Source organism: Rhodopila globiformis, assembly GCF_002937115.1.
Classification (GTDB): domain Bacteria; phylum Pseudomonadota; class Alphaproteobacteria; order Acetobacterales; family Acetobacteraceae; genus Rhodopila; species Rhodopila globiformis.
Genome location: NZ_NHRY01000042.1, coordinates 1 through 46,745, shown reverse-complemented (window position 1 = coordinate 46,745; position 46,745 = coordinate 1). Strand labels below are relative to the sequence as shown.

General features: G+C 67.3%; 40 protein-coding genes and 1 pseudogene. 17 read left to right on the top strand and 24 right to left on the bottom strand.

Features of this window, described 5'->3' with window-relative positions; all coding sequences use genetic code 11:
* Positions 1–96 (bottom strand): annotated as a pseudogene (locus tag CCS01_RS34950) (IS5/IS1182 family transposase); the annotation flags it as partial.
* 71 nt (positions 97–167) lie between these two features.
* On the opposite strand from CCS01_RS34950, the gene CCS01_RS02870 reads away from it, so the two are divergent.
* A complete protein-coding gene (locus CCS01_RS02870; RefSeq protein WP_239991982.1) occupies positions 168–830 on the top strand; it encodes an MFS transporter in 663 nt (220 codons plus the stop codon).
* Positions 831–1,048: 218 nt separating this feature from the next.
* On the opposite strand, the gene CCS01_RS02865 is transcribed toward CCS01_RS02870, so the two are convergent.
* Positions 1,049–1,909 (bottom strand): SAM-dependent methyltransferase, encoded by an 861-nt coding sequence (locus CCS01_RS02865; protein WP_104517316.1) that lies wholly within the window; start codon positions 1,907–1,909, stop codon positions 1,049–1,051.
* An 80-nt stretch (positions 1,910–1,989) separates the two neighbouring features.
* Between CCS01_RS02865 and CCS01_RS02860 the strand changes: the two genes are divergently transcribed.
* Positions 1,990–2,820 carry an AraC family transcriptional regulator gene (locus CCS01_RS02860; protein WP_104517315.1) on the top strand — a complete coding sequence of 277 codons (831 nt, stop codon included), beginning with the start codon at positions 1,990–1,992 and terminating at the stop codon, positions 2,818–2,820.
* Positions 2,821–3,118: 298 nt separating this feature from the next.
* Positions 3,119–4,315: a glycosyltransferase family 4 protein gene (locus CCS01_RS02855; RefSeq protein ID WP_104517324.1), complete on the top strand. Its 1,197-nt coding sequence runs from the start codon at positions 3,119–3,121 to the stop codon at positions 4,313–4,315.
* A 439-nt stretch (positions 4,316–4,754) separates the two neighbouring features.
* Here CCS01_RS02855 and CCS01_RS02850 read toward each other — a convergent pair whose 3' ends face one another.
* The 9 genes from CCS01_RS02850 to CCS01_RS02810 form a co-directional block, all read right to left on the bottom strand.
* Positions 4,755–5,597 carry a protein-L-isoaspartate O-methyltransferase family protein gene (locus CCS01_RS02850; protein WP_104517323.1) on the bottom strand — a complete coding sequence of 281 codons (843 nt, stop codon included), beginning with the start codon at positions 5,595–5,597 and terminating at the stop codon, positions 4,755–4,757.
* 116 nt (positions 5,598–5,713) lie between these two features.
* On the bottom strand, positions 5,714–8,158 hold the full coding sequence (locus CCS01_RS02845; protein ID WP_104517314.1) for a hypothetical protein: 2,445 nt from the start codon (positions 8,156–8,158) through the stop codon (positions 5,714–5,716).
* On the bottom strand, positions 8,155–9,048 hold the full coding sequence (locus CCS01_RS02840; RefSeq protein ID WP_104517313.1) for an alpha/beta fold hydrolase: 894 nt from the start codon (positions 9,046–9,048) through the stop codon (positions 8,155–8,157). The genes CCS01_RS02845 and CCS01_RS02840 overlap by 4 nt, the downstream gene beginning before the upstream one ends.
* 153 nt (positions 9,049–9,201) lie before the next feature.
* Complete coding sequence (locus CCS01_RS02835) at positions 9,202–9,405, bottom strand: hypothetical protein (RefSeq protein ID WP_104517312.1); 204 nt, start codon at positions 9,403–9,405, stop codon at positions 9,202–9,204.
* A 133-nt stretch (positions 9,406–9,538) separates the two neighbouring features.
* Positions 9,539–10,033 (bottom strand): dUTP diphosphatase, encoded by a 495-nt coding sequence (gene dut / locus CCS01_RS02830; RefSeq protein WP_104517311.1) that lies wholly within the window; start codon positions 10,031–10,033, stop codon positions 9,539–9,541.
* A gap of 50 nt (positions 10,034–10,083) precedes the next feature.
* A complete protein-coding gene (locus tag CCS01_RS02825) occupies positions 10,084–12,159 on the bottom strand; it encodes a nitric oxide reductase activation protein NorD (RefSeq protein ID WP_104517310.1) in 2,076 nt (691 codons plus the stop codon).
* The gene (locus CCS01_RS02820; protein WP_104517309.1) at positions 12,156–12,959 is read right to left on the bottom strand and encodes a CbbQ/NirQ/NorQ/GpvN family protein; all 804 of its coding nucleotides are present in this window, start codon (positions 12,957–12,959) and stop codon (positions 12,156–12,158) included. The genes CCS01_RS02825 and CCS01_RS02820 overlap by 4 nt, the downstream gene beginning before the upstream one ends.
* A 75-nt stretch (positions 12,960–13,034) precedes the next feature.
* Complete coding sequence (locus tag CCS01_RS02815) at positions 13,035–14,381, bottom strand: cbb3-type cytochrome c oxidase subunit I (RefSeq protein ID WP_104517308.1); 1,347 nt, start codon at positions 14,379–14,381, stop codon at positions 13,035–13,037.
* A gap of 24 nt (positions 14,382–14,405) precedes the next feature.
* Complete coding sequence (locus CCS01_RS02810; protein WP_104517307.1) at positions 14,406–14,855, bottom strand: c-type cytochrome; 450 nt, start codon at positions 14,853–14,855, stop codon at positions 14,406–14,408.
* An 819-nt stretch (positions 14,856–15,674) separates the two neighbouring features.
* Between CCS01_RS02810 and nirK the strand changes: the two genes are divergently transcribed.
* Positions 15,675–17,099 (top strand): copper-containing nitrite reductase, encoded by a 1,425-nt coding sequence (gene nirK / locus CCS01_RS02805; protein ID WP_104517306.1) that lies wholly within the window; start codon positions 15,675–15,677, stop codon positions 17,097–17,099.
* Between the two features lie 492 nt (positions 17,100–17,591).
* On the opposite strand, the gene CCS01_RS02800 is transcribed toward nirK, so the two are convergent.
* The 3 genes from CCS01_RS02800 to CCS01_RS02790 form a co-directional block, all read right to left on the bottom strand.
* On the bottom strand, positions 17,592–19,295 hold the full coding sequence (locus CCS01_RS02800; protein ID WP_204848119.1) for a thiamine pyrophosphate-binding protein: 1,704 nt from the start codon (positions 19,293–19,295) through the stop codon (positions 17,592–17,594).
* A 24-nt stretch (positions 19,296–19,319) separates the two neighbouring features.
* Positions 19,320–20,954, bottom strand: coding sequence for an AMP-binding protein (locus CCS01_RS02795; protein ID WP_104517304.1), 1,635 nt, complete (start codon positions 20,952–20,954; stop codon positions 19,320–19,322).
* A 443-nt stretch (positions 20,955–21,397) separates the two neighbouring features.
* Positions 21,398–21,805, bottom strand: coding sequence for an RrF2 family transcriptional regulator (locus tag CCS01_RS02790; protein WP_104517303.1), 408 nt, complete (start codon positions 21,803–21,805; stop codon positions 21,398–21,400).
* 148 nt (positions 21,806–21,953) lie between these two features.
* On the opposite strand from CCS01_RS02790, the gene ytfE reads away from it, so the two are divergent.
* The 10 genes from ytfE to CCS01_RS02745 all read left to right on the top strand — a co-directional run bounded on the left by ytfE (position 21,954) and on the right by CCS01_RS02745 (position 31,100).
* On the top strand, positions 21,954–22,628 hold the full coding sequence (gene ytfE, locus CCS01_RS02785; RefSeq protein WP_104517302.1) for an iron-sulfur cluster repair protein YtfE: 675 nt from the start codon (positions 21,954–21,956) through the stop codon (positions 22,626–22,628).
* Positions 22,629–23,331: 703 nt separating this feature from the next.
* Entirely contained in the window at positions 23,332–23,454 is a 123-nt protein-coding gene (locus tag CCS01_RS35640) for a hypothetical protein (protein WP_275112874.1), read from the top strand.
* A gap of 131 nt (positions 23,455–23,585) precedes the next feature.
* Positions 23,586–24,620, top strand: a complete 1,035-nt coding sequence (gene pstS, locus CCS01_RS02780) for a phosphate ABC transporter substrate-binding protein PstS (RefSeq protein WP_104517301.1) — start codon at positions 23,586–23,588, stop codon at positions 24,618–24,620.
* Positions 24,621–24,691: 71 nt separating this feature from the next.
* The gene (gene pstC, locus CCS01_RS02775; RefSeq protein ID WP_104517300.1) at positions 24,692–25,651 is read left to right on the top strand and encodes a phosphate ABC transporter permease subunit PstC; all 960 of its coding nucleotides are present in this window, start codon (positions 24,692–24,694) and stop codon (positions 25,649–25,651) included.
* 10 nt (positions 25,652–25,661) lie between these two features.
* A complete protein-coding gene (pstA, locus tag CCS01_RS02770; protein WP_104517299.1) occupies positions 25,662–26,552 on the top strand; it encodes a phosphate ABC transporter permease PstA in 891 nt (296 codons plus the stop codon).
* Between the two features lie 55 nt (positions 26,553–26,607).
* Complete coding sequence (gene pstB, locus CCS01_RS02765) at positions 26,608–27,396, top strand: phosphate ABC transporter ATP-binding protein PstB (RefSeq protein ID WP_104517322.1); 789 nt, start codon at positions 26,608–26,610, stop codon at positions 27,394–27,396.
* Between the two features lie 22 nt (positions 27,397–27,418).
* The gene (gene phoU / locus CCS01_RS02760) at positions 27,419–28,138 is read left to right on the top strand and encodes a phosphate signaling complex protein PhoU (RefSeq protein WP_104517298.1); all 720 of its coding nucleotides are present in this window, start codon (positions 27,419–27,421) and stop codon (positions 28,136–28,138) included.
* 15 nt (positions 28,139–28,153) lie between these two features.
* Positions 28,154–28,870, top strand: coding sequence for a phosphate regulon transcriptional regulator PhoB (gene phoB, locus CCS01_RS02755; RefSeq protein WP_193540098.1), 717 nt, complete (start codon positions 28,154–28,156; stop codon positions 28,868–28,870).
* Between the two features lie 484 nt (positions 28,871–29,354).
* Positions 29,355–29,858, top strand: coding sequence for a flavin reductase family protein (locus CCS01_RS02750; RefSeq protein WP_104517296.1), 504 nt, complete (start codon positions 29,355–29,357; stop codon positions 29,856–29,858).
* 84 nt (positions 29,859–29,942) lie between these two features.
* Positions 29,943–31,100 (top strand): LLM class flavin-dependent oxidoreductase, encoded by a 1,158-nt coding sequence (locus tag CCS01_RS02745; RefSeq protein WP_104517295.1) that lies wholly within the window; start codon positions 29,943–29,945, stop codon positions 31,098–31,100.
* A 7-nt stretch (positions 31,101–31,107) separates the two neighbouring features.
* Here CCS01_RS02745 and CCS01_RS02740 read toward each other — a convergent pair whose 3' ends face one another.
* The 8 genes from CCS01_RS02740 to CCS01_RS02705 all read right to left on the bottom strand — a co-directional run bounded on the left by CCS01_RS02740 (position 31,108) and on the right by CCS01_RS02705 (position 39,942).
* Positions 31,108–31,716, bottom strand: a complete 609-nt coding sequence (locus CCS01_RS02740) for a plasmid pRiA4b ORF-3 family protein (protein WP_104517294.1) — start codon at positions 31,714–31,716, stop codon at positions 31,108–31,110.
* Positions 31,717–31,863: 147 nt separating this feature from the next.
* Positions 31,864–32,646, bottom strand: coding sequence for a plasmid pRiA4b ORF-3 family protein (locus tag CCS01_RS02735; RefSeq protein WP_239991983.1), 783 nt, complete (start codon positions 32,644–32,646; stop codon positions 31,864–31,866).
* A gap of 40 nt (positions 32,647–32,686) precedes the next feature.
* Entirely contained in the window at positions 32,687–33,496 is an 810-nt protein-coding gene (hpnK, locus tag CCS01_RS02730) for a hopanoid biosynthesis-associated protein HpnK (protein WP_104517293.1), read from the bottom strand.
* 283 nt (positions 33,497–33,779) lie between these two features.
* On the bottom strand, positions 33,780–35,207 hold the full coding sequence (gene hpnJ / locus CCS01_RS02725; protein WP_104517292.1) for a hopanoid biosynthesis associated radical SAM protein HpnJ: 1,428 nt from the start codon (positions 35,205–35,207) through the stop codon (positions 33,780–33,782).
* Positions 35,204–36,403 carry a bacteriohopanetetrol glucosamine biosynthesis glycosyltransferase HpnI gene (hpnI, locus tag CCS01_RS02720; RefSeq protein ID WP_239991981.1) on the bottom strand — a complete coding sequence of 400 codons (1,200 nt, stop codon included), beginning with the start codon at positions 36,401–36,403 and terminating at the stop codon, positions 35,204–35,206. The genes hpnJ and hpnI overlap by 4 nt, the downstream gene beginning before the upstream one ends.
* A complete protein-coding gene (locus tag CCS01_RS02715; protein ID WP_104517319.1) occupies positions 36,403–37,035 on the bottom strand; it encodes an ABC transporter substrate-binding protein in 633 nt (210 codons plus the stop codon). The genes hpnI and CCS01_RS02715 overlap by 1 nt, the downstream gene beginning before the upstream one ends.
* Positions 37,032–39,020 (bottom strand): 1-deoxy-D-xylulose-5-phosphate synthase, encoded by a 1,989-nt coding sequence (gene dxs, locus CCS01_RS02710; protein ID WP_104517291.1) that lies wholly within the window; start codon positions 39,018–39,020, stop codon positions 37,032–37,034. Before dxs ends, CCS01_RS02715 begins: the two co-directional genes overlap by 4 nt.
* Before the next feature lie 19 nt (positions 39,021–39,039).
* On the bottom strand, positions 39,040–39,942 hold the full coding sequence (locus CCS01_RS02705) for a polyprenyl synthetase family protein (protein WP_170114617.1): 903 nt from the start codon (positions 39,940–39,942) through the stop codon (positions 39,040–39,042).
* A gap of 329 nt (positions 39,943–40,271) precedes the next feature.
* On the opposite strand from CCS01_RS02705, the gene ispH reads away from it, so the two are divergent.
* The 3 genes from ispH (at position 40,272) to CCS01_RS02690 (ending at position 42,861) form a co-directional block, all read left to right on the top strand.
* A complete protein-coding gene (gene ispH / locus CCS01_RS02700; RefSeq protein ID WP_104517289.1) occupies positions 40,272–41,201 on the top strand; it encodes a 4-hydroxy-3-methylbut-2-enyl diphosphate reductase in 930 nt (309 codons plus the stop codon).
* An 18-nt stretch (positions 41,202–41,219) separates the two neighbouring features.
* Positions 41,220–42,380 carry an adenosyl-hopene transferase HpnH gene (hpnH, locus tag CCS01_RS02695; protein WP_104517288.1) on the top strand — a complete coding sequence of 387 codons (1,161 nt, stop codon included), beginning with the start codon at positions 41,220–41,222 and terminating at the stop codon, positions 42,378–42,380.
* A gap of 214 nt (positions 42,381–42,594) precedes the next feature.
* Positions 42,595–42,861: a hypothetical protein gene (locus CCS01_RS02690; RefSeq protein WP_104517287.1), complete on the top strand. Its 267-nt coding sequence runs from the start codon at positions 42,595–42,597 to the stop codon at positions 42,859–42,861.
* A gap of 1,439 nt (positions 42,862–44,300) precedes the next feature.
* On the opposite strand, the gene CCS01_RS02685 is transcribed toward CCS01_RS02690, so the two are convergent.
* Positions 44,301–44,669: a BrnA antitoxin family protein gene (locus CCS01_RS02685; protein ID WP_104517318.1), complete on the bottom strand. Its 369-nt coding sequence runs from the start codon at positions 44,667–44,669 to the stop codon at positions 44,301–44,303.
* A gap of 189 nt (positions 44,670–44,858) precedes the next feature.
* Positions 44,859–46,400 (bottom strand): acetolactate synthase large subunit, encoded by a 1,542-nt coding sequence (locus CCS01_RS02680; protein ID WP_104517286.1) that lies wholly within the window; start codon positions 46,398–46,400, stop codon positions 44,859–44,861.
* Positions 46,401–46,745: the final 345 nt, after the last annotated feature.

The window sequence follows — 46,745 nt, the reverse complement described above, 5'->3', positions numbered from 1 at the left end:
GTTGTTCGCAGCGGTCACGCCAACGGACCCCGGACGGCCCGGCAAATGGTCCTTGATCCGCTCCCACTGGTCGTCGCGCAAGGCATGTCGATGCATCGGTCAGCCTCTCCAAAGCTGACTGCCTATGCATCGAAGAACCGGGGCTGCTGGAATCGGGAAGCCGCTTGTTGATCAACGATTCCGCCGCACTGTTGCAGCCCAGACTCACTCGGCTGGCTCCAATTGACGACACGCCCTACTTCGCGCCGTCGATCTTCAAGGCGGCCGGCCTCCCCAGCACCTCGGCGACGATCCTGGCGACAGCGGGCATCGGCCTTGTCAACGTGCTGATGACGCTGGTGGCGATCCGCCTGATCGACAGCGCCGGACGCCGAGCCCTGCTGCTGACCGGGCTTGCCGGCATGGCGGTATCGCTGGGCGTGCTCGGGCTCGGCTTCCTGCTGGGCATGAGTGGCGGTGGTGCGCTGGGCTGGGTGACCGCGCTCAGCCTGGCCGCGTATGTCGGTTTCTTCGCCATTGGCCTGGGGCCGGTGTTCTGGCTGCTGATCGCGGAGATCTTCCCGCTGGCCATCCGCGGCCGCGGCACCTCGGCGGCGACCTTCGCCAACTGGGCGTCGAACCTGGTCGTGGCGCTGACCTTCCTGTTGCTGATCGACAGCATGGGGCCGCCGGCGACGTTCTTTCTCTATGCCGTGCTGTCCGTCGCCGCCTTCGTCTTCACCTACCAGCTTGTGCCGGAGACCAAGGGCAAGACACTGGAACAGATCGAGGCGGACTGGGCCGTCGGCCAGCCGGCGGCACGGACGCAGACGGCAGGGCTGGGCGATTGACGTCAGCCGCCCTTGACGCAGGCCGTTGCAACGTTGTCATGCCGGGCGACGGTGCCGCATCCATAGATGTTGTCTGGTTCCGCATCGCAAGGCGTGGATGGCGGCCCGGAGCCTGTGCCCGGGCTTGTCCCGGGTAGCCGCCATGACGCAGAGGAATGCGCCTCATACTCTGCGGTCTTGCACTTAGCGGGCGCAATCCCGGCGCGGCAACGCGCCGGTCAGTCCCGCTGCAACACCAGCAGGCAGTAGCGCATCGAGCGGGTGCGATAGGCGACCAGCAGGCGCACCAGGGTCACCGCGAAGATCCGGTCCGGTGCCGTGCGGTCCAGTACGAAGCGCAGATAGCGGCGCTGGGTGAACAGCTTCCCCAGCACCCGCCGCACGCAGATACCCCAGGTCCGCCGCACCTTGTCGCTGAGGTCCTCGACCTCGACGACGCGGAATCCCGCCTGCTCGGCGAAGCGGCGGTAGTCAGCCTCGTCCCCCATGCCGGGCAGCCGACCCTCCCGGCATATCGGCTCCAGCAGATGCCGCACCTCCCACGGCCGCGGTCCGTCGGCGGCGAGCCAGGCGCAGATCCCCAGCAGGCTGCCGGGCTTCAGGGTGCGATACGCCTCATTGAAGAAGCGCTGCTTGTCCGGCATGTGCTCGGAGCTTTCCACCGCGTAGGCGCGGTCGAAGCTGGCCGCCGGGAAGCTGTTGGTCAGCCAGTCCTGCAGCTGGATCTGCAAACGGCCGCGGTCCGCCACCCGCTCCCGGGCGCGGCGCGCCTGCGCGGGCGAGATGGTGACGCCGGTGACGTCCAGGTCGTGATGCTCCGCCAGGTAATGCGCGGTCGCGCCATAGCCGCAGCCGATGTCGCAGACGCGCTGCCCGGGGGCCAGGCGCAGCCGCTGCGCCAGCAGGTCCACCAGCGCGACGGCGGCCTCGGTGACGCTTTCCCGCCCGGTCGCCCAGTAGCCGTGGTGGACGTGCTCGCCCCAGATCTCGCGGTAGAAGCTGTCGAGCGCGTCGTAATGCGACGCCACGGCCCGCAGGGTCTGCGGCTGCTTGGGAAGGATCACGCGCCTGCCTTTCATCCTGGACTCCGCAACCGCGATCAAACGCCCGGCGCGGAAACCCTGTATAGCGTGGCGGATGCTTCGGGTGGGAGCCAGGCATGAAGCCGGTGTCCAAGGCGGTATGGTTCATCGAGAGCCATCTGGCGGAGGACATCGCGCTGGCGGATGTCGCCGCGGCTGCCGGCGTCTCGCGCTTCCACCTGGCGCGGGCGTTCGGCCTGGCCGTCGGCGCGTCCGTCATGCGCTATGTCCGCGCCCGGCGGCTGAGCCAGGCCGCCCTGGTGCTGGCGAACGGTGCCCCCGACATCCTGGCGGTGGCGCTGGAGGCCGGCTACGCCTCGCATGAAGCCTTTACCCGGGCGTTCCGCGACCAGTTCGGCCTGCCGCCGGAAACCGCGCGCGCCCGCGGGTCCGTCGCAACCCTGACATTGATGGAGCCAATCAGAATGGATGAAGCACCCCGCTCGCCGCTGGCCGCCCCTCGGATGGAGGACGGCCGGTCCCTGCTGGTCGCGGGCCTGCAGGAGCATGTCACGTTCGACAACCTCGCCGCCCTGCCCGGCGTATGGCAGCGCTTCGGTCCCCACATCGGCGCGGTCCCGGGCCAGATCGGCGTGGTGACCTATGGCGTCTGTCACAACACGGACGAGAACGGCTTCGACTACGTCGCCGGGGTCGAGGTCGCCGACGGCGCCGTCCTGCCGCCGGACTTTGCCCGGCTGCGGCTGACCCCGCAGCGCTACGCGGTGTTCACGCACACCGACCACATCGCGGCCGTGCGAGGCACGTTCATGGCGATCTTCAACGAATGGTTGCCGCGGCTGGGATTGCAGTCGGCCGAGGCGGCGGTGTTCGAGCGGTATGACGAGCGGTTCGATCCGCGGACTGGGCTGGGCGGGTTCGAGATCTGGATTCCGGTCAGGGCGTGAGTGTCTGTCCGAGAAGGAAGCCAATGAAATCAAGGGGCTAACCCACTGTTGGTGGCGGAACAGTCTCGAAAGTAGTGGTGGTTTCCACCGATGAACGACACCGCGCCGTCCGTAACCAATTGGAAGATAAGGGAAAGTTCTCGGACAGACACTGAGAGGTGGTCGGTCTGGCGGTCCGGCCACGAACCGCCAGACCGACATCTTTGCTTTGTTATCAAACTACCCCCGGATATATTGCCGCCGCCATTGATAGGCCAGGCGCTGATGCCTGCGGCGGCACCGGAGGTTGATCGGCGCGATGCGCATCCTGTTCCATCATCGCATCGCCTCGCGCGACGGCCAGGCCGTGCATATCGAGGAACTCATCGCGGCACTTGAGCGCCAGGGACACGAAACCATCCTGGTCGGCCCGCCCGGGTTCACGGCGACGGCGTTCGGCGGATCCAACCCGCTGGTCGATCGCATCAAGCAGGCCATTCCCGGCGCACTGTATGAACTGCTGGAGGTCGCCTACAACCTCAAGGCTTTGCTGCGCCTGCGCGCGGCCGTACGACGGCACCGGCCGGACGTGATCTATGAGCGTTTCAGCCTGTTCCTGTTCGCCGGCATCTGGGTGCGCCGCCTATCCGGCCTGCCCTTGCTGCTGGAGGTGAACTCGCCGCTGTACGAGGAACGCGCGAAAAATGACGGCCTGCGCCTGCACTGGCTGGGCCGCTGGGCGCAACGCCTGTTGTGGAACCGGGCGGATGCAGTGCTGCCGGTCACCGGCGTCCTGGCCGGCACGATTGCCGAGTACGGCGTGCCGCCGGCGCGCATCACGGTGATCCCGAACGGCATCGATCCCACGCGCTTTGGCTCTGTCCCGGATACCGAGGCGGCCAAGGCCGCGCTGGGCCTGCCGCCCCGCATGGTGCTCGGCTTCACCGGCTTCATCCGCGGCTGGAACGCCGTACACCGTCTTATCGACTTTGTGGCCGCGCATCGGGATCGGCTGGACCTGCACATCCTGGTCGTCGGCGACGGACCGGCCCGTGATTCGCTTCAGGACCACGCTCGCGCCCGCGGCGTCGCCGATCGGCTGACGATCTCGGGGATTGTGGGACGGGATGACGTGGCGCGCATGACGGCGGCGTTCGACATTGCCGTCCTTCCGGGGCTGACGCCGTATTCATCGCCGCTGAAGCTGTTTGAATACCTCCAGCTTGGCCGCGCCATCGTGGCGCCGGATACCGCGAACATCCGCGAGGTACTGACCGACGGGAAGGACGCGTTGCTGTTCGATGCCGCCCAGGATGGCGCCCTGGAGGATGCGCTGCTGCGTCTGTGCGGCGATGCCGCTTTGCGGCAGCGGCTGGGAGAGCAGGCCAAGCGGACAATCACCGAGAAGTCGCTGACCTGGGACCGCAATGCCGAGCGTGTCGTGGCGATCGCCGAGGCGGCGATCGGGCATGCTCAGGGACAACTGGTCGGGGAGGCGGCCGCGACGCGGGTGTAGACCGACACAACCCGCAGGTGGATTGACTTTCGGGATGCGTGGAACGGAGTAATAAACCTCGGTTCCTCGCAGTATCGACTTCATCGGTCCGGGATAGACCGACTGCCAGCGGCACAAGCTGACCAATCAGGTCGAGGCACATGACCGCTTTCCAGAATTACCGGGTCGAGTGCCCATGCCCTCTGTAACGACGCCGCCCCGGGTTCGACACGCCACACGCATTGAACGGCCGGTGATCCGCCCGCCGATTGATTGGTCCGACGGCCAAATGGGCTTTGTCATGCCACGTCGGGGCCAATTCATCGGCTGGACCAACGACGAGGAAAAGCACTCGATAGGCCACGGCAAGCGGCTTGGGACCGGCACCAGCCCATTCATCCAACGCGCAAGCCGGCATTGCCCTGGCATACAGGCACGACCGGCTGCCGGGACGGACCGTCTACTCCGTCGCCGGCCTCGCCTCCTCTCCACTTGCAGCCGGGGCCTTTGCCGCACCACCCGCAGGCTTCTCCACCGCCGGCCGGTGCTCGGACACCCTCTCCGGACGCACCGGCTGGGCCTTCTGGATCGCCCCGGTCATCGGAATGAAGAACACGCCGATATCCCGCCGCGAGTGGATCTTCCCCTCGGCGTCCTTGGTATAGACATACAGCACCTGGCCGCGCTTGAACGGCTGCCCGATGGGGATGATCATCCGCCCGCCCGGCTTCAGCTGCTTGAACAGGTCGGGCGGCGCGAAGGTCGCCGCGCAGGTCACGATGATGATGTCGAAGCCGCCCTGCACCTCAGGCCAGCCATAGTAGCCATCACCGACGCGGGTGTGCACATTGGTATAGCGCAGCGGCGCGAAGATGCGGCCAACCGCCTTGCCCAGCGGCTCGATGATCTCGATCGAGTAGGCCTTGGCGACGATCCGCGACAGCAAAGCGCTCTGGAAGCCGCTGCCGGTGCCGATTTCCAGCGTGACGTCGCCGGGCTTCGGCTTGCAGATCTGGGTCATGTAGGCTTGGCCCAGGTAGTCGGACAACGCGGACCCGTAGCCCAGCGCCCAGGGCTTGGGCGTCTCCTCGTACGCGTCGCCAGGCGTCGCCCGATGCTCGGAATAGATGTAGTGGAAGTATTCCCGCGGCACCGCCTCGAAGGCCGCCATGACAGCCGGGTCCGCGGCGCCCAGGCGCTCCTTCAGGTAGGACTCGATCAGCCGCATCGCCGCCGGCTTGCGCTTCTGGATGGCGTCGAACTGCGCCTCCGTCAGGCTGACCGGCCGGCCTGATTGCCGCATCGCCTGTTCATAGGCGGACCGCGTCCAGGCAGCGCCCGCCGGGGCAGCGCCAGCCGGGGCCGCGCCAGCCGCGGCAGCGCCAGCCGGCAAAAGGGCGGCCGCGGCGGCGGTGAAGATCACTCCCCGACGGCTGATGGTGCTGGGATATCGTGCCAAGCTGAAAACTTCCTCATCGCGGGAAATGTGACCAGGGCGATGCCATAAAGGATCGCAGCGCAGAATAGAACCCACGTGAATCCGGCTTCACGTGCAATCAAATTCGCGAGTGGCGTCGCCACCACGGAGAACGCGCCGTTCAGCCCCCAGGCCCAGGGCAGGAAACCGGTCGAGCCCGTCTGGCTCAGGCCCAGCGGGAACGGCAACCCCAGCGCGACCGAAACCGGCGCGACCAGCGCCAGCAACAGCCCGGTCCGCGCCAGGAACGGCCAGTCCAGCGTCGCCAGCATCACCGGCTGCAGGAACACCGCCGCTGCGGCGCACCACCCCAGCACGACCAGCACCGCCAGCGCCACAAAATGCCGCGGCCGATCGGCGAGGCGCTCGCTCAGCAGGCTGCCGAGGCCGGAGAACACCAGCATGCCGGTCAGCACCAGGGCGAAGCCATTGGTGCGGTCCGCCAGCCAGAAGCTGGCCTTCTCGATCAGGTAGATCTCGATGAACAGGAAGCCCAGCGCCAGGGCCGGGAAATACACCACCGCCCGCACCAGCCCCGCCCGGGGCGAGCGGATCCGGCCAGGCACGGCCAGCGGCACCAGCAGCACCAGCACCGCGATCACCACCGCCTGGGCCAGCACCGCCAGGTTGACCAGCGCCCCCACTTCGGCCTGCGGCAGGATTTCCAGCCGCTTCAGGATGGTACCCAGATGGTCCAGCCGCAGCACCGCATAGAAGAACGGCCGATCGAGCGTTATCGGCGACAGGTTGAACTGGGCGACGGACGGCGAGGCACGGCCCGACAGCACCGCCTCGGCCTCATCCGCGATGGCGTCATCGGGGCCGCCGGATTCAACCTCGCCCTTGTCGAAGGAGACCGCCGGCAGGTCGTTGTAGATGTTCGCCCGGGCCTGCACGACGTTCATGCCCGGATACCACGCCAGGTCGAAGGAGCGGTCGTCGCAGAACTTCTTCGCCGCATCGATGCGCGCGGCCGTCCAGCCGTCGCGGGCGATCAGGATGCGGACGTTCCAGGCCGAGCGGTATACCACGACATGCGCCGCCGGATCGTCGATGCCCGCCGCCAGCAGCGCCGCGCGCACCGTCGCCAGCATGCGCAGCGCATAGACGGGAAAGTCCCGGATCGACACTGGGATCGACACCAGCCCGCCCGGCGCCAGCGCCTTCAGGTAGGCGACGATCGCCTCGCGGCTGAACGCCGTCGCGTTGGTCTCGGCCGCGTCGAGGAAGTCGGCCGACAGGTCAATGATGTCGTACTTACCGCGACCAAGCCCGGCCAGTGGCGGCGAACCGGACACCTGCACGCCGGCCTGTCCGGCCAGCGGCATCACCGGGCCGACGCCGTGCCGCAGGATGCCGGACAGCACCGGCTCGGGCTCCAGCGCGCGGATCCGCGCCGCACCCAGGTGCGCCACTTCGGCGACGCGGAACCCGCCGGACGCACCGGCCAGCAGCACGCGGGCGTGCGGAATCAGCATGTACGGCAGCGCGTCCAGCGCCGCCGCGGCGTAGGCCGAGTCCGGCGCCCCCGGCTGCGACGGCAGGGCCGCGATGCGGTTGCCGTCGCGATACAGCCCATACGACCGCGGCGGCCCCTCGATCCCCATCATGCCGGCGTTGTTGGAGATGTCGGTGTCCACGCGCTCGGTGAAGTCGTCCAGCACCGTGTAGTCGCCGCGCGGCGAGGTGATCGTGGCGACGACCTTCGCGTCCGGCGTATGCAGCGGCGCGTAGATCGCCTTGAAATCGTTGTACGTCGCCTCGTTGTCCAGCAGCAGCACCGCCTCGGACACGCCCAAAGCCAGCACCGCGGCAAGCACCGCGCGCAGGCGATACGGCCCACGCATGAACAGCGCGGCCAGGCCGAGCGGCAGCAGCAGCAGCGGCACCAGATAGAACGCATGCACCAGGAACATCGCCGCCAGCACCCCGGCGGCGCCCGCCCCCGCGCCGGTCAGGTCGAACGCATACACCCGCCCGATGTGATCGGCATTGCGGACGAAGCTCAGGCTGATGAACAGGCCGGCGAGGAAGAAGAACGGCAGCAGCGCGGCATAATAACCGGCGATGTTCCAGATCTGCGGCTGCCAGGTTGCCGGGTTCTGCAATTGCAGTGGGTTGAACGGGTTTGTCGTGGTGAAGTGATAGCCGGCGGCGGCGGCCACCACCAGGCACGCCGGCAAAGCCGCCATCAGCGCCGGCGCCCGCCGCGCGAAGCCGTCGCGCCACAGCGCCAGCACCACGCCGCTCAGCGCGAAACCCACCATGACGATGGAGATCACCCAGTAGCCGTATTCCGACCACTTCGCGACGGCGAAATAGCGCGTCAGCGCCGTCTCGTAGCCGACGGCGGCCAACGAGATCAGGAACAGGGGAATCAGGTTCATGGCCAGACGCGGCGCCGCAGGAACTGCTCGGTCACGGCGTTGAAGCGCGCTGGCTCGTCAACGAACAAGGCATGGCCGGCGTCATGGAATACTTCCATCTCGGTATCCGGCCGGTTTCGCACGAGGTTTCGCCCCTGCGCAACCCAGCGCGGCCGGACGACGTACAGCACCGGCACCTTCGTCTCATACACCGCATCCCGCCAGTAGGAGCGCGGCATCGGATAGGACAGCAGCCGTTTGCTGGCGGCTTCCGGCGTGCGCAGCGTCGCCGCGGTCAGGCGCTCCAGGTAGGCGCTCGGCTGCGCGCGGCGGAACATCGCCCGCACAAATGCGTGCATCGCCTGGATATGGTTCGGCGGCGGCCGGTGCAGATGTAGGTGCAAGTGGGGGAGCCGGGCCGGCGGCGGTTCCTCGCCGACGGAATTGTCCACCAGGACGAGGCCGGCGATCCGCCGATCGCCCGCGACGTGAATGGAAGCGAGGGTGTCGAGCACGCCCAGCGACCACGCGACGACCACGACCGGCTGCAACGCCACCCGGGCGATCAGCTCCGCGATGTCCTTGCCGCGGCGCACCGGCTCGTAGCCCGTCGCGGGCACCGATGAATCCCCCTGCCCGCGCGGATCGAACGCCACGACATGATAAGACCGTGAGAACGCGAGGATCTGCGGCATCCAGATCCAGGCCGGCATCGTCCATCCCGGAATGAAGACCAAGGTATGCCCAGCCGCCGGGCCGGCTTCCAGGTAGTGTAGGCTGACGCCGTCGGTGGTGATGAAAAAGTGGTCAACGACGGTAGGCGGCAACGCCGAAGGGACCGGCTGGCTGACGGCGGGAAAGGCCAGCAGACCGAACAGCAGACTCGCAGCCAGGACAACGACGTACCGCATCGGTATCAGAAGACCAACGCCTCGGCACGGGTCAATCAGGATTTTATTACAGCCTCCCACAGCCGGTTGGCCGTCGGACCGGGGATACCGGGAACCGGCGGCGCCGGACCGAGCGGCACATCAATGCACCAGGAGAAACCGCCGGCGCAGCAGCTATACCAGCCGGTAGACCAGGAAGGCGATCAGCATCCAGATGGGCGTCGACAACAGGACGGCGGCAACGATGCCCCTGGCCGGTTTCAGCCGACCGTCCTCATCAGCCTCGGCGACGGCATCGTCGATCGACGATGGCAGCGAGGCGACGGCACGAGTCTCTCCGGCATCGACGGACCCGATTGTGGCACGATAGGTGGACATGCCTGCTCCTGCGGTTGCGGGTATCGTTCTTACGAAATTGACACACTTACATCGCAGAAACAGGTTCGGATATACACCGAAATTTGGTCAATTCCCGGTGATCGCCACCCCGCCACCGAGCCCCATCCGGTTCCTATCCGCCGTCGCCCGCGGCTTGACGCGTGCCGGTTGAGCCGAAGCCGCCGGTGCCGCGTTCCGAGGGCAGCGAAAAGTCCTCGACCACCGCGAACTGCGGCCGCACGATCGGCACGAACACCATTTGCGCGAAGCGCTCGCCGGGCATCAGCACGATGGGATCGGTGCCGGCCGCGTTGCGGTTCCAGACGCTGACCAGGACCGGGCCGGTGTAGTCGGGGTCGATCAGCCCGACCAGGTTGCCCAGCACCAGCCCCTTGCGGTGCCCGAGCCCGGAGCGCGGCAGCACCAGCGCCGCCAACCCCGGATCGGCCATGTGGACAGCGATGCCGGACGGCACCAGCGCGGCCGGCGCGCCGGGCAACAGCTCCAAAGGCGCATCGAGACAGGCATGCAAATCGACCGCCGCCGCCATCTCGCTCTGGTACTGCGGCGGTCCCCATTCCGCCAGCCGGGGGTCGAGCACCTTCAGTTCCACACGCGGATTCGCCATCACCACCCACTCCTGTCCGGCCAGACTCCTGGCGGCAACCCGGCAGGAGGTCAGTTCGCGATGAGATGCCGGTACAGCGCCGGCAGGGCAACCGGCAGCCGCGCGGCGTGCGGCAGGATGGCATAGCCGCCGCGGCCGAACAGCGCGGGGAAATACGCCTGCGCCTTGCTGTCGATGGTGACGCCGAACACCGCCATTCCCGCCCGCCGCGCCTCCTTCACCGCCATGGCCGTGTCCTCGACTCCATAGCGGCCTTCGTAGTGGTCGATGTCGTTGGGCTTGCCGTCGGTGACGACCAGCAGCAGCCGGTGGCGGTGCGGACGCAGCGTCAGCGCCGCGGTGGCGTGGCGGATCGCCGTGCCCATGCGGGTGTAGTAGCCGGGGCGCAACGCCGCGATCCGGCGCTGCACTGCCGGGCCGAACCGCTCGTCGAAATCCTTCACGCAGTCCACCTGCACGCGGTCCCGCCGGCGCGAGGTGAAGGTCAGGATGGCATGCTCGTCGCCGCAGGCGGCCAGGCCGTGCGCCAGGACCAGCAGCGATTCCTTGGCGATGTCCAGCACGCGGCGGTTGTCGATCCAGGCGTCGGTGGAGAGCGACGTATCGATCAGCAGCGCCACCGAGAGATCCCGCGCCTGCCGCCGCGTCGCCAGGTGCACCCGGTCGGAGCTTGCGCCGCTGGCGATGATGTCGGTGCGCGCCCGCACCAGCGCCTCCAGGTCCAGTTCGCTGCCGTCGAGCTGGGCGCGCAGCGTCTCGGGCCGCGGGCGCAGCGCCTCGAACTGCCGGCGTACGCGGTGGATGCGCCGCCAGGTGGCCGGGTCGGGCTCCCACGCCTCGCCCTCTTCCGCGGCGCGCGCGGCGAGCACCCGGCAATGATCGCGGTGGTACTGGCGCGCCCGGTAGTCCCACTCGGGGTAGGTTTGGGTGCCGGCCAGGGCGGCGCCCTCGACCGCCGGGGAAGCCAGGTCGAGGTCGAATTTCAGCCGGGTGGAGGGCCGCTTGCGGTGCGCCGAGAGCACGACGTCCTCGGCATCGTCCAGCGCCTTGCGGGCGCCCTCGTCGTCGTCGTCCTCCACCGCGCGGTTGATGTTCATGTGCTCGATCAGGCTGAGCAGCTTTTCCATGCGGTTGAGGATCAGGCCGTCGTTGCGCTCGGTCTGGTCCGCGGCCCGGCGGGAGGCCTTGCGCACCCGCCCGTCGCCGGCGTCGCTGCCGCCGCCCCCGGTCTCGGCATCGGGCGGCGGGGCGGACTGCGGGATGGCGGCGACGATCTCGCCCCACAGCGGCACCGGCAGGAAGGGGCGGTAGTGGCGGGATGGGACGATCCGGGCGAGTGTGCCGAGGTCTGGTGTCCGTGACACGCTCTCGTCGTGCAGGGTCCCCGCCCCCTCGTCGTGGCCGGGCGTGTCCCGGCCATCTGCGCTTCGACGGTTGGGGGTGGATGGCCGGGACACGCCCGGCCATGACGAAGGGGCGCGGGCCTTGCGCCGCACGATTATTGGCGCCCGTGGGACTGCATCCTCCCGGTCCGCACCCAACAGGTGCAGGACCGCGGTTTCGACCGCCTGCTCGTCGGCCGGCAGGCGGCGGCGGGGACGCAGCGGACGCAGGGCGTCGCACAGCCGGGCGTGCAGCGGACGCAGGCCCGGGAAAGCGGCAAGCGCCGCGCGCGTCGCGGCGTCGGCGGCGGCCAGGAAGGCGACATCCCGCTGCAACGCGTTCCCACCCGGCGCCGGCGGTCCGGCGAACGCGAAGAACGCCGCCAGCCAGAGGTACAGATCGCGGTTCAGCGCTGCGTCGGGAAACGCATCGACCGCCGGCGGCAGGTACAGCACTGAATCGTCCCGCCGCGGCCGCGCCACCCGTTCCTCGCCCAGGCCAAGCCGCAGGCGCAGCGACAGCCGGTGGTGCGACGTCTCCGCCACCGCCGGCGCCAGCTTCAGCCCGGCGGCGCCGCCCAGGCCGCGGAAGAACACGCCCAGGCCGGGCTGCATCGACTCGAACGTCACCGCGGCGTCCGGAAACCGCGGCCAGGACGCGCCGGCGCCGACAAGGCGATGCCAGTGGGCGCCGATGAACTCCTCAGGCTCCAGCAGGTGCGACAGGCCGCTGATGGCGTTCATCCCAGGGTGGCCCGCATCACGTCGAGCAGGCCCTTCTTCACGTCGTCATCGTCAGTCAGCGGCTCGATCATCGCCGCCATCACCGCGTCCCGCAGCGACATCCTGGCGGCGATCAGGGTGGCGCAATAGACCACAAGACGGGTGGAGCAGCCTTCCTCCAGGTCCATGCCTTTCAGTGCCCGCAGGCGCGCGGCCAGGGTGACCAGCGGCAGGCAGCGCTCGGGCGCCAGGCCGCTTTCGGCGGTGACGATGCGCAGTTCGGCCTCGGGCGCGGGAAAGTCGAAGCTGATGGCGACGAAGCGCTGGCGTGTGCTGGGCTTCATCGCCTTCATGACGTTCTGGTAGCCGGGGTTGTAGGATGCCACCAGCATGAACCCGTCCGGCGCGTGCAGCGTCTCGCCGGTGCGGTCGAGCGGCAGGATGCGGCGGTCGTCGGTCAGCGGATGGATCACCACCGCCACGTCGCGCCGCGCCTCGACGACTTCATCAAGATAGCAGATGCCGCCTTCGCGCACCGCGGTGGTCAGCGGGCCGTCGACCCAGGCGGTGTCGCCGCCGCGCAGCAGGAAGCGGCCGGTCAGGTCCGCCGCGGTCAGATCGTCGTGGCAGGAGACGGTGTGCAGCCGCCGCCCCAGCCGCGCCGCCATATGCGCCACGAAGCGCGTCTTGCCGCAGCCGGTCGGCCCCTTCAGCAGCACCGGCAGCCGGTGGTGCCAGGCGTGCTCGAACAGGGCGCACTCGTTGCCGGTGGGCAGGTAGAACGGGATCGGGTCGCTGACGAGGTGCAGGGCGACGGACATCACACGCCTCCAGGGGGAAACAATCGGATCAGGAACAAAGCGGCGCGGCACCGTTATGATGCCGCGCCGTTGTCGTTACTCCGCCGGCGAGAGCGCGGCGGCAGGCACCGCCGCGCGCCGCGGCAGCCACAGCAGTGACGTCAGGTAGAGCGCCAACCCGACGGCGGTCATGACCCCGCCCAGCAGGCGGCCGTCATAGAACAGGCCGAGCTGTTGCTGAACCGACATGTAGTCGTTGCCCTGCACCCGCTCGAGGTGCGTCTGCAGCACGCCGGCGAAGGTCAGGCACACCGTCATCAGCACGACGCCCAGGTTCATCGTCCAGAAGCTGATCATGTTCAGCAACTGGTTGTACGGTTCCCGGCCGGCGAGCAGCGGGGTGGCGTAGGTGATCATCGCCAGGTTCACCATCGCATAGGCGCCGTAGAACGCCAGGTGGCCGTGCGCCGCGGTCATCTGTGTGCCGTGCGTATAGTAATTCACGAACGACAGCGTGTGCAGGAAGCCCCAGACGCCGGCGCCGAAGAACGCCATCACCGCGCAGCCCAGCGACCACAGCAGGGCGGCCTTGTTCGGGTGGTCACGCCCGCCCTTGTAGACCATGCCGAAGCAGAACAGCACCATGGCGAAGAACGGCAGCGGCTCCAGCGACGAGAAGATATTGCCGACCCACTGCCAGTAGGCGGGCGTGCCGATCCAGTAATAGTGGTGGCCGGTGCCGAGGATGCCGGAGAACAGGGCGGTGCCGACGATGACGTACAGCCACTTCTCGACCACCTCGCGATCGACGCCGGTCAGCTTGATCATCAGGTAGGCGAGGATCGAGGCCATCACCAGTTCCCACACGCCCTCGACCCACAGGTGCACGACCCACCACCAGAACATCTTGTCGATGACGATGTTGGCGGGGACGTAGAAGGCGAACAGGAAGAAGACAGCGATGCCCCACAGGCCCATCAGCAGGATGCCCGAGATCGCGGTGCGGCGGCCCTTCAGCACGGTCATCGAAACGTTGAACAGGAACATCAACGCAACGACAACGATGCCCACCTTGATGTAGATCGGCTGTTCCAGGTAGGAGCGGCCGTCGTAGTTGCCGAACAGGTAGCCGACGACCGTCACAACGGCGGCGCCGAAGAACACCCAGAACTGCAGTTTCGCCAGGAACGGGCTGTACAGTTCGCGCTCGGCCTCGTCCGGGATCAGGAAGTAGGTGGCGCCGAAGAAGCCCATCAGCAGCCAGACGATCAGCGCATTGGTGTGGATCATGCGCGCGACGCTGAACGGCAGCAGGGTGGTGGGGATCGCCGTCGGCCAGATATACATCGTCGCCGCGGTCAGGCCGAAGACGAGCTGCAGGCAGAAGATGGTCAGGGCGCCGAGGAAGTACAGGCGCGCGACCTGCTGTGACTGGTATTTCATGAAACTATCCTTTCGCGCTGCCGGCTATTTCGGCGCGTGCGGCGGCCAGCCCTGGGTGTTCACCCTGCTGGCCCACGCCAGCATCGCGATGACGTCGTCCATGTCCTTGTCGGACAGGTGGAAATTCGGCATCTGGTGACGGTCCTCGACGCCAGTCGGCTGGGCGGCGAACCAGCCCTTCAGGGCTTGGCGCGCGGTGTCGGGATCGGTGGCGCCGCCGTATTTCAGCCAGACCTTTCCCAGTTCGGGGGCGAAGCGGGCGCCCTCGCCGAACAGCGTGTGGCAATCGAAGCAGGCGTGGCGTTCCCAGACCCGCTTGCCGGCTGCGACCTGGGCGGTGATCGGGTTGGTCACCTCGATCAGGCGGGCCTCGCGGAAGCTGTCGGCGACCAGCAGGATGAAGATGGCGAAGAAGAAGATCGTGCCGCCGTAGAAGATGTTGCGGGCGGCTGCCTTGGTCAGGACGTCGTTCACGGCCGCACCTCCGGCGGCCGGTTGCGGTGCATCGGTTTCGGCATGGTGGTGCCTCCTTGAGCGGGGGGTGCGGAACGGGCCGCCGGCTTCGGGGGCATCTGGTGGCGTCCTTGCGATGTCCCCGGGCGGGTGCCGGGAAGGAAGACAGCAATCCGGTCACGCCGCGGCGGGTGGAAACGCCGCGAAAGTGGTATTGCTGATGCGACTTAATGCCGGATTATTCTGGTATTGTCAATACCAGTTTATTGCATCCGGGCATCCGGGATTTCCCGTACCCGGTGTGCGGCACATGCTGGGCGGGCGCCGCGCCGTCATCGTCATGGCCGGCGCAGGCCGGCCATTCACGCCTTGCGGTGCTGGTATCGGCAAAAGGCGTGGATGCCGGGCCTGCACCTGGCATGACGATCAGGGCAGGCCGCCCCTGCCTATCAACCTGCCGGCTGCTTGCCATGGCTGCCATTGACCGGGCCTGACGTTCCTCGATGCACGGCAGGGCCATAGAGTAGGGCGTGGACGCAAAGCCAGCATTTTCGCAGGCGGCCGCCGATTTTGCCGCCCGGCGGCGCGGCGACGCTCCGCCGCGGCGGGTTATTTCACCTGGAAGCATATAGCGGCGGAGAAACCTGTTGCGCCGCCGTGTTGCGGATTGCTAACGGGCGTGCCGCACCGGTGCCGGGTGCGCATCCGAACCCGGGATGCAACCGGTCTTGGTGATGCCGATCCCGCACGTTGCAACCAGTTTGGCGATGTATTGATCCAGATCAAATTGGTATTCTTGATACCTGTTAAACGTCCCTCCGGCAACATTGCCGACAAGGAATGAGCATACCGATAGCAACGGCCCGCGCGGCACTGCTGGCGGCCACCCTGCTGACGCCGCTGTCCATGGCGGCGGCGGCGCCGCCTTCCCCCGCGAGGCCGGCCGCGTCCGCGGCGATGATGGCCCATGGCGTGCCCAACGCCGTCTTCACCCTGCGGACCGGCATCTCCCAGGGCAAGATGGTCTATATCGGCAAGGGCGGCGCCATCGACGGCCAGGTCCACCCGACGCTGACGGCGCACAAGGGCGACATCGTGCAGATCACTCTCATCAACGGCGAAGGCGCCGAGCACGACCTGACCGTGCCGGACATGCATGTCGTGTCACAGCGGGTCAACGGCCCCGGCGCCAGTTCCACGCTGACCTTCACCGCCGGCAACATCGGCAGCTTCCCCTATTTCTGCACCATCCCCGGCCATCGCCAGGCCGGCATGCAGAGCCTGATCCAGGTCGTGCCGGCCACGCCGAAGGAAGCCGACAAGGGCGTCAGCATCGTGCGTGACCCGGCCGATATGCCGCCGCCAGTGGGCGAGCGCGGCCCGATGACGGTGCGCTACGACCTGGAGGCGATCGAGCGGGTCGGCCGCCTGGCCGACGACACGACCTACGATTTCTGGACGTTCAACGGCAAGATTCCCGGCCCCATGCTGCGGGTGCACGTCGGCGACAGCGTCGAGCTTCATCTGAAGAACGCCGAGAACAGCGTGATGATGCACAGCATCGACCTGCACGCGGTAAGCGGACCCGGCGGCGGCGCAGTGCTGACGCAGGTCGGCCCGGGTGAAACCAAAAGCTTCATCTTCAAGGCGCTGCACCCGGGCCTGTTCGTCTATCACTGCGCCACGCCGATGGTTTCTGCGCACATTTCCAACGGCATGTACGGCATGATCCTGGTCGAGCCGGTGGGCGGCCTGCCGCCGGTGGACAACGAATTCTATGTGATGCAGGGCGAGCTTTTTACCGCCGAGCCCAACGGCCACACCGGCTTGCAGGAATTCAGCTTCGACAAGCCGATGGATGAACGTCCGGAATATTTCACTTTCAACGGCGCGGTCGGCCCCCTGACCACCGAGCACCCGCTGCACGCCAGGGCCGGCGACCACGTGCGGATCTATTTCGGCGTCGGCGGCCCCAACTTCACCTCGTCGTTCCACGTCATCGGCACGCTCTTCGACCGCGTCTATGCCAACGGCAGCCTGGAGAGCCCGTCGCTGGCCGGCGTGCAGACCATCAGCGTGCCGCCGGGCGGCTCCGCCATCGTGGATCTGACGGTGCCGGTGCCGGGGAAATATATCATCGTGGGCCACGCCCTGACCCGGATGGAAAAAGGGCTGGTCGGCGCCCTGATCGTCGATGGCAAGCCGCGGCCGGATATTTTCCGCGCCAATGACAATCCGAACGCGAAGGTGCACGCCAGCCCCTGACGCCCGCCGGCTTGCAGAAAGGGAGTCGGCGCAGCAGGGTTTCCTCCCTCACCAGCATGGCCGAACAGGCGCTGACTTCAGGGGGAACAGGGCGTGGTCGCCGCCCTTTCGTCATGGCCGGGCGTGTCCCGACCATCTGCGCTGCGACGGCGGGGGTGGATGGCCGGGACACGCCCTACGGGATGCACACATCCTGGAAAAGAGTCGGAAATGACCGTAAAATCAAGTGCTTGCCTGGGCGCTAAGAGCGTTCCCCCATCGTCATGGCCCGGCTTGTCCGGGCCACCTGTCGCGGCACAGGTGCTGGAATAGGTAGCCCGGACAAGCCGGGCCATGACGATGGGGGAACGCAGCGGCGGACCGTTTTCGAGATGTGTGCATTGCGTAGGGACACGCCCGGCCATGACGGTGAGGCAATGGGCCCGGCCATGACGACGGGGCGGTGCGCCCTGCCCGATGCGCCCTAAATCCGCGGTCACGCGGCCCCGCAGATCACCCCTGCCGCCACTTCCGCTCCGCCTCGTCCCAGGCGGCCAGGGGCTGCAGGTCGGGAACCCAGGCCAGCCCGGTCCTGGCATCGGAGGAGACCGCTTCAGGCGTCACCACCACATCCAGCAGCGCCGGGCGATTGGCGAAGGCGCGCTCGACGGCCGCCGGCAGGTCCTCGGGCTTTTCCACCCGCTCGCCATGCATGCCGAACGCGCGGGCCATGGCCGCGTGGTCGGAGAACTGCAGCTGCGTGCCCACCACCCGGCCATGCGTAGTCTTCTGGTCATACACCTCCACCTGCCACGCGCCGTTGTTCGCCACGGCGATCACCACCGGGGCCTTGTGGCGCACGGCGGTGTCCAGTTCGATCGCGTTGAAGCCGAACGCGCCGTCGCCGGTGGCGACCAGCACCCGCTTGTCGGGAAACGCCAGGCTGGCGGCGATGCCGAACGGCACGCCGACGCCGATGCAGCCGAACGCGCCCGGATCGAGCATGGTGCCCGGCGACAGGCCGACGCGGGCGAAGCTCAGGAAGTCGCCGCCGTCGACGATGGCGATCGAGTCCGCGTCCAGCTTCGCCTGCAAGGCGGCCAGCATGCGGTTGGGATGCACCTTGCCGTCCGTCGCCTCGGCCGAGGCCATGCTCTGCTGCAGCTTCGCCGCCCGCTGCCGATGCCCGGTCCGCAAGCCCTCGATCCAGCCCTGGTCGATCGCGGGAGAGCGGTTGCCGGCGGCCTCGGTGATGGCGGCCAGGGCCTGCGCCGGGCTCGCCAGGATCTCGCTCTGGCCGCGGCGGTTGTCGCGCAGTTCCGACGGCGCGTCGGCGATGCGCACGAACTTTGCCGGGCCGAACACCGCCGGCGAGCCGTAGGCCAGTTGGAAATCCAGCCGCCGCCCGACGGTGACCACCACGTCCGCCTGCGTCATCACCGCGCCGCGCATGGCGGCGACGACCGACGGATGGTCGTCCGGCACCAGTCCGCGGCTTTCGCCGGTATCCAGGTAGGCGGCGCCCAGGCGATCCAGGAACCGCACCAGCTCCGGCCCGGCCCGGCGGGCGCCGCGGCCGGTGATCACCAGCGGCTTTTTCGCGGACCAGATGATGTCGGCCGCCCGCGCCACCTCGGCCGGGTTCGGCAGCAGCACGGGATACGTCTTGCGCTGGAAATGCTCCTCCAGCAGCAGCGGCCTCGGGAATTCCGCCCGCAGCGTGTCGGTCGGGAAATCGAGATAGGCCGGGCCGGGTTCGCCACCCTCGCCATAGGCCCGCGCCACGGCCTCGTTCAGTTCCTGCAGCACCAGCGCCGGCTCGCGGATGGTCCGGGCATAGCGGGTGATCGAGCGGACAAGCTGCGTGTGGTCCATGTCCTGCAAGCCGCCGCGGTTCTCCTGCGCCCGCGGCGGCGTGCCCGACAGGATCAGCACCGGCGCGCGCGAGACATGGGCGTTGGCGATGCCGGTCATGGCGTTGGTCACGCCCGGGCCGGCGGTGACCAGCGCGACGCCGAGCCCCTCGGTCAGCTCGGCATGGGCATGCGCCATGTGCACCGCGGCGCGCTCGTCGCGCACGTCGACGATGCTGATGCCCTCGGCGTCGGCGCGCATCCATATCGGCATGATGTGGCCGCCGCACAGCGCGAACACCCGGTCGACGCCCTGCGCGCGCAGGAAACGCGCGATCACCGCGGCCGTGGATGTGTCGGTCACGTGCATCGTATCCTCCCCTGTCTGTCAGTGCGCCGCGGTTTTCGCCGGCGCCTTTTTCATGCCCCTGAGGTCGACAACGCCCGGTTGCCGGCACGGATTGGTGCCGGCCGGGAAGATCTGGATCTTGTGCACCCGCTGCGACGTCGTGACCGGCAGGTCCGCCCGGAACAGCCACCAGGCCGGCACCTTGAAATAGGCCAGGCGTTCATTGCACCAATCGAACAGCTCCCGCGCCAGGTCCGGCCCGGCGGTGGCGTCCTCCTGCGGGACGATGCAGGCCATCACCTCTTCCTCGCGCAGGTCGTCGGCGACGGCGAGGACCGCGACCTGCTTCACCTTGGGATGCGCCACCAGGCATTCGTCCACTTCGGCCGCCGCGATGTTCTCCCCCGATCGGCGGATGATGTTCTTGGTCCGGTCGAGGAAATAGAACATGCCGTTGGCGTCACGGGTGACCTGGTCGCCGGTGTGGAACCAGCCGTTGCGCCAGGCCGTCTCGGTCGCTTCCTCATTCTTGAGGTAGCCCGAGAAGAACCCCTTGCGCGGCGCGGCTTCAGAGTGCCGCAACACCAGTTCGCCCGGCTGGCCGTCCGGCACGTCCTGGTCGCTGGCATCGACGGCACGCGCCTCCAGCCCCGGCACGGCGCGGCCGACGGCACGGGTATGGATCAGGCGCGGCTCGATGTTGTCGGTGATGAAACGGCCGGTTTCGCTCATCGCCCAGAACTCGACGAACGGGAAGCCGAAGCGGCGCTCGCACTCGGCGTGCTGCGAGGCGTCGATGCCGGCGCCGAAGCCGAAGCGCACCTGGTGCTGCCGCTCCTGCGGCCCGGGCGGCATCTTCAGCAACACGTTGGGAATGACGCCCTGGTAGTGCAGCGCGGTGATGCCGCACTCGATCAGGTCCTTCCACCAGGTGCTGGCGTGGAAACGGTCGGGGAAGAACAGCGCGCCGCCGGTGACGAGCATGCCGGAGAGGGAAATGCCCAGGCAGTTGGCATGGTGCAGCGGCAGCGGGTTGTACATCCGCTCCTGCCCCGGGCGCAGGCTGGTGACGCCGCCGGCGCCGGCGTACCACGTGCCCCAGGTGTGGAAATAGTCGTTGGTGAGGATGCAGCCCTTCGGCCGCCCCGTGGTGCCCGAGGTGTAGAGCAACGCCGCCTCGGTGGCGCCGTCTGGCCCGCCGTCCCGCGGCCGGAGCCTGGGTTCCGGCAGCCGCGGTGGAAAATCCTCGAGCGTCACGGCCGGCACGTTCAGGCCGTGGCAGGCGACCCGGATGTCCTCCAGGCGCGATTCGATCACGACGCACAGACAGGCTTCCGAGTGTTCGACGACGTAGCGGATTTCCTCGTGCCTGTAGTCCGGGTTGAGCGGCACCACGCTGCAGCCGAGTACGTTCAGCGCGTAGTAATGGAACAGGAATTCGGGGCGCTGGCTGAACAGGAACGCAATCCGGTGGCCAGGGCCATAGCCGGCCCGCGCATAGACATCCTTGTAAGCGTCGGCGAGAGCGAGCGTTTCCGTCCAGCCATAGGTCCGGCCGTTTGGGTGATAGGCTCGCCCGGCCATTGGCGGGACGCCATACGCCGTCTGGTTGCCCCACCGCGCGGCGGTGCGTTGCAAAGTCTGATACAGCGTGCCGTATTCCACGGGATCCATTGATTGCCTCCCACGCCATTCTTATTATGGTCTGCGTCCTGTGACGGGTTCAGCTTGATCTTGGTCCATGAGCAGATCAAGGGCGAAAGTCCGCCGATCCGATCAGCGATGACCGTTGCTTGTCCGGACAGGATCAAGCGGCGGGATGTTGTGGTTGCGATTTCACGTCTTATCCGTGACCGAAATGTGTGCGCGCAAATCGTGCTGTCTCCGCACTCGTTGGCGCGGAGCAAGGTCTTCTCCCTCAATCCGTCATGGCCGGACGTGTCCCGGCCATCTGCGCTTCAACGGCGGGGGGCGGATGGCCGGGACACGCCCGGCCATGACGGTAAAGCAACGGACCAGGCGCCAGATCCTTCTCCGTCCATTAACTTGTTCTGATTGCGATGGGCGTGCGCCGTGCCTTGGCCCACCGATCCCGCCGCCCGCGCCCGCGCCCGCAGCTACCCGGGCAGGCAGTCGGCCAGCGTGTGTTCGTCGAGCCCCTGATAGAAGCCGTGTTGCGCATCGCGCAGCATCCCGCGCAGGCGGCAGCGCGGCATGAAGGTGCAGTCGCATCCGCCGGACTTGAAACATTCCACCACCGCCTGGCCTTCTTCCAGCCGCCGGATCAGCGTCCCCAGCCGGATCTTGCCGGCGGGACGCGCCAGCAGCACCCCGCCCCCGGCGCCGCGCACCGTGCGGGTCACCTCCATCGCCGTCAGGTCCTGGACGATCTTGTGCAGGTGGTGCCGCGACAGGCCACCAAGCTTCTGCGCCAGCACGTCGACGCTGACGTGCTGCCCGGGCGGCTCGCGGGCGAGCAGCATCAGCAGGCGGAGGGCGATGTCGGTCGAGGCGAGCAGGCGCACGGGGTGACTCCCATAAATTGGTATTGACTATACCACATCTTGGCGCGCATGTAATTGGTATCGCCAATACCAATTTATGGCGATCGCTTCAGCCCGCCGCGTGCCGCGGGCCCAACGCCCGCACAGAAGCGGGGAGGATGTTGCGATCATGAGTGCAACCGCCGTTTCCGAGGCCAGTTTCGCAGACCGTACGCTGGCCGACATCGCCGCCTCGCTGCCCGGGGCGACGCGGGTGTTCCGGCGCAGCAAGCTCGATTTCTGCTGTGGCGGCGGGATGTCGCTGGCGGATGCCGCGGCGGCCAAGGGGCTGTCGCTGGCGGCGCTGGACTCCGAGCTTGCCGGCGTCGCCGCCCTGGCCCTGCCGCCGGAACGCCCGGACGCGACCGAGGACCTGATCGCCCTGGTCGAGAACCGTTACCATGCCGTGCACCGGCGCGAACTGCCCGAGCTGGTCCGGCTGGCACGGCGGGTCGAAGCCGTGCACCGCGACCATCCCGCCGCCCCGCACGGCCTGGCCGATCGGCTGGAACGGATGGTGGGCGAGCTGGAGGACCACATGCGGAAGGAGGAGCAGATCCTGTTCCCGCTGATGCGCCGGGGCGGCCATCCGATGATCAGCCAGCCGATTTATGTCATGACAGCGGAACATGACGAGCATGGCGCGCACCTGCGCGAGCTGGAGCGGCTGACGGGCGGTTTCCAGGTGCCGGAGGATGCCTGCCCGACCTGGCGGGCGCTGTATGCCGGCGCGCAGAAGCTGGCCGAGGACCTGATGGACCACATCCACATCGAGAACAACGTGCTGTTCCCGCGGTTCGGCTGATTGAGCGTCACTGATGGCGGGCGTGCCGGCGGATCGTTGGGAAATGCAACCACAGAGTTAGCCAGCCGGCACGCCGGCACTGCGATGGCGGAAAATGGGCGAGGTCGGTGCCTCCCCGTCATGGTGGGCGCAGGCCCACCATCCACGCCTTCTGCTGGTACCGGCACCGCAAGGCATGGATGGCGGCCCTGCGGCCGCCATGACGACAGGGCGGTGCGCCGCGTCCCGTCGCCAAAGTTAGCGCCTATGCTGCACCGCCGGCCCATGCGCCGCCGCGCATCGCTACACGACCGGATCGATGAACCCCCCTGGCACGCCCAACGGCACCATCCGCACCGGGCCGCGCGACGTCCCCCTGATCCTCCGGGGCCCTCCGCTGCCCTCAGTTCGTTCTCTGTGCGAGCAGATATGCGCCATCAACCACGCGGTCGACACCGGGGAAGCACCACCCCCCGTATCAGACCGCCTCGACCGTCAATTTCTTCTCCAACGTCAAATTCCTTGCGCCTCAACCTGCCAAAGCGCTACGCCGCAACGACGTGAGCAGGAGACCCGGCTTGCCAGCGGCGCGCCACCATCTCATCCGTGCCATCGCGGAAATTAGCCGGATCCAGGGCACCCGCCTCACCCGGCAACCCGGCTCCCGGAAGACCTGGCCCCTGGCCGCCTCCGCCTGACGCTGTGCATCGAGGACACGCTCCCCTTGGACCTGGCCGGCGACCCGATTCGCCACCGCCACTCGGTTGCCGACGTCGTCACGTTCCTGTGCGAGCGGGCCCGCGGCATCGCCGGCCTGTCCGGCGCTTCTCCCGGCCCGACCGCCTGAAGCCACCCGCCATACCATTTCGACAGCGGTGGACCTGTCATCCAACTGTCATAAAACTGCAATATAGCTATCACGGTCCCCGCCTAGGGTCCCGCCGCGCCTCGCGCAGAGTCTCCATAAGGAGGAACTTGATGAAAATCGCCTACACGGCCCTGGCCCTCGGCCTGGCCGCCTTTGTCGCAGCCCCCGCTCACGCCCAGCAGATCACGGGCGCCGGAGCGACCTTCCCGGCCCCGGTCTACACGAAGTGGGGTGAGCAGGCGAAAGCCGCCATCGGGATCGAGCTAAACTACCAGGCCATCGGCTCCGGTGGCGGGCAGAACCAGATCCTGAAGCGCACCGTCGATTTCGGCGCCTCCGACGCGCCGATGGCGCCGGAGAAGCTGGAGTCCGGCAAGCTGCTGCAGTTCCCCACGGTGATGGGGGCGGTCGTGGTGATCGTCAACATCCCCGGCATCAAGCCCAACGAACTCAAGCTGCCGGGCGACCTGCTGGCCGACATCTATGAGGGCAAGATCACCAAGTGGAACGACGCACGGATCGCCGAGGCGAACCACGGCGTCAAGCTGCCCCGCCTGGCGATCGCGCCGGTCTACCGCGCCGACGGCTCGGGCACGACCTTTGTCTATACCTCCTACCTCTCCACCGTCAGCCCGAGCTGGAAGGACCACGTCGGCGCCAACACCAGCGTCCGGTGGCTGGCCGGCGCCGGCGCCAAGGGCAATGACGGCGTCGCCGCCACCGTGCACAACACCCGCGGCGGCATCGGCTACGTCGAGTATGCCTATGCCAGCCAGAACCACCTGGTGACCGTGCAGCTGCGCAACAAGGCCGGGCATTACGTCGCCCCGACGCTGGAGGCGTTCAAGGACGCCGCCGCCAACGGCGACTGGGCCCACGCCAAGAACTTCGCCGTCAACCTGATCGACCAGCCCGGCGACAAGAGCTGGCCGATCGTCTCGGCCACCTTCATCGAGTTGCCGAAGGACCCGGCCGATCCGGCCCGCTCGGCCGCGGTGATGAAGTTCTTCGACTGGGCGTACAAGAATGGCAACGCCGCAGCGACCTCGCTGGACTACATCCCGCTGCCGGAAACCGTGAAGGACGCGGTCCGCAGCGCCTGGCACAGCGAAATCTTGACGCCGGCCGGCAAGCCGGTTCTCTGATCCGCCGCGGACAGGGGCTGGCTTCCGGGCCGCCCCCTGTCATCGTGCTTATGGCTACATAGGACAGGACCGTGCAGCAGGCCGTCACCGCCGATACAGCCCCACCCCGAGGAAGATCCAGCCCGGGCGATGCGATCTTCGCCACCACCGTCCGCGCGTCCGGCCTGTTCGTCCTCGGACTGCTCGGCGCCATCATCGTCGTCCTGGCCATCGGCGGGATGAAGGCGTTCCGGGCATTTGGCCCGGGCTTCCTGATCTCCACCGACTGGGATCCGGTGCAGATGGTTTACGGCGCCGCGGTGCCGATCTTCGGCACGGTTGTGACGTCGGTCCTGGCGCTGCTGATGGCGGTGCCGCTGGCCTTCGGCATCGCCTTCTACCTGACCGAGCTGGCGCCGATGTGGTTCCGCCGCCCGGTCAGCACCGCGATCGAGCTGCTGGCGGCGATCCCCTCGATCGTCTACGGCATGTGGGGCTTCTTCGTCATCGTGCCGATCATGGCGCAATACGTCGAGCCGTTCTTCATCGACAACCTGAGCGACCTGCCGGTCATCGGCTTCCTGTTCGACGGCGCGCCGTTCGGCACCGGCATCCTGACCGCGGCGCTGATCCTGGCGGTGATGGTCATCCCGTTCATCGCCGCCACCATGCGCGACGTGTTCGAGACGGTGCCGGCCGTCTACAAGGAATCCGCCTACGGCCTGGGCTGCACGACGTGGGAGGTGGTGCGCTCGATCGTCCTTCCCTACACCCGCACCTCGGTCGTCGGCGGCATCATGCTGGGCCTGGGCCGCGCGCTGGGCGAGACGATGGCGGTGACCTTCGTCATCGGCAACACCAACCGCATCAGCTACAGCCTGTTCGGCCCCGGCAATACCATCGCATCGCTGGTGGCGCTGGAGTTTCCCGAAAGCCAGTCCGGCAGCCTGAAGCTGTCGTCGCTGCTGGCGCTGGGCTTCATCCTGTTCGTCATTTCCTTCATCGTCCTGGCGGTTTCCCGCTTCCTGCTGCGCCCCAGGCTGAAGACATGAGGCTGAAGACATGAGCGCGACGACTGCCGGCTCCGTTCCCGGTCCGGCCAAGAACCTGCGCGCGTCGCGGGCGCTCGGCCGCCGGCGCTACCTGGTCAACACCATTGCCAAGGCGCTGAGCACGCTGGCGACGTTCATCGGGCTGGCCTTCCTTGCCTCGATCCTGTTCACCCTGGTGTCGCGTGGCATCGGCGGGCTGTCGCTGACGGTGTTCACCACCTCCACCCTGCCGCCGGGATCGAACGGCGGGCTGCTGAACGCCATCATCGGCAGCCTGATCCAGACCGTTCTCGGTGCCGCCATCGGCACGCCCATCGGCCTGATGGTCGGCACCTACCTGTCGGAATACGGCCAGGGTTCGGTGGTCGCCAATGCCGTGCGGTTCGTTTCCGACGTGCTGCTGTCGGCGCCGTCGATCCTGATCGGCCTGTTCATCTACCAGCTTGCGGTCGCACCGTTCGGCGGATTCAGCGGCATTGCCGGCTGCCTGGCGCTGGCGGTGCTGGTCATCCCGATCGTGGTGCGCACCACCGAGGACATGCTGCGGCTGATCCCGGTGACGCTGCGGGAGGCGGTCGTCGGCCTGGGCGCGCCGAAATGGAAGATGATCGTGCTGGTCTGCTACCGCGCGGCACGCCAGGGCATTGCCACCGGCATCCTGCTGGCGGTCGCGCGCATCGCGGGCGAGACGGCGCCGCTGCTGTTCACCAGCCTGGGCAACCTGAACTGGTCGCTCAGCCTGGACAAGCCGATGGCCAGCCTGCCCGTGACCATCTACCAATATGCCGGTTCGGCCTTCGACGACTGGGTGCAGCTTGCCTGGGTGGGCGCGCTGCTCATCACCTTCGGCGTCCTGGCCATCAACATCGCGGCACGCCTGCTGCTGCGCGGAGCGAAATGAGGTGGAGATGAGCATCACAGCCGCTTCCGGCGAATCATCGACGGGCGCTGCGGGCATGCGGCCCGTGACCGGCCGTGCGTCGGCGATGAACCCGGCGCGCATCGCCATGCGCAACCTGGATTTCTTCTACGGCGACCATCGGGCGCTGAAGGCGATTGACCTCGACCTGCCGGACCGTCAGGTCACCGGCATGATCGGCCCCTCGGGCTGCGGCAAGTCGACGCTGCTGCGGGTGCTGAACCGGATGTACGACCTCTACCCCGGCCAGCGCGCGACCGGCGAGGTGATGATGGACGGCGCCAACATCATCGACCCCAAGGTCGACGTGAACGCGCTGCGCGCCCGCATCGGCATGGTGTTCCAGAAGCCGACGCCGTTCCCGATGACGATCTACGAGAACATCGCCTTCGGCGTGAAGCTGCACGAGAGGCTGTCGAAATCGGCGATGGACGAGCGGGTGGAATGGTCGCTGGCCCGCGCGGCGCTATTGGACGAGGCGAAGGATCGGCTGCACATGTCCGCCATGGGCCTGTCGGGCGGGCAGCAGCAGCGCCTGTGCATCGCGCGGACCATCGCGGTGCGGCCCGAGGTGATCCTGCTGGATGAGCCGACCAGCGCGCTCGATCCGATCAGCACGCTGAAGATCGAGGAACTGATCGACGAACTGAAGACCGACTTCACCATCGCCATCGTCACCCACAACATGCAGCAGGCCGCGCGCTGCGCCGACCAGGTGGCGTTCTTCTACCTGGGGGAAATGGTGGAGTGCGGACCGGCGGCGCAGATCTTCACCGCGCCGAAGCAGAAGCGCACGCAGGAATACGTCACCGGCCGGTTCGGCTGAGCGGAAAAGGACCGAGGGAATTATGCCCGAGTCGACCGAACACCTGGTTAAGAGCTTCGATGCCGACCTGAAGAAGCTGCGCGACCTGCTGACCGAGATGGGCGGCATTGTGGAAAGCCAGGTTGCCCTGGCGGCCCAGGCGATCGCCGAACGCGACGCCGCCGCGGCAACCCGGGCGGTCGAGGCGGACCCGCAGGTCGATGCGCTGGAACGCGAGATCGAGCAGTTCGTCATCCGCATGCTGGCACTGCGCCAGCCGATGGCGAGCGACCTGCGGCTGATCGTCGCCGCGCTGAAGATCACCGGTGACCTGGAGCGTATCGGCGATTACGCCGCCAACGTCGCCAAGCGCAGCATCGTGCTGGCGCAGTACACCCTGCCCTTTTCGCTGACCGGCCTCGTGCACATGGCGCATATGGTGCAGGAGCAGCTGAAGATGATCATCGACGCCATCGGCGCCAGCGACACCGCCAAGGCGATCGAGGTGTGGCGGTCCGACCGGGTGGTGGACGACCTCTACACGGCGCTGTTCCGCGAGCTGATCACCTACATGATGGAAGACCCGCGCAACATCACGCCGTGCACGCACCTGCTGTTCATCGCCAAGAACCTGGAGCGCATCGGCGACCACGCCACCAACGTCGCCGAGACCCTCTACTACGCCGTGGAAGGCGAGGTGCTGTCCGAAGCGCGGCCGAAAGGGGATACCTCGGCCTATACCGTTGTTCGTCCCAAGGAATAACCTGGAGAGCGTGTGATGCTCGACAACGTGTCCAGCCTGGCCAAGCCGCTGGTGCTGGTGGTGGAGGATGAGGCGCCGCTGCTGACGATGCTGCGCTACAACCTGGAAAAGCAGGGCTTCCGCGTCGAGGAAGCCGCCGACGGCCAGGAAGCGCTGACCCGCATCTCGGAGCAGCAGCCGGACCTGGTGCTGCTGGACTGGATGCTGCCGGTGATGTCCGGCATCGAGGTCTGCCGCCAGATCCGCCGCAAGCCGGCGACGCGCGACCTGCCGGTGATCATGGTGACAGCGCGGACCGAGGACCAGGACGCGGTGCGCGGCCTGAACACCGGCGCCGACGACTACATCACCAAGCCGTTCAACATCGATGCCCTGCTGGCGCGGATGCGCGCGCTGCTGCGGCGGTCGAGCCCGGTGCCGGTGAAGGGGCTACTGACCTTCCACGACATCAGCATGGACCTGGCGTCGCACCGCGTCACCCGCAACGACCGCCGCCTGCACCTGGGGCCGACCGAGTTCCGGCTGCTGGAGTTCTTCATGCAGCACCCGCGGCGGGTGTTCTCACGCGAGGAACTGCTGGATGCGGTGTGGGGTCCGGACATCCATGTCGAGCCGCGGACGGTGGACGTGCATATCCGCCGCCTGCGCAAGTCGATCAACGGGCCGGATGAGCTGGACGTGGTGCGGACGGTGCGGACGGCGGGGTACGCGCTGGATACCGAGGTATTGTAGGTCGGCGGCTCGTTCTCACCGCCATGGCCGGATCTGGCCCGCTGCCTCATCGTCATGGCCGGGCGTGTCCCGGCCATCTACCCCCCACCGTTGAAGCGCGGATGGCCGGGACACGCCCGGCCATGACGATAGAGTGACGACCTTGCGCCATGGCCAAGCGGCGACGGCCTTTACCTTTCCACACCCCCTGAAAGCGCCCTAATCTCTTTCCAGACGCACAGCGTAAGGAGAAGACCATGGACGCCGACGCCAAAAAGACCGCCCTCCGCATGATCNGGATGAGCTGGACGTGGTGCGGACGGTGCGGACGGCGGGGTACGCGCTGGATACCGAGGTATTGTAGGTCGGCGGCTCGTTCTCACCGCCATGGCCGGATCTGGCCCGCTGCCTCATCGTCATGGCCAAGCGGCGACGGCCTTTACCTTTCCACACCCCCTGAAAGCGCCCTAATCTCTTTCCAGACGCACAGCGTAAGGAGAAGACCATGGACGCCGACGCCAAAAAGACCGCCCTCCGCATGATCCCGTACGGGATCTACGTCCTCACCGCCAACGACGGCAAAGGCAACGTCGGTGCCGCGACCGTTAACTGGGTCACTCAGGGATCCTTCGCGCCGCCGCTGCTCGTCGTCGGCGTCAAGGCCGATTCGGGCGCCCATACCGTGGTCAAGGGCACCGGCCGGTTCGTGCTCAATTTCCTCGGCAAGGACCAGAAGGACCTCGCCTTCGGATTCTTCAAGCCGGCGAAGCTGGAAGACGGCAAGCTGTCGGGCCAGGCTTTCCACGCCGGCGCCAACGGCGCGCCGATCCTCGATGCCGCGATCGCCGCCGTGGAATGCACCGTCAGCCAGATCGTCGAACTCGGCGACCACCACGTCTTCGTTGCCGAAGTCACCGAGGCGGTGGTGATGAAGAAGCCGCAAGGCCGGCTCGATGCCGCGGTGCTGGAGATGAAGGACCTCGGCGACACGGTCTATTACGGCGGATAACGCCGCCTCCGGGGTGCCCGACGGCACCCCAAGCCGCCCCGACGAACGCGGCGCCATCGACAAGAACAAAATCAGGGAGCATCCATGATCAGCAAGTTCGCCACCGTCTATCCCGGGCATATCGACCTGCCCGACCGCGGGCAGGACGCGACACCGGCGAATGAACGGCGCTTCTCCAACGACGCCCTCGCCGGGGTCTTCGCCAAGACCGAGGCCGTGGCGCAAACCATGGACCGCCTCGGCTTCCACTCGCTGTGGCTGGCCGAGCACCACTTCCAGCACGAGGGCTACGAGGTCATCCCCAACCTGCTGATGGTCGCGGTCCACCTCGCGCACCTGACGAAGACCCTGAAAATCGGCTGCGGCTTCAACATCGCGCCGATGTGGCACCCGCTGCGCCTGGCCGAGGACTACGCCGTCGCTGACATCCTGACCAAGGGCCGCACCATCTTCGGCGTCGGCCGCGGCTATCACACGCGGGAGGTGGAGACCTTCGGCGCGCCGATGCTGAACCAGGATGCCAACCGCGACCTGTTCGAGGAACAGGTCGATATCATCTTCAAGGCGTTCAACGAGGAGTCGTTCTCGCACCGCGGCAAGTACTACACGCTGCCGCCCGAGGTGCCCTATCGCGGCTACCAGTTGAAGGACATCACCCTGGTGCCGCGGCCGGTGAACCGTCCGGTGGAGTGCTGGCAGCCAGTGGTCAGCGCCAGCCCGCGCGGGCTGGACTTCATGATCCGGCACGGCATCAAGGGCGCCGTCGGCGGCGGCGCGGCGACGCTGCAGCAGGGGCCGATCACGGCGTACCGGGACGCCGCGGCGCGCGCTGGGAAGGATTTGAAGCTGGGCGAGAACCTGATGCTGGGGATCTTCTTCCACCTCGCCGACAGCCGGGAGAAAGCGGTCGCCGCGCTGCGGCCGCTGTACGAGGAGCACGCCAAGATGTTCGCCCCCCTCGGCTTCCTGCCGGGCGCCACGCCCGCCCAGGTGGAAGCCATCAGCCGCCGCGGCGGTTGGTATGAAGCCGGCGCACCGAAGCTGGAGGACTACATGAAGACCGGCGCCTGGTTCGCCGGCACGCCGGAGGAACTGGTCGCCTACCTGAAAGACCTGGAAGCGCGCTACCCGGGCATGGAGCACATCAACCTGAGCACGCCGATGGGCACGCCGCAGGCGATGATGCTGGATCAGTTCCAGTGGGTCGCCGAGGCGGTGATGCCGGCTTTCAAGGGCCGGTAGAGCGGGTTCAGCCTTTAGCCGGCGCCGCCCTCGCCCGCTTGAACCTGGCGGCGAGCTTGGCGTCGGCCTTGGCGACCGAGAAAGCCTCCGGATCGAACTTCCTGCCGAGCCATTCGAGACGCTCCTTATGCTCGGGGTGAGTGGGATCCGCGACAGCCGCGAGCAGTTCCGCATAGCCCCAGGGGCCGCCGCAGTCCTCCGGCGGGCCACTGCGCGCGCCCGCGACGCAGGCCGGGAAGGCCTTCGCGGTGGTTGCCGGCAGCCGCTTCTCGATCAGGATATCGTGCTTCCAGTTGTCACCGAAGTCATAGATGTAGGTAAACTTGGTCATGCCGGATTTGACCAGTTCGTCCAGCGTCGGGTCGTTCTCATCCTCATCTTTGGTTTCGGCCAGCATGGCCGCTTCCTGTCTTCTCCTGCGGCCGAAGTCGAAGTCATACATATGGTCGTTCTCCCACCCCATGACGGCCTGGATCACGTCGTGCAGGTCGGTCAGGGTCATGTGGCGCGGCATGATGATCCGGCGCCATATCGGCGGGTCGATGTTGCGCAGTGTCACCTTCAGACTGAGCACATCGGCTTCAGCTTGTTGTTTTCGTTCAGCTGCTCTGGCCATGAGGGCTTCCTGGTTACCGGTGATCTCGAAGTGAAACCTTCGGCATAGGGCATCTCAACCCGGGCATGCCGTAGGCCATGATGCTGGACCAGTTCCAGTGGGTCGCCGAGGTGGAGATACCAGTATTCAAAGGCGGGTATAACGGGTTCAGCCGGTCGCTGGCGGCGTCGGCCGCCCGAAAGCGGCGCCAAGCACCACATCGGCGGAGGCGACCGAAAAATCCTCCGGGTCGAACGCCTCGCCCAGCCATTCGAGTCGTTCGGCATGTTCGGGATTGTCGCGATCCGCAAGAGCCGCAAGCAGTTCCTCGTAGCCCCAGATGCCGCCGCAATCTTCCGGCGGACAGTTGCGCTTGCCGGCAACGCAGATCGGGTAGGCGTTGGCCGTCGTGGCCGGGGGCCGCTTCTCGATCAGGATGTCGTGCTCCCAGTCATCGCCGAAGTCGTAGGTATAGGTGAAGCGGGTCATGCCTGATCTTGCCAGGCTGTCCAGTGTCACCCGCGCCTCGTTGGCGGCGTCTTCAAGTCCCATTTGCGGGTCACTGTACTGCCTGCCGCCGACAGTGAACGCATGTAGATGAGCGTCTTCCCAGCCCATGACCACCTGGATCGCCCGATGCAGGTCAGCGAGGGTCATGTCGCGCGGCACCACGATGCGGCGCCATATCGGCGGCCTGATATGACGCAGTGTCACTTTCAGGCTGAGCACATGGGGATCAACGGTTTGCTTCTGTACAGCCGCTCTTGCCATGACGGCCTCCTTGTTTCCGACCATTGCAGGCATGCAGCCTGTCGCCTTCATCAATGATCGGCAAGTGGCCAATCGGCGGACAGCGGTGCATTTCGGTAAGCGGCCGGCAATGTCCTGCTGTCGTTCCGGCACGTCGAGGACCGGTATCGTTCCTCGATCTGCTCCGCTTGAAATAATCATCGACAGCACCGGCGCGTGGGCGGCCTGGTTCCGGTCCGTCCTAACGGGCCTCATGGTCACGCAGGCGACCGATCGCCAGCAGCGCTGCCAGTTCCGCTTCGTGCTCATAGTCGGGCATCAGGCGATCCAGCACCGCGTCGCGCCGGGCGGCCGGATGGAAGTAGATTTCGCTGTTCCCGTCCGGCAAGTGACGCAGCAATCGCTGGATGCGATCCGTCGTCATGTGCCCGCTCCAGGCAATGCCGAAGCAATGATCGTTGCTGGCCACGCCGGCCGCCCGCGCCTGGCGGCGGAGGATTTGCGTCCAGCGATACAGAATCCTGTCGCCGAAACCGACAGCCGTATCGCAGCGCGCCATGACGTCCGGGGGTTCGGCCGGAACGCGGATGCGGTTCAGGCCGTACTCGCGGCCGATTCGCAGCATCATGGCGCCGACCGTCGGATGCAGGTGCATGTGCTTGTGCGCGTTGGCATGGTCCAGCGCCAGGCCGGTGGCGGCGAACGCCGCGAACTGGGCGCGGATTTCCGCGGCAAGCTGCCGCCGGATGCCCGGGCGGAAGAAGTAGTTCAGGCCGAGCCGCAACTGGTCAGAAGGGAACTGCCCGGCCGGATCGACAAGACCAGGAATCTCGGCGGGCGGCAGCACCGCAGGGCCCTCGATCACCACCAGATGCAGGCCGACCCGCAGCGGCGGATTGGCACGCGCGCGACGGACGGCATCGGCCGCGGCCGGAGCGGCAACCATCAGGCTGGCAGCTTGCAGGACACCGTCGCGGTGGGCGCGCTCGATGCCTTCGTTGACCGCCTCGCTCAGGCCAAAATCGTCGGCGGAGAAGGTGACGGACTTCATGGGACCCGTTCTTTCACCGTCATGGCCGGGCGTGTCCCCATTGGCGCTAACTTTCGGGGGAACAGGGCATGGTCGTCGCCCTATCGTCATGGCCGGGCGTGTCCCGGCCATCCGCGCTTCGACGGCGCGGGGTCGATGGCGCCGGGACACGCCCGGCCATGACGGTAAGGGAGAAGACCTTGCTCCGCCGGACGCCCTATCCTGATACCGATGGGGACACGCCCGGCCACGACAGTGAGGCAACAAGCCACCCTTCGCCCCCGCCACCGCCGACAGCCTACCCTCAGGCCGCGTCGTGCCGCTCCCGCAGGAACTGGAAGAACTCCACCCCCTCCCGCAGCCGGCGCTTCATCATCTGCGGGCTGCGCACCATCTCATTCACGATGGAGGCGATCTTCGGCGCGCGGAAGTAGAAGCGCTTGTAGAACGTCTCCACGTTGTCGAAGATCTCGGTATGCGACAGGTGCGGATAGTGCAGCGGCGCGATCTGCACGCCGCTTTCGTCCACCAGTTCCGCATGCTGGGCATCCAGCCAGCCGTTCTCCACCGCCTGCTTGTACAGGAACGTGCCCGGATACGGCGCCGCCAGCGACACCTGGATGGTGTGCGGATTGATCTCGGTGGCGAACTTGATCGTCTCCTCGATCGTCTCCTTCGTCTCCCCCGGCAGGCCCAGGATGAACGTGCCGTGGATCTTGATCCCCAGGTCGTGGCAGTCCTGCGTGAACTTGCGCGCGACCTCGATCCGCATGCCCTTCTTGATATTGTGCAGGATCTGCTGGTTGCCGCTTTCATACCCCACCAGCAGCAGGCGCAGCCCGTTGTCCTTCAGCACCTTCAGCGTCTCGCGCGGCACGTTCGCCTTGGCGTTGCACGACCAGGTGACGCCCATCCTGCCGAGTTCCTTCGCGATCGCCTCGGCCCGCGGCAGGTTGTCAGTGAAGGTGTCGTCGTCGAAGAAATACTCCTTCACCTGCGGGAACATCTGCAGCGACTGCCGGATCTCCGCCGCGACATGCCCGGGCGAGCGCACCCGATAGCGGTGCCCGCCCACCGTCTGCGGCCACAGGCAGAAGGTGCAATGCGACTTGCAGCCCCGGCCGGTGTACAGAGATATGTACGGATGCATCAGGTAGCCGATGAAGTAGTCCTCGATCCGCAGGTCGCGCTTGTACACTTCCGTGACGAACGGCAGCGAATCCATATCCTCGAGGATCGCGCGGTCCTGGTTGTGGATCACCACGTCGGCGGCATTCCGATAGGAAATCCCGTCCACGCTGCTCCAGTCGCGGCCCTCGGCGATTTCCTTGATGGTGAAGTCGAACTCGTTGCGCGCGACGAAGTCGATCGCGCCGCCCTGGGCCAGGCTCTCGGCCGGCTGCACCGCCACCTTGGCGCCGACAAAGCCGATCTTCAGCGACGGGTTGGCGGCTTTCAGCGCCTCGGCGACCTTCACGTCCGAAGCAAACGACGGTGTCGAGGTATGCATCACGCACAGCTCATAATTCCGCGCCTGCGCCGTCACCGCATCCAGCCTGACCCGCGCCGGCGGGGCGTCGATCAGCTTGCTGCCGGGCACCAGCGCCGCCGGCTGCGCCAGCCAAGTGGGGAACCAGAACGACTTGATCTCGCGCTTTGCCTGATAGCGCGAACCGGCACCACCGTCGAACCCGTCGAAAGAGGGCGGATGCAGGAACAGGGTCTTCATCATTGCGCGTTGAATTCCTCGATCGAGCGGAACGTCACGTCGGCGGCCCCGGGCGGCTGCGGCGTATCCGCCAGCAGGCCATACCCGCGCCAATCGACCCGACGTCCGCCATAGCTGGCAAGCATCACCGCCACCGACAAGAGATCCCGCGCCGGCAGCAGCCAGGCCGGGCAGCGAAAAGCCGGCACGGCGGGCGCTTCTCCGTTCCACTGTGGCGCCAATGCACGGTCGATCATGCTAGCAGCCACGGCGCGGATAATCCAGGCGAGGGCAAAAACGCCCACCGCCCAGGCCGCACCGCCCGCCAGCGCCACCGCCAGCAGCGCCCAGGCCAGCGGGTACTGCAGCACCGAGGCGGCGAACCCGCCCGGCTCCAGGGCGCGAATCGTGCGTGCCCAGCGCAGTTCATGGCGGAACAGGGCGCGCATGGTGTCTTCGGGCACCGTCGTCAGCGGCACCGTGCCGGCCAGCGCCACGGTCTGGCCCAGGGCGGCGACCCGGTGCCCAAGCACGGCATCGTCCGCCAGATGATCGACCAGCGCGCGGAATCCGCCGCAGCGTGCGAGGTCCTGCCGGCGCAGGCACATCGTCGCGCCCAGCGAATCCTGCCGCCCGAGCGCACGCGCCAGCACCGCGCCGGGCAGGAAGCCATGGGTGATCTGCGTCGCCCCCAGCAGCGCCGGCAGACGCCGGCTGGACGGCAGCCCGGCATAGATCGTCGTCACCAGGCCAACGCCCGGCTGTTCCAGGGCCGCCATCAGGCGATCCAGGTAATCCGGCCGCACATGCACGTCCGAGTCGGCGATCACCAGCACGTCGTGCCGGGCCGCCGGCAGCATGTTGATCAGATTGCCGACCTTGCGGTTCTCGCCGTGCAGAGCGGGGTCGATCACCAGCGCGATGTCGCAGTCCGGGAAGCGCGTCCGCAGGCGCTCGACCACCGCCGCCGCGGGATCGCCGGCATCCTGCACGCCGAACACCACCTGCCACCGCGGATAATCCTGCCGGCAGGCCGTGGCCAGCGCCTGCTCCAGCAGTGGTTCGTCGCCGTGCAGCGGCTTCAGTATCGTCACCGGCGGCCGCGACGCTGGCTCGCCCCGCGGGCGCCGGGCGAACCGCGTAACCAGCCGCGCCGCGACCAGAGCCTGCGCCAGCCCAATGCCGCAGCAGGCCGCCGCGATCCAGGCCGGCACCGTCATCACGATTTCAGCGCGCCGTTCGACAGGTCGACGATCTTCCGGCGCAGGCTGTCGATCAGCGCATCGGCGTCGCCGCGCGCCAGGATCTTGCGGAAGTCCGACCGCTGCACCGCGACGCGGCTGATCGATCCGTCCAGCAGCACGTCCACGGCCTTCCACACGCCGGCATCGTCGCGCATGACGTAGTCGAGCCGGATCCGATCGCCGGTGGCGGACACGATCTCCGTCTGCACGACACGATCGGCTCCCAGGTCGCGCGCGCCGGGCAGGACCTGGAAGCGCTCACCGTCGTACTTGTCGAAATTGGCCACATAGGTGGCGATGGTGAAGCGCCGGAACGCCTCGATCAGCCTGGCCTGGTCGGCCGGATTCATGCTGTCCCAGCGCAGCCCGACCGAGACCTTCAGAACCGTCGGCAGGTCGAAAGCCCCGTCCACCGCCGGCGCCAGCGCCTTGAAGCGCTCGGCGAACGATGTTGTGGAGCCGGCGCGCATCGCCGCCTCCAAACCGGCATACAGTTTCGTCAGCGGCTGGCCAAGGTCGCCGTCCGGCTGTGCCCGGACCGGCTTGAACGCCACCAGCGCTGCTGCCGTCAGTGACGGCAGCAGCGCGCGCCTGGTCAGCCGGATCATCTGCCAGTCAGGGCTTTCGCCTGGCCCGCGCCCGGAACCTCGACGCCGACGGCGGCCAGCGCCGTGTCGACGATGTCCCGCGCCGACAACCCGGCCTCGGCCAGTTGCTTCGCCTGGCTGTTATGGTCGATGAACGCGTCCGGCATCACCATCGGGCGAACCTTCAGCCCGTTGTCGAGCAGGCCCTTCCAGGCCAGGTGCTGCATGACGTGGGCGCTGAAGCCGCCGATTGCCGCCTCCTCGACGATGATCAGCACCTCGTGGTGCTTCGCCAGTTGCTCGACCATCGCCGTGTCGATCGGCTTGGCGAAGCGGGCGTCGGCCACCGTGGTGGGGAAGCCGCGCGCAGCCAGCTCGTCAGCCGCCTTCAGCGCATCGGCCAGCCGCGTGCCGAGCGACAGGATGGCGATGTTGTTGCCCTCGCGGATCAGCCGCCCCTTGCCCAGCGCCAGGATCTCGCCCTGCGTCGGCAGCGCCACGCCGGTGCCCTCGCCGCGCGGATAGCGGAACGCCGTCGGCCGATCGTCGGTGGCCGCGGCGGTGGCGACGACGTGGACCAGTTCGGCTTCGTCGGATGGCGCCATGATGACCATGTTCGGCAGGCAACCGAGGAATGCCAGGTCGAAGCTGCCGGCGTGAGTCGCGCCGTCGGCACCGACGTAGCCGGCGCGGTCCATGGCGAAGCGGACCGGCAGGTTCTGCAGCGCCACGTCGTGCACCACCTGGTCATAGGCGCGCTGCAGGAAGGTCGAGTAGATGGCGCAGAACGGCTTCATCCCCTCGGTCGCCATGCCGGCGGCGAAGGTCACCGCATGCTGCTCGGCGATGCCGACGTCGAACATGCGATCGGGGAATGCCGTGGCGAACTTGTCCAGCCCGGTGCCCGAGGGCATCGCCGCGGTGATGGCGACGATGGCGGGATCGCGCTTCGCTTCGTTGATCAGCGCGTCGCCGAACACCTTGGTGTAGCTCGGCGGCCCGGGAGGAGCCTTCGCCTGCTCGCCGGTGATGACGTTGAACTTCGACACGCCATGATACTTGTCGGGCGCGCGCTCGGCCGGCTCGTAGCCCTTGCCCTTCTGGGTGATGACGTGCACCAGGATCGCGCCCGCCTCGTCGGCCTCGCGCACGTTGCGCAGCACCGGCAGCAGGTGGTCCAGGTTATGGCCGTCGATCGGCCCGACATAATAGAAGCCGAGTTCCTCGAACAGCGTGCCGCCGGTCAGGATGCCGCGGGCGTATTCCTCGGCGCGGCGGGCGGTGCGCTCGATCCCCTTGGGGAAGCGCTTGACCATCTTCACCGCGAGGTCGCGCAGCGAGATGAAGCTGCGGGACGACATCAGCCGCGACAGGTAGGCGCTCATGGCCCCCACCGGCGGGGCGATCGACATGTCGTTATCGTTCAGCACGACGATCAGGCGCGACTTGAGGCTGCCGGCGTTGTTCATCGCCTCATAGGCCATGCCGGCGCTCATGGAGCCGTCGCCGATGACGGCCACCACGTTGCGGTCGTCGCGCTGCAAGCCTTGCGCCTGCCGCTCCTCCTCCGAGGCCGCCTCATAGCGGGCCGTCTTGAGGTCGCGCGCCACGGCCATGCCCAGGCCGGCGGAGATCGAGGTCGAGGAATGCGCCGCGCCGAACGGGTCGTATTCGCTTTCCGAGCGCTTGGTGAAGCCGGACAGGCCGCCGCCCTGGCGCAGGGTGCGGATGCGGTCGCGCCGCCCGGTCAGGATCTTGTGCGGGTAGGCCTGGTGCCCGACGTCCCAGATCACGCGGTCGTACGGCGTGTCGAATACGGCGTGCAGTGCGACCGTCAGTTCCACCACGCCCAGGCAGGCGCCCAGGTGGCCACCCGTGACCGAGACCGCATTGATCGTCTCCGCCCGCACCTCGTCCGCCAGCAGCCGCAACTGCTCGGGCGAGAAATTCCGCAGGTCGATCGGGTATGTCACGCGATCGAGCAACGCGGTGCTGCTTGGGTTCATGGGAACTCCTACATCTCGATCAATTGCGTCGGGCCACGACATAAGCCGCCAGCGCGCGGAGACAGGCCGCACGGTCGCCGAAGCCGTCCAGGTGTTTGGCGGCCTGCGCCGCCAGCATGTCCGCATGCGCCCGGGCCATCTCGACCCCAAGCACCGCGACCATGGTCGCCTTCCCCGCCGCCAGGTCCTTGCCCGCGGTCTTGCCGAGATCCTCGGCGCTGCCTTCGACATCCAGCAGGTCGTCGGTGATCTGGAACGCTGCGCCGATATCACGTCCATAGGCGGCAAGGGAATGGCGATCCTGCGCCGACGCGCGACCGAGAATCGCCCCGGCCTCGACGCTGTACTGGATCAGCCGCCCCGTCTTGAGCGCCTGCAGCCGCGTCACCGCCGGACCGTCGAGAGTCTTGCCCTCGGAAAGCATGTCGATCATCTGCCCGCCGACCATGCCGCGGGCTCCCGCCGCGGCGCCCAGTGCTGCGACCAGCTCGCAGCGCGCCTGCGGATCGGAATGGGTATCCGGCTCCGCCAGAATCTCGAACGCGCGGGTCTGCAGGGCGTCGCCGGCGAGGATGGCGGTAGCCTCATCAAAGGCGCGATGGGTGCTGGGCTTGCCCCGGCGCAGGTCGTCGTTGTCCATCGACGGCAGGTCGTCGTGCACCAGCGAATAGGCGTGCAGCATCTCGACCGAGGCGGCGACGCGGGCGGCGCAGGTTTCGGCGACCGAGAACAGGGACGCGGCCTGCATCACCAGGAAGGCCCGCAGCCGCTTGCCGCCCCCCAGCGTGGCATAGCGCATGGCCTCGGCGACCCGCCCCTCGGCGGTATCGACCGACGGCAGCAGCACGTCCAGCGCCTGTTCCACAAGCCGGGCCGCGCGCGCCATTTCCCCCGGAAGATCAATCGGCGGTACAGTTTTCATCAAAGCCACAATCAGCCCCAAGAACCAGCGGCTCCCCCCGACCGGGAGCCAAGTTTCACGCCGATACCACGCCCGCGGATATTACGCATGATGACCCGAACGCGATCCCGCTCTTTGTTGCAGAAAAGCCACTCTTTGCAAGCATCAAAAATCAGACCTTCTGTTACAGTGCCTTTATGCCATTGGTTTTGCCATGGCGGTTCCCAATAAGGACTCCTATGGTGCCGGCCGCTGCGGCATTGCCTCGTTGCGACATTCCAGGCGATCTGCGATATCCCGGCTTTGGTAACGGGACTGAGCGGGTCCGGTATTATTCGGAGACTGGCTGCATGATACGTGTCGTCCTCGCACAGCCCCGTGGTTTCTGCGCCGGCGTGGAGCGAGCCATTGAAGTCGTCGAACGGGCGCTGCGGAAATACGGCCCGCCGATTTATGTCCGGCACGAGATCGTGCACAACCGGCACGTCGTCGAGGACCTGCGCACCCGCGGCGCCGTGTTCGTGGACGAACTGGATGAGATCCCGCCCGGCGCGATGACCGTCTTCTCCGCCCACGGCGTCGCAAAAAGCGTCGAAGAGGAAGCCGCGGAACGCGGCCTGCCGGTGATCGACGCCACCTGCCCACTGGTCGCCAAGGTACACAACGAAGGCCGCCGCTACGCCCGCCAGGGCCGCGAGATCGTGCTTATCGGTCATGCCGGCCATGCGGAGGTCGAGGGTGTCATCGGCCAGGTCCCCGCCAAGGTCTATCTGGTGCAGACCGTCGACGACGTGGCGAAGCTGGAGGTCAAGGACCCCGAGAAGCTCGCCTACATCACCCAGACGACGCTGTCGGTGGATGACACCCGCGGCATCATCGCGGCGCTTATCGAGCGCTTCCCGGCGATCGTCGGGCCGGACGTGCGCGACATCTGCTATGCGACGCAGAACCGCCAGCAGGCGGTGCGCGACCTGGCCCGGCACGTCGACATGCTGCTGGTCGTCGGCTCGCGCAATTCCTCGAATTCCAACCGGCTGCGCGAAATCGGCGCGGAGATGGGCAAGCCGTCCTATCTGATCGACGACGCCGACGCGCTGCGCGGCGAATGGTTCCAGGGAATCGCCACGGTCGGCCTGACGGCGGGCGCCTCGGCGCCGGAAACGCTGGTCCAGGGCGTGCTCGACGGGCTGCGCCGCTTCGGCGAGATCGAGGTCTGCAACCAGAATGGCGTGGCCGAGGACGTCCGGTTCCGCTTCCCGGCGCAGGTCGCCGACGTATAAGAAGGATACCTGTCCAGCATGTCCGTACCTCTGAATCAGGCGCTTCGCGTCGGGGCCTATGTGGTCAAGCAGCACCTGATGGGCCGCAAGCGCTATCCGCTGGTGCTGATGCTGGAGCCGCTGTTCCGCTGCAACCTCGCCTGTGCGGGGTGCGGCAAGATCGACTATCCGCCGGAGATCCTGAACCAGCGCCTGTCGGTCGAGGAATGCCTGCAGGCGGTGGACGAGTGCGGCGCCCCCGTCGTCGTGCTCGCCGGCGGGGAGCCGCTGCTGCACAAGGAACTCGACCAGATCGTCCAGGGCGCGATCGCGCGGAAGAAGTTCGTCATTGTCTGCACCAACGCGCTGCTGCTCGAGAAGAAGATGGATCTCTTCAAGCCGAGCAAGTGGTTCTCCTGGTCGGTTCACCTCGACGGCGGGCGTCCCGAGCACGACGAGGCGGTCTGCCAGGAGGGCGTGTACGAGCGCGCGGTGGCGGCAATCGCCGAATCGAAGCGGCGCGGCTTCCGCACCATCATCAACACCACGCTGTTCAACACCGCGAAGCCGGACAAGGTCGCGACCTTCTTCGACGACGTGATGGCGCTGGGCGTGGACGGCATCTCGGTTTCGCCCGGCTATGCGTACGAGCGTGCGCCGGACCAGCAGCACTTCCTGAACCGGACCAGGACCAAGGAACTGTTCCGCGGCATCTTCCGCCGCCAGGGCAAGGGAAGCTGGAAAGGCAAGTGGGCGTTCAACCAGTCGTCGATGTTCCTGGACTTCCTCGCCGGCAACCAGACCTTCCACTGCACGCCCTGGGGCAACCCGACGCGCAACTATTTCGGCTGGCAGCGGCCCTGCTACCTGCTGGGCGAGGCGTACGCCAGTTCCTTCAAGGAACTGATGGAAACCACCGACTGGGACCGCTACGGCACCGGCAACTATGAAAAGTGCGCCGACTGCATGGTGCATTCCGGCTACGAGGCCAGCGCGGTGGTGGAGACGATGCGCCGCCCGTGGAAAGCCCTGGCGCAAGTGATGCTGGGAATCCGGACGGACGGCCCGATGGCGCCCGACGTGCCGTTGGACCGGCAGCGCCCGGCGGAGTACGTCTTCAGCCGTCACGTGGAAACCGCGGTGAAGCGCGTCCGGGCGCAGAAGAAGACCGCCGAGGACGTCGCCGACGCGGCGGACTGATCGCTGACCGGGTTGCGGCCGCGGCGGTCCGGGTCGCCCGAACTGGCCCGGCCGCTGCGGCGTATGCGTTTCTGTATGCCCGTTAACTTTATATTAAGCAGTCGGTGCTACTGTGTGTATCGGCGTCCTCACCGGATTGCAGGCACCTATCCAGTTCCAAGGGGTTTCCGGGCAATTCCAGCCTTGGCTTCTCAGCAGAGTGTTTGAGACGACGATGATTTCAGACGAACCGGACGAGGACGCCGACAGCCTCGACGACGAGCAGCTTCTCGCGGGTTTCCTGAATGGCCCGCAGGGCGCCGCCGTCCGGGCGGACGGCGCCGATCGGCAGGATTGGCCACCTTGTCCCGGCGGCCAGGACATACTGGCCGTGGATGCGGATATCCTGACGTGGTTCAAGGCGAACCATGATGACTGGCAGCGGCAGATCGGCTGCGTGCTGCGCGCCTGGATCGCCACCCGCCCTGGCGCCGGGGGCTGATTTCGCGGCCCATTGCCGCTCGCGGAGCAAGGGCTTCTCCTCAGGCATCGAGCCTGGGTAACTGCCCTATCGTACCGTTTCACGTCTTGCCGGCAGAGCGTGTTCCTGCGCGCGGCGTTGCGGATCGTATCGCTCCGGCGGACGGGTCCATCCCAGGGCACCGCGAGACGGCGCTATTCCTGGTGGCTTACAGCAAACCGCAGGTCGGTTCAGACGGCCGCGCCGGATCGGCAGCGACAGCCCGTGGAGGCACGGGTGGCGTCGCCCGGGTGACAATGTTGCGCCGATGCAGCAACTGGCTGCGGCGTTGGCGGCCGAACGGCGATGTCGTGATGGCGGAAAATCCGCTTGGTCCACCACAGAGACACAGGGACACAGAGATTGCAACGAAGCCGTCGGCAGCGCGGCGAATCTGATCTCTGTGGCTCTGTGGTGAGCCATCGTCGGCCGCAGCAAGCACCGGCCATGACAGGGACGCAGACCCCTGGCAGCACCGTCATGTGGTCTGGACGGGCGCCCCGGCCGCAACGCAGGCAGCCTGAGAAGAGCGATGCCGCCGCTGTGTTCCTGCAAGCGGAGTCCCAGCCGTCCTGCGGTGTACTGTAGTGTCTTTGTGTTAAAGCCAACGGTTGTAGCGGCACGGGCGCTGACCGTGCGACACCGACAGGACCGTGCGGTTTCTTCTGCCGCTTCAACACAAAGACACTAAGCCACTAAGAAAAGCGTGATGGCCAGGCCAATGGGCGTTCTTCTGAGCAGGATCACGCCCTTTGATGGCCCGGTGAGCACAGTTTTTGATGGACTTCCCACTTCCCCTTCCCGTTCGTTGTAGGGAGACCGGGAAGCGAAAGTGGAAGCGCGCCCTCCTGCGTCCAGCGTCGCATGGCCGCGCGTGTCCCCCTAGGCGCCGGTACAGCTCGCCGGAAGAACCAACTCTGTTGACGTGGCGGAAGGTCCTTCGCCTCCTGCCTGGCCTACGGTCGGCAACGACGAGGGCTGGGTCCTTGGCGGATGGTGCCAGGGCGGATGGTGCCAGGGCGGATGGTGCCAGCGTCATCCGGGTGCCTGAAGGCGGGGCCGCACTGCTTCATGGCCTGACTCGTTCACACCCCTTCGTGGCCCTTGATGGTCCTCCGTCGTCCTCCGTGTTGAAAATTCGGTAGGCGATCCAGGCTCCGCCGCCACTTTTGACCCACCCCGGACAGCCGTGCCGCTTGCCGCAAACACCGCCTGCCGCTCGCAGCGCTTCAAATCCGCACTGCCAGACGACGGTTTCCGAACTGGACACGATTCAGCTTACAGAGACAGGGTTTGATCCTGCTCCCGCCACCGTTCTGGCCTGACATCCGTGGAGCGCGTCCCGGCCATGACGACAGAAAGACGACCTCGCCCAGTATCCCACGGTCGCCGCGCGAGGCGGCGACGTTTCGGGCGGTTCGTCAGCGCGCGCGCTTGCCGTTGCTGGAACTGGCGCGCGGCAACCGGGCGGCCGGCACCGGATGGGGGATGACGTCGGCGCCCCCGCGCGCGTGCATGAAGGCCTTCAGCACTTCATTGATGCGGGTCTGGTAGCCGGCGCCGAAAGCGCGGAAAAAGCGAAGGACATCGGCATCGAGCCGAAGGCTGACAGCCAGCTTCGGTTCCCGCACATCGAACACCAGGTCCGTCGCCCATCCGGTCTGCGGCGCTTCCGCCGCGGTGGCCCTGACGGCGGCCGACGGCTTTGCCGCCGCGGCGCGGGCGCGCGGCTTCGTCGCCGCGGTGCGCGACTTCGTCTGTGCAGTTACGTTACGGCCTTGTTTCGCCATGTCCATCCTCCCAAATGACGGGCCTGGTTGGTTCCAGTCCCGAACGGACTATTCTTCTGTAGGTTGTTTTTTCTGTGGACGCAACCAACGTGATACCCTTGCTCACGCATTCATGTACGCACGCCTGTCGCTACAGTCAAGTGAATCATCGCGCCATGACTTCGGAGCAACGTGACCCTCCCGGCTCGATCACACCGGCAACTCGACCAGGAACGGACCCGGCCGCCGCAGCGCATGCGCCAGGATGTCGGCGAATCGTTCCGCGGTGTCGGCACGCGCCGCCTCCACGCCGAGCGATCCGGCCAGACGCGTCCAATCGATATCCGGATTGCCGAGATCCATCATGTCCAGCGCGGTGCGGCCGGGATTGGCGCCGACATTGGCCAGCTCGCCGAGCAGGATCTGGTATTTCCGGTTCGCGAAAATAACAGTTGTAATGTCGAGCTTTTCACGCGCCTGCGTCCACAGCGCCTGCACCGTGTACAGCGCCGACCCGTCCGCCTGCAGGTTGATCACCCGCCGCCCGGGCGCGCCGAGCGCCGCGCCGGTCGCCATCGGCATGCCGCCGCCGATGGCGCCGCCGGTGACGTTCAGCCAGTCATGCGGCGCCGCGGCTTTGGTGTTGGCGAAAAACCCGCGGCCGAAACTGACTGATTCGTCGGCGATCACCGCGCCATCCGGCATCAGCGCGCCCAGCGTCGCCGCCACCGCCTCGGGCGTCAGCGCGCCGCTGCCGGCGTGCGGCCGCTCGCCGTTGTGCGGCGCGGCAACCTTCGGGCAGTCGAGCGCGTCGGCGAGACGCGCCAGCGCCTCCACGACATCCTGTTCCGGCCGCGCCAGGACATGCACCGCGGCGTCCTCGGGCACCGCGCTCTGCACCTTGCCCGGATAGGCGAAGAACGTCACCGGCTTGCGCGCGCCCGCCAGGATCAGCTGCCGCGTGCCCTGCATGAACTGCACGGCGACGTCCACGACGTAGGGCACCCGCTCCACCGCCAGCCGCCCCTGCCCGCGCGCCATCCGCGCGTTCGAGCCCTGCGCCACCACGCGGCATCCGGTGGCCGCCGCGATGCGGTGCGCCAGCGCCAGTCCCTCCGCATGCAGGGCGACGCCGCCGAGCAGCAGCACCACGCCCTGGCCGCCGCGGCGCAGCACCGCGGCCGCCGCATCGACCTGGCCGGGGGCCGACAAGGGGGTTGGCAGGCGCGGCAACGCCTCCGCCACCACGCCGCCTTCGTTCCACGACGTGTCGGACGGCAGGATCAGGGTGGCGACCTGGCCAGGCGCGATCATTGCCGCCTGCACCGCCGCCGCGGCGTCCGCGCCGACGCTCCGCACGTCCATCGAGGTCCGCACCCAGCCGGAGACGCCGCGCGCGAACCCGTCCGTGTCGGCGGTCAGCGGCGGGTCGAGCGGACGATGATACGTCGCCTGGTCGCCAACGACGTTCACCACCGGCGTCGCGGCGCGGCGCGCGTTGTGCAGGTTGGCCAGCCCGTTGGCGAGGCCGGGGCCGCAATGCAGCAAGGTGGCCGCCGGCTTTTCCGCCATCCGCGCGTAGCCGTCGGCGGCGCCGGTCACCACGCCTTCGAACAGGCCGAGCACGCAGTGCATCCCGGGGATCCGGTCGAGCGCGGCAACGAAGTGCATCTCCGACGTGCCGGGATTGGCAAAGCAGGTCGTCACGCCACTGTGCAGCAGCGAATGCACCAGGCTTTCAGCGCCGTTCATCGGCTGGCGGTCTCCTCATTTTCTTGGCATCGCGATTTTCTTGGCATCGTGCGGCGGCCGATTTTCTCGACATCTGTCCGGCGCCGGCATCAGCATGCTTGAGTCTGTAACCGCTTTATCATGCCTTGGCCAGAGCAGCCTGTGTGGATACGTTTCGTCCGGCGCCCGCGGCCGGGCATATCAGGTAAATATCCCCCGGCAGAGCCGGGGGCTTTATAGTGTTGGCCGCTCAAAGCGGCCGGGCGGGTCGCTGACGCGGCCCGTTGAGTGTGAGCCGCTCAAAGCGGCAAGCGGGACCGCTAACGCGGTCCCGGGTTCAGTTGGCCACTAAAGTGGCCGGTTCAG

Excerpts from the sequence above, each read along its gene's own strand:
- CCS01_RS02865 (WP_104517316.1), bottom strand. The coding sequence starts at position 1,909 with ATGAAAGGCAGGCGCGTGATCCTTCCCAAGCAGCCGCAGACCCTGCGG.
- CCS01_RS02860 (WP_104517315.1), top strand. The coding sequence starts at position 1,990 with ATGAAGCCGGTGTCCAAGGCGGTATGGTTCATCGAGAGCCATCTGGCG.
- CCS01_RS02855 (WP_104517324.1), top strand. The coding sequence starts at position 3,119 with ATGCGCATCCTGTTCCATCATCGCATCGCCTCGCGCGACGGCCAGGCC.
- CCS01_RS02850 (WP_104517323.1), bottom strand. The coding sequence starts at position 5,597 with ATGCGGCAATCAGGCCGGCCGGTCAGCCTGACGGAGGCGCAGTTCGAC.
- CCS01_RS02845 (WP_104517314.1), bottom strand. The coding sequence starts at position 8,158 with ATGAACCTGATTCCCCTGTTCCTGATCTCGTTGGCCGCCGTCGGCTAC.
- CCS01_RS02840 (WP_104517313.1), bottom strand. The coding sequence starts at position 9,048 with ATGCGGTACGTCGTTGTCCTGGCTGCGAGTCTGCTGTTCGGTCTGCTG.
- CCS01_RS02835 (WP_104517312.1), bottom strand. The coding sequence starts at position 9,405 with ATGTCCACCTATCGTGCCACAATCGGGTCCGTCGATGCCGGAGAGACT.
- dut (WP_104517311.1), bottom strand. The coding sequence starts at position 10,033 with ATGGCGAATCCGCGTGTGGAACTGAAGGTGCTCGACCCCCGGCTGGCG.
- CCS01_RS02825 (WP_104517310.1), bottom strand. The coding sequence starts at position 12,159 with ATGAACGCCATCAGCGGCCTGTCGCACCTGCTGGAGCCTGAGGAGTTC.
- CCS01_RS02820 (WP_104517309.1), bottom strand. The coding sequence starts at position 12,959 with ATGTCCGTCGCCCTGCACCTCGTCAGCGACCCGATCCCGTTCTACCTG.
- CCS01_RS02815 (WP_104517308.1), bottom strand. The coding sequence starts at position 14,381 with ATGAAATACCAGTCACAGCAGGTCGCGCGCCTGTACTTCCTCGGCGCC.
- nirK (WP_104517306.1), top strand. The coding sequence starts at position 15,675 with ATGAGCATACCGATAGCAACGGCCCGCGCGGCACTGCTGGCGGCCACC.
- CCS01_RS02795 (WP_104517304.1), bottom strand. The coding sequence starts at position 20,954 with ATGGATCCCGTGGAATACGGCACGCTGTATCAGACTTTGCAACGCACC.
- ytfE (WP_104517302.1), top strand. The coding sequence starts at position 21,954 with ATGAGTGCAACCGCCGTTTCCGAGGCCAGTTTCGCAGACCGTACGCTG.
- pstS (WP_104517301.1), top strand. The coding sequence starts at position 23,586 with ATGAAAATCGCCTACACGGCCCTGGCCCTCGGCCTGGCCGCCTTTGTC.
- pstA (WP_104517299.1), top strand. The coding sequence starts at position 25,662 with ATGAGCGCGACGACTGCCGGCTCCGTTCCCGGTCCGGCCAAGAACCTG.
- pstB (WP_104517322.1), top strand. The coding sequence starts at position 26,608 with ATGCGGCCCGTGACCGGCCGTGCGTCGGCGATGAACCCGGCGCGCATC.
- phoU (WP_104517298.1), top strand. The coding sequence starts at position 27,419 with ATGCCCGAGTCGACCGAACACCTGGTTAAGAGCTTCGATGCCGACCTG.
- phoB (WP_193540098.1), top strand. The coding sequence starts at position 28,154 with ATGCTCGACAACGTGTCCAGCCTGGCCAAGCCGCTGGTGCTGGTGGTG.
- CCS01_RS02750 (WP_104517296.1), top strand. The coding sequence starts at position 29,355 with ATGGACGCCGACGCCAAAAAGACCGCCCTCCGCATGATCCCGTACGGG.
- CCS01_RS02745 (WP_104517295.1), top strand. The coding sequence starts at position 29,943 with ATGATCAGCAAGTTCGCCACCGTCTATCCCGGGCATATCGACCTGCCC.
- CCS01_RS02740 (WP_104517294.1), bottom strand. The coding sequence starts at position 31,716 with ATGGCCAGAGCAGCTGAACGAAAACAACAAGCTGAAGCCGATGTGCTC.
- CCS01_RS02735 (WP_239991983.1), bottom strand. The coding sequence starts at position 32,646 with ATGATTATTTCAAGCGGAGCAGATCGAGGAACGATACCGGTCCTCGAC.
- hpnK (WP_104517293.1), bottom strand. The coding sequence starts at position 33,496 with ATGAAGTCCGTCACCTTCTCCGCCGACGATTTTGGCCTGAGCGAGGCG.
- hpnJ (WP_104517292.1), bottom strand. The coding sequence starts at position 35,207 with ATGATGAAGACCCTGTTCCTGCATCCGCCCTCTTTCGACGGGTTCGAC.
- hpnI (WP_239991981.1), bottom strand. The coding sequence starts at position 36,403 with ATGACGGTGCCGGCCTGGATCGCGGCGGCCTGCTGCGGCATTGGGCTG.
- CCS01_RS02715 (WP_104517319.1), bottom strand. The coding sequence starts at position 37,035 with ATGATCCGGCTGACCAGGCGCGCGCTGCTGCCGTCACTGACGGCAGCA.
- dxs (WP_104517291.1), bottom strand. The coding sequence starts at position 39,020 with ATGAACCCAAGCAGCACCGCGTTGCTCGATCGCGTGACATACCCGATC.
- CCS01_RS02705 (WP_170114617.1), bottom strand. The coding sequence starts at position 39,942 with ATGAAAACTGTACCGCCGATTGATCTTCCGGGGGAAATGGCGCGCGCG.
- ispH (WP_104517289.1), top strand. The coding sequence starts at position 40,272 with ATGATACGTGTCGTCCTCGCACAGCCCCGTGGTTTCTGCGCCGGCGTG.
- hpnH (WP_104517288.1), top strand. The coding sequence starts at position 41,220 with ATGTCCGTACCTCTGAATCAGGCGCTTCGCGTCGGGGCCTATGTGGTC.
- CCS01_RS02690 (WP_104517287.1), top strand. The coding sequence starts at position 42,595 with ATGATTTCAGACGAACCGGACGAGGACGCCGACAGCCTCGACGACGAG.
- CCS01_RS02685 (WP_104517318.1), bottom strand. The coding sequence starts at position 44,669 with ATGGCGAAACAAGGCCGTAACGTAACTGCACAGACGAAGTCGCGCACC.
- CCS01_RS02680 (WP_104517286.1), bottom strand. The coding sequence starts at position 46,400 with ATGAACGGCGCTGAAAGCCTGGTGCATTCGCTGCTGCACAGTGGCGTG.